Annotated in this window: 53 protein-coding genes and 1 tRNA gene; 29 read left to right on the top strand and 25 right to left on the bottom strand. The window is 67.6% G+C overall.

Annotated elements, in window-relative coordinates:
* Positions 1-1,092 (top strand): DUF7373 family lipoprotein (locus FFS72_RS22105; RefSeq protein ID WP_137875957.1); only part of this gene is annotated, 1,092 nt, incomplete at its 5' end.
* A 209-nt stretch (positions 1,093-1,301) separates the two neighbouring features.
* Positions 1,302-1,616 (top strand): CD225/dispanin family protein, encoded by a 315-nt coding sequence (locus tag FFS72_RS22110; protein WP_249353460.1) that lies wholly within the window; start codon positions 1,302-1,304, stop codon positions 1,614-1,616.
* A gap of 14 nt (positions 1,617-1,630) precedes the next feature.
* On the opposite strand, the gene FFS72_RS22115 is transcribed toward FFS72_RS22110, so the two are convergent.
* On the bottom strand, positions 1,631-1,852 hold the full coding sequence (locus FFS72_RS22115) for an RsmA family anti-sigma factor (protein ID WP_137876002.1): 222 nt from the start codon (positions 1,850-1,852) through the stop codon (positions 1,631-1,633).
* 264 nt (positions 1,853-2,116) lie between these two features.
* Here FFS72_RS22115 and FFS72_RS22120 point away from each other — a divergent pair, with 264 nt between their 5' ends.
* From FFS72_RS22120 to FFS72_RS22140, 5 genes are all read left to right on the top strand, one after another.
* On the top strand, positions 2,117-3,409 hold the full coding sequence (locus FFS72_RS22120; protein ID WP_137875959.1) for a hypothetical protein: 1,293 nt from the start codon (positions 2,117-2,119) through the stop codon (positions 3,407-3,409).
* A 740-nt stretch (positions 3,410-4,149) separates the two neighbouring features.
* The gene (locus FFS72_RS22125; protein ID WP_137875960.1) at positions 4,150-4,638 is read left to right on the top strand and encodes a GNAT family N-acetyltransferase; all 489 of its coding nucleotides are present in this window, start codon (positions 4,150-4,152) and stop codon (positions 4,636-4,638) included.
* A 175-nt stretch (positions 4,639-4,813) separates the two neighbouring features.
* Complete coding sequence (locus FFS72_RS22130; RefSeq protein WP_137875961.1) at positions 4,814-5,311, top strand: DUF2510 domain-containing protein; 498 nt, start codon at positions 4,814-4,816, stop codon at positions 5,309-5,311.
* Positions 5,312-5,842: 531 nt separating this feature from the next.
* Entirely contained in the window at positions 5,843-6,598 is a 756-nt protein-coding gene (locus tag FFS72_RS22135) for an 8-oxoguanine DNA glycosylase OGG fold protein (protein ID WP_137875962.1), read from the top strand.
* Between the two features lie 370 nt (positions 6,599-6,968).
* The gene (locus FFS72_RS22140; RefSeq protein WP_137875963.1) at positions 6,969-7,325 is read left to right on the top strand and encodes a hypothetical protein; all 357 of its coding nucleotides are present in this window, start codon (positions 6,969-6,971) and stop codon (positions 7,323-7,325) included.
* A 248-nt stretch (positions 7,326-7,573) separates the two neighbouring features.
* On the opposite strand, the gene FFS72_RS26570 is transcribed toward FFS72_RS22140, so the two are convergent.
* The 5 genes from FFS72_RS26570 to FFS72_RS22160 all read right to left on the bottom strand — a co-directional run bounded on the left by FFS72_RS26570 (position 7,574) and on the right by FFS72_RS22160 (position 10,160).
* Positions 7,574-7,729, bottom strand: coding sequence for a hypothetical protein (locus tag FFS72_RS26570; RefSeq protein WP_171018785.1), 156 nt, complete (start codon positions 7,727-7,729; stop codon positions 7,574-7,576).
* Positions 7,710-8,042, bottom strand: coding sequence for a hypothetical protein (locus FFS72_RS22145; RefSeq protein WP_137875964.1), 333 nt, complete (start codon positions 8,040-8,042; stop codon positions 7,710-7,712). The genes FFS72_RS26570 and FFS72_RS22145 overlap by 20 nt, the downstream gene beginning before the upstream one ends.
* A 128-nt stretch (positions 8,043-8,170) precedes the next feature.
* On the bottom strand, positions 8,171-8,728 hold the full coding sequence (locus FFS72_RS22150; protein ID WP_137875965.1) for a DUF5067 domain-containing protein: 558 nt from the start codon (positions 8,726-8,728) through the stop codon (positions 8,171-8,173).
* A 102-nt stretch (positions 8,729-8,830) separates the two neighbouring features.
* Positions 8,831-9,049: a hypothetical protein gene (locus tag FFS72_RS22155; protein WP_137875966.1), complete on the bottom strand. Its 219-nt coding sequence runs from the start codon at positions 9,047-9,049 to the stop codon at positions 8,831-8,833.
* A gap of 67 nt (positions 9,050-9,116) precedes the next feature.
* A complete protein-coding gene (locus FFS72_RS22160; RefSeq protein ID WP_137875967.1) occupies positions 9,117-10,160 on the bottom strand; it encodes a GmrSD restriction endonuclease domain-containing protein in 1,044 nt (347 codons plus the stop codon).
* Positions 10,161-10,556: 396 nt separating this feature from the next.
* Between FFS72_RS22160 and FFS72_RS26850 the strand changes: the two genes are divergently transcribed.
* Together FFS72_RS26850 and FFS72_RS22170 are read left to right on the top strand one after the other, a co-directional pair.
* A complete protein-coding gene (locus FFS72_RS26850; RefSeq protein WP_249353163.1) occupies positions 10,557-10,982 on the top strand; it encodes a PASTA domain-containing protein in 426 nt (141 codons plus the stop codon).
* Between the two features lie 76 nt (positions 10,983-11,058).
* A complete protein-coding gene (locus FFS72_RS22170; protein ID WP_137875968.1) occupies positions 11,059-11,667 on the top strand; it encodes a DUF2510 domain-containing protein in 609 nt (202 codons plus the stop codon).
* 817 nt (positions 11,668-12,484) lie between these two features.
* Here the strand turns inward: FFS72_RS22170 and FFS72_RS22180 are convergent.
* The 6 genes from FFS72_RS22180 to FFS72_RS22205 form a co-directional block, all read right to left on the bottom strand.
* Positions 12,485-14,362, bottom strand: a complete 1,878-nt coding sequence (locus tag FFS72_RS22180) for a hypothetical protein (protein WP_137875969.1) — start codon at positions 14,360-14,362, stop codon at positions 12,485-12,487.
* 305 nt (positions 14,363-14,667) lie between these two features.
* Positions 14,668-14,880, bottom strand: a complete 213-nt coding sequence (locus FFS72_RS22185) for a toxin-antitoxin system (protein WP_137875970.1) — start codon at positions 14,878-14,880, stop codon at positions 14,668-14,670.
* A gap of 307 nt (positions 14,881-15,187) precedes the next feature.
* Positions 15,188-16,408: a tyrosine-type recombinase/integrase gene (locus FFS72_RS22190; RefSeq protein ID WP_137875971.1), complete on the bottom strand. Its 1,221-nt coding sequence runs from the start codon at positions 16,406-16,408 to the stop codon at positions 15,188-15,190.
* A 99-nt stretch (positions 16,409-16,507) separates the two neighbouring features.
* A tRNA-Ser gene (locus FFS72_RS22195) sits at positions 16,508-16,597 on the bottom strand.
* Between the two features lie 49 nt (positions 16,598-16,646).
* On the bottom strand, positions 16,647-17,081 hold the full coding sequence (locus FFS72_RS22200) for a MarR family winged helix-turn-helix transcriptional regulator (RefSeq protein WP_137876003.1): 435 nt from the start codon (positions 17,079-17,081) through the stop codon (positions 16,647-16,649).
* Positions 17,082-17,147: 66 nt separating this feature from the next.
* Entirely contained in the window at positions 17,148-18,323 is a 1,176-nt protein-coding gene (locus tag FFS72_RS22205; protein WP_171018786.1) for an alpha-hydroxy-acid oxidizing protein, read from the bottom strand.
* A 93-nt stretch (positions 18,324-18,416) separates the two neighbouring features.
* Between FFS72_RS22205 and FFS72_RS22210 the strand changes: the two genes are divergently transcribed.
* A complete protein-coding gene (locus tag FFS72_RS22210; protein WP_050067334.1) occupies positions 18,417-19,397 on the top strand; it encodes an NAD(P)H-quinone oxidoreductase in 981 nt (326 codons plus the stop codon).
* A gap of 80 nt (positions 19,398-19,477) precedes the next feature.
* Here the strand turns inward: FFS72_RS22210 and FFS72_RS22215 are convergent, their stop codons facing one another.
* A complete protein-coding gene (locus FFS72_RS22215; RefSeq protein ID WP_137875973.1) occupies positions 19,478-20,677 on the bottom strand; it encodes a cysteine desulfurase-like protein in 1,200 nt (399 codons plus the stop codon).
* A 143-nt stretch (positions 20,678-20,820) separates the two neighbouring features.
* Between FFS72_RS22215 and FFS72_RS22220 the strand changes: the two genes are divergently transcribed.
* The 4 genes from FFS72_RS22220 to glfT1 are packed head-to-tail and all read left to right on the top strand — an operon-like array spanning position 20,821 to position 24,054.
* On the top strand, positions 20,821-21,414 hold the full coding sequence (locus FFS72_RS22220) for a bacterial proteasome activator family protein (RefSeq protein ID WP_137875974.1): 594 nt from the start codon (positions 20,821-20,823) through the stop codon (positions 21,412-21,414).
* 59 nt (positions 21,415-21,473) lie between these two features.
* Entirely contained in the window at positions 21,474-22,349 is an 876-nt protein-coding gene (wzm, locus tag FFS72_RS22225) for a galactan export ABC transporter permease subunit Wzm/RfbD (RefSeq protein WP_137875975.1), read from the top strand.
* A gap of 8 nt (positions 22,350-22,357) precedes the next feature.
* Entirely contained in the window at positions 22,358-23,170 is an 813-nt protein-coding gene (gene wzt, locus FFS72_RS22230) for a galactan export ABC transporter ATP-binding subunit Wzt/RfbE (RefSeq protein WP_137875976.1), read from the top strand.
* A complete protein-coding gene (glfT1, locus tag FFS72_RS22235; RefSeq protein WP_137875977.1) occupies positions 23,167-24,054 on the top strand; it encodes a galactofuranosyltransferase GlfT1 in 888 nt (295 codons plus the stop codon). Before wzt ends, glfT1 begins: the two co-directional genes overlap by 4 nt.
* 48 nt (positions 24,055-24,102) lie before the next feature.
* Here the strand turns inward: glfT1 and FFS72_RS22240 are convergent, their stop codons facing one another.
* Entirely contained in the window at positions 24,103-25,953 is a 1,851-nt protein-coding gene (locus FFS72_RS22240) for a glycosyltransferase (protein WP_137875978.1), read from the bottom strand.
* Between the two features lie 190 nt (positions 25,954-26,143).
* On the opposite strand from FFS72_RS22240, the gene FFS72_RS22245 reads away from it, so the two are divergent.
* A complete protein-coding gene (locus tag FFS72_RS22245; protein ID WP_249353462.1) occupies positions 26,144-28,315 on the top strand; it encodes a hypothetical protein in 2,172 nt (723 codons plus the stop codon).
* Here the strand turns inward: FFS72_RS22245 and FFS72_RS22250 are convergent.
* Positions 28,270-29,502 carry a hypothetical protein gene (locus FFS72_RS22250; protein ID WP_137875980.1) on the bottom strand — a complete coding sequence of 411 codons (1,233 nt, stop codon included), beginning with the start codon at positions 29,500-29,502 and terminating at the stop codon, positions 28,270-28,272. The two genes, FFS72_RS22245 and FFS72_RS22250, sit on opposite strands and share 46 nt — an antisense overlap.
* A 115-nt stretch (positions 29,503-29,617) precedes the next feature.
* On the opposite strand from FFS72_RS22250, the gene FFS72_RS22255 reads away from it, so the two are divergent.
* Both FFS72_RS22255 and FFS72_RS22260 read left to right on the top strand, forming a co-directional pair.
* Complete coding sequence (locus tag FFS72_RS22255; RefSeq protein WP_137876004.1) at positions 29,618-30,625, top strand: glycosyltransferase; 1,008 nt, start codon at positions 29,618-29,620, stop codon at positions 30,623-30,625.
* 1 nt (position 30,626) lies between these two features.
* Positions 30,627-31,559, top strand: coding sequence for an NAD-dependent epimerase/dehydratase family protein (locus FFS72_RS22260; RefSeq protein ID WP_137875981.1), 933 nt, complete (start codon positions 30,627-30,629; stop codon positions 31,557-31,559).
* Positions 31,560-31,563: 4 nt separating this feature from the next.
* On the opposite strand, the gene rfbB (FFS72_RS22265) is transcribed toward FFS72_RS22260, so the two are convergent.
* Positions 31,564-32,589, bottom strand: coding sequence for a dTDP-glucose 4,6-dehydratase (gene rfbB, locus FFS72_RS22265; RefSeq protein WP_137875982.1), 1,026 nt, complete (start codon positions 32,587-32,589; stop codon positions 31,564-31,566).
* A 62-nt stretch (positions 32,590-32,651) separates the two neighbouring features.
* On the opposite strand from rfbB (FFS72_RS22265), the gene rfbA (FFS72_RS22270) reads away from it, so the two are divergent.
* From rfbA (FFS72_RS22270) to FFS72_RS22285, 4 genes are read left to right on the top strand one after another with little or no spacing between them, the layout of a single operon-like run.
* Positions 32,652-33,524 carry a glucose-1-phosphate thymidylyltransferase RfbA gene (rfbA, locus tag FFS72_RS22270; RefSeq protein WP_137875983.1) on the top strand — a complete coding sequence of 291 codons (873 nt, stop codon included), beginning with the start codon at positions 32,652-32,654 and terminating at the stop codon, positions 33,522-33,524.
* Positions 33,525-33,528: 4 nt separating this feature from the next.
* Positions 33,529-34,134, top strand: a complete 606-nt coding sequence (locus FFS72_RS22275; RefSeq protein ID WP_137875984.1) for a dTDP-4-dehydrorhamnose 3,5-epimerase family protein — start codon at positions 33,529-33,531, stop codon at positions 34,132-34,134.
* Between the two features lie 48 nt (positions 34,135-34,182).
* Positions 34,183-34,677, top strand: coding sequence for a GtrA family protein (locus tag FFS72_RS22280; protein ID WP_249353463.1), 495 nt, complete (start codon positions 34,183-34,185; stop codon positions 34,675-34,677).
* Complete coding sequence (locus FFS72_RS22285) at positions 34,674-35,504, top strand: glycosyltransferase family 2 protein (protein WP_137875986.1); 831 nt, start codon at positions 34,674-34,676, stop codon at positions 35,502-35,504. Before FFS72_RS22280 ends, FFS72_RS22285 begins: the two co-directional genes overlap by 4 nt.
* A 12-nt stretch (positions 35,505-35,516) precedes the next feature.
* Here FFS72_RS22285 and FFS72_RS22290 read toward each other — a convergent pair whose 3' ends face one another.
* The 4 genes from FFS72_RS22290 to FFS72_RS22305 all read right to left on the bottom strand — a co-directional run bounded on the left by FFS72_RS22290 (position 35,517) and on the right by FFS72_RS22305 (position 39,029).
* The gene (locus FFS72_RS22290) at positions 35,517-36,161 is read right to left on the bottom strand and encodes a pentapeptide repeat-containing protein (protein ID WP_137875987.1); all 645 of its coding nucleotides are present in this window, start codon (positions 36,159-36,161) and stop codon (positions 35,517-35,519) included.
* Between the two features lie 109 nt (positions 36,162-36,270).
* Positions 36,271-37,188: a hypothetical protein gene (locus FFS72_RS22295; RefSeq protein WP_137875988.1), complete on the bottom strand. Its 918-nt coding sequence runs from the start codon at positions 37,186-37,188 to the stop codon at positions 36,271-36,273.
* Between the two features lie 162 nt (positions 37,189-37,350).
* Entirely contained in the window at positions 37,351-38,352 is a 1,002-nt protein-coding gene (gene rfbB / locus FFS72_RS22300; RefSeq protein ID WP_137875989.1) for a dTDP-glucose 4,6-dehydratase, read from the bottom strand.
* A gap of 29 nt (positions 38,353-38,381) precedes the next feature.
* A complete protein-coding gene (locus FFS72_RS22305; RefSeq protein ID WP_137875990.1) occupies positions 38,382-39,029 on the bottom strand; it encodes a TetR/AcrR family transcriptional regulator C-terminal domain-containing protein in 648 nt (215 codons plus the stop codon).
* A gap of 84 nt (positions 39,030-39,113) precedes the next feature.
* Here FFS72_RS22305 and FFS72_RS22310 point away from each other — a divergent pair, with 84 nt between their 5' ends.
* Positions 39,114-40,067, top strand: a complete 954-nt coding sequence (locus FFS72_RS22310; RefSeq protein ID WP_137875991.1) for an NAD(P)-dependent alcohol dehydrogenase — start codon at positions 39,114-39,116, stop codon at positions 40,065-40,067.
* On the opposite strand, the gene FFS72_RS22315 is transcribed toward FFS72_RS22310, so the two are convergent.
* The gene (locus tag FFS72_RS22315; RefSeq protein ID WP_502704146.1) at positions 40,048-40,728 is read right to left on the bottom strand and encodes a DedA family protein; all 681 of its coding nucleotides are present in this window, start codon (positions 40,726-40,728) and stop codon (positions 40,048-40,050) included. The two genes, FFS72_RS22310 and FFS72_RS22315, sit on opposite strands and share 20 nt — an antisense overlap.
* A gap of 103 nt (positions 40,729-40,831) precedes the next feature.
* On the opposite strand from FFS72_RS22315, the gene rfbA (FFS72_RS22320) reads away from it, so the two are divergent.
* The 7 genes from rfbA (FFS72_RS22320) to FFS72_RS22350 all read left to right on the top strand — a co-directional run bounded on the left by rfbA (FFS72_RS22320) (position 40,832) and on the right by FFS72_RS22350 (position 47,059).
* Positions 40,832-41,707 carry a glucose-1-phosphate thymidylyltransferase RfbA gene (gene rfbA / locus FFS72_RS22320; RefSeq protein WP_137875992.1) on the top strand — a complete coding sequence of 292 codons (876 nt, stop codon included), beginning with the start codon at positions 40,832-40,834 and terminating at the stop codon, positions 41,705-41,707.
* A 1-nt stretch (position 41,708) separates the two neighbouring features.
* Positions 41,709-42,290 (top strand): dTDP-4-dehydrorhamnose 3,5-epimerase family protein, encoded by a 582-nt coding sequence (locus FFS72_RS22325; protein WP_137875993.1) that lies wholly within the window; start codon positions 41,709-41,711, stop codon positions 42,288-42,290.
* A gap of 130 nt (positions 42,291-42,420) precedes the next feature.
* Entirely contained in the window at positions 42,421-42,819 is a 399-nt protein-coding gene (locus tag FFS72_RS22330; protein ID WP_137875994.1) for a DUF7144 family membrane protein, read from the top strand.
* Positions 42,820-43,152: 333 nt separating this feature from the next.
* The gene (locus FFS72_RS22335) at positions 43,153-44,514 is read left to right on the top strand and encodes an MFS transporter (RefSeq protein ID WP_137875995.1); all 1,362 of its coding nucleotides are present in this window, start codon (positions 43,153-43,155) and stop codon (positions 44,512-44,514) included.
* Between the two features lie 105 nt (positions 44,515-44,619).
* On the top strand, positions 44,620-45,309 hold the full coding sequence (locus tag FFS72_RS22340) for an IclR family transcriptional regulator (RefSeq protein ID WP_137875996.1): 690 nt from the start codon (positions 44,620-44,622) through the stop codon (positions 45,307-45,309).
* 119 nt (positions 45,310-45,428) lie between these two features.
* On the top strand, positions 45,429-45,944 hold the full coding sequence (locus tag FFS72_RS22345; protein WP_137875997.1) for a nuclear transport factor 2 family protein: 516 nt from the start codon (positions 45,429-45,431) through the stop codon (positions 45,942-45,944).
* Positions 45,941-47,059, top strand: a complete 1,119-nt coding sequence (locus FFS72_RS22350) for an oxidoreductase (RefSeq protein WP_137875998.1) — start codon at positions 45,941-45,943, stop codon at positions 47,057-47,059. Before FFS72_RS22345 ends, FFS72_RS22350 begins: the two co-directional genes overlap by 4 nt.
* Positions 47,060-47,075: 16 nt before the next feature.
* Here the strand turns inward: FFS72_RS22350 and FFS72_RS22355 are convergent, their stop codons facing one another.
* From FFS72_RS22355 to FFS72_RS22370, 4 genes are all read right to left on the bottom strand, one after another.
* A complete protein-coding gene (locus FFS72_RS22355; RefSeq protein ID WP_137875999.1) occupies positions 47,076-47,993 on the bottom strand; it encodes a hydroxymethylglutaryl-CoA lyase in 918 nt (305 codons plus the stop codon).
* On the bottom strand, positions 47,990-49,240 hold the full coding sequence (locus FFS72_RS22360; RefSeq protein ID WP_137876000.1) for a CaiB/BaiF CoA transferase family protein: 1,251 nt from the start codon (positions 49,238-49,240) through the stop codon (positions 47,990-47,992). The genes FFS72_RS22355 and FFS72_RS22360 overlap by 4 nt, the downstream gene beginning before the upstream one ends.
* Before the next feature lie 307 nt (positions 49,241-49,547).
* Positions 49,548-50,984 carry a hypothetical protein gene (locus tag FFS72_RS22365; RefSeq protein ID WP_137876001.1) on the bottom strand — a complete coding sequence of 479 codons (1,437 nt, stop codon included), beginning with the start codon at positions 50,982-50,984 and terminating at the stop codon, positions 49,548-49,550.
* Positions 50,985-51,100: 116 nt separating this feature from the next.
* A complete protein-coding gene (locus FFS72_RS22370) occupies positions 51,101-52,336 on the bottom strand; it encodes an MCE family protein (RefSeq protein ID WP_137876006.1) in 1,236 nt (411 codons plus the stop codon).
* Positions 52,337-52,707: the final 371 nt, after the last annotated feature.

The following is a 52,707-nucleotide window of genomic DNA, read 5'->3' on the forward strand; positions in this document are numbered from 1 at the left end:
CCCGAATACCCCCGCGCCACACCCGAGAACATCGTCGAGGTCGAAGGCCAGCGGCTCGCCGAATTCACCGTCGCCCCGTTCGAGATCGACCCCGTACTCGTGACGGGGAAGATGCCGACGATGGTGATGCGCAGCGGCAAGAACGTCGGTGTCGTCATCGGCAACGGAGCCGGCGACATCGTCTACAACAACAACATGCTCTACGGCTACGTCACCACCGCCGCCACCAACACCCCCAAGGCCACCGACCCCTCCCGGTCCGTGGTCAACGCGGTGATGCGGTTCCCCAACGCCGAGCTGGCCGCCAAGGCGGCCCGCGAGATCCACACACAGATCACCACCGTCGACGACGGCGCCGGGCTCGGGAACGCCGAGACGATCGACGTCCTCCCCAACACGCTCGTCTCCACCCGTGAGAACAGCTTCGACGCCGGACCCGAGGTGTCGGTCAACGCCTTCACCCCGCACGGCGACTACCTGCTCTACACGTGGGCGAAGGCACCCGCCGCGCAGAAGGACTGGACCGCGCAGGCCATCGCGAAGGCCGTGAGCCTGCAGTCACCGTTGATCGACAAGTTCCCCGCCCAGCCCACAAAGGAACAGAACGGCGGCACGTCCGCGGAGTTCCCGATGATCGATCAGAACAAGATCCTGATCTACGCGATCCCCGAGGCGGACGACCAGGCCAAGCTCGGTGACGACCAGGCCGTGTACGGGCCCCGCGGCATGTCGCACCGCTCGACGAACCCGCCGGTGACCCAGCGGGTGCTCACCGAAACCGGGTCCGAGCACAACGCTGTCGGCAAGACCATCGTGTACCGGGCAACCGACGAGGAGGGCGCCCAGCAGATCGTCGAGGAGTTCTCCAACGACCTCACTTCCCAGGGATACACCGTCGCTCCCACCCCGCCCGGACTGCCGACCGCCCGGTGCTTCACCAAGGACACCATCCACGGGACCGCGGACCTGTGCATGGTCGCCAACGGCCGCTACGTCGGCGAAGCATCCGGCCTCGACAACAAGACCGATGTCGACCAGCAGATCTCCGCGCAGTACCTGATCCTGACCAAGGCGGACCAGAACGCCGACTAGCCGACAACGGCACGTGCTGCTCGCTGCCTACCCTGTGGCCCCCGCGATTCGCGGGGGCCACAGGCCGTTTCACGGACGCGGTTCGTTCGCGGCCGCAGATCGTTCAACTCGTTCTCTTGAATCCGGGAACCTTTCCGCTGCCCGGCGCATCCAATATGTGACCGCACAACAAGGCGATACACACTCAGCCGCAGGGAGATTCGATACCCGTGCACCAGCCCACCAGCTACGCCTACGCATCCGCGCCCGCCGCCGTGGCCCCGCCGTTGCCTGCAACGCACGCCGGGTGGGCTGCCGCCGCACTGATCTTCTTCTGGCCGCTCGCGTTCGCAGCCTTCAACCACTCGTCCCGTGTCTACCCGTTGTGGGCCACCGGCGACTATGCCGGAGCGCAGTACGCCTCCGACCGTGCCAGGTCGCTCGGCAAGTGGTCACTGCTCCTCTGGGTCGTCGCCTTCATCCTGGTCGTCGTGTTCTACGGGGTGGTCATCGCGCTCGCAATTTCCTCGGCATCTCGCTACTGACCGATCGACTGCGATCAGTCTTCCCCACGCAGGGATCGCCCCAGCCGACGCAACTCGTCGGCGACCTGCTCCAACTTCTCCAAGTAGAGAACTGCGTCCGGGTCCGCGTAGACCCGTCCCAGCAGTTCGGGATCGTCCGGATACAGCCCCGCGTGCAGATCAGCCAGGAACTCTGGTGGCCAGGGTGGACCGTCTGGCGGCGTGCTCGTCGCGTGGCTCTCCGATTCCGATCCCATACCGACATCATCCCGGATCATCGGCGACTTCCCGGCCTCGGCGTTCGCCCACCTCGTCCCGGACGCACCGCGGTCCAGACCCACTGACCGCACCGCGGTGCACCCCGTGGTGGGGCCCCGCGTTACTGTCCTGGTTGCTTCGCAGCGGGCTCCGGTGCGACGCACCCGACTTGACGCAGGTCCCATGCGACCTGTGGAGGGTCGGGATCGGTTGTTCGGCCCGACTGCAGGGCCGTGGGGGATTCGCACAACGAGGGGGTACTCGTGAGTAGAGCTCTGCTTGCGCCAACACTGATCGCCGCACTGCTGCTGGCCGGCTGCGGGTCCGACACGGACACCAGCACCGCCGACGCGGCCGACCCGAGCGCCCATGTGGGCAGCGAGCCGTCGATCGCGGACGACCCGATGATGGCCTGCTACGGGCGCGTGGGGTTCAACGAACGCAAGGACTGCGTACCGGGTGTCGGGTCGATGTCGGCGCGCGACGTCAAGGGTGTCGCGTTGCCGGAACACGCCAAGGTGATTGCCCCACCCAATCCTGCGGACGTCGTATCCGCCACCCTCGAGGTCGACGGCACATGGCTGCGGGCATATCTGGTCCCCTACGAGGTTCCCAGCCGCGGCCTCACCGCCGAGTCGAGCGGCACGATCGTGGCGGTGTTCGATCTGGCTGCACGGAAACTGACCACCCAGATCGACCTCCCGAAAGCTCAGATGGACGCTGTCCTTCCCGACACGAAGAACGGGCTGTTCGTCGCGACGTTGACCGATGCCGAGCAGGTGCAGTACCGCCAGGACGAGGGCCTGACCACGATGGCGGCGATCGACCCGACCACCGGGAAGGCGTTGTGGCAGAAGACCAACATGCTCACCTCCAACCCGGTCGCCGTCATCGATCGGGGAATCCTGCCCGCCTACGGCATCACCACGGACTGCGGCAAGCCCGGCGACACCCTCGCGCGTAGCCTGCACGTACTGAACGTCAAGACCGGTGAGCCCACATGGTCGAAGAACGTCACCGAGGTACGCGGGCGCCCGGACGGCGAACAGTGCACCAAAGACGTGGTGTACGCAGATCCCGGTCTGCCGTTCATCCAGGTGATTCGGCGAGGTGATTACGTGGACATGGCGATGTCCCAGCCTGAACGGCTCTACAACATCACCACCAACCTCGACGTCAAGACCGGTGAGGTGTTCGCTCCCCTCCCGTCGGAGATGATCGACCGGTCGCGGAACTACTTTGTCGACCCCCGCAGTCCATTGACGATCATCTGGATCAAGGCCGACGGCAATGTGGAACGCACGGGCGGTGAGACCGGATGGCTGGTCCTCGACCGGGAGTCGGGCGCCATCGTCAACAGGATCTCGCAGGACACCCTGTCCGATGTCAATGCCTCCCTGGTCGGGATCTACGATTCGCAGACCTACGTGAAGAACTCGACGTTGTTCACTATCGACGCCCACACGAACGCCGAGGGTGGTCCCGTGAATGCCATGCCGGTCCGCGAGGTGAACGGCTGGATCCTGCACGACAACGGCAACTTCACGCAGAACTGAGCCACCGCCAGCTGTGGGAACCGGTGAACGTCACTCCAGCCTGTACCAAAAATGCTGTGCCGCTACGCTTGGCGTGCACGTGCGAACTCGCGTCGGGCCATCCCCCGGATCCCGGCGTGCGGCAGCTGGACTCCCCCGGACCGCCAGCGCCACAAGATGCCCCGACGCATCCCCGCGGACGCGCCGGGGCATCTTATATCCGCTCCTGCTGCGTACTCCCCGATCCGGATCTGAACCTCCCCCTCATAGGGAACCTTCTCACCCCATGGGTGCCCCAGACTTCCCGACGCCAGCCCTAGATATGAGACACCTCAGCTCGCGAACGAATCGTTGGCCTCTACCTACTGTCCGTACGAGGAAGCGGCAGCGGCGAAACCAGGATCCCCGCGGTGTCCGCGCCACGTCTCGGCGACGACCGAAGTTGCCAGCGAATCTCTCAAGAACTGGGACCGCCACTTGGCCAATCTGACATATTCCTGCAGCTCACGACTGGTTTCTGGCAGGTTTGCGTCTACTAATCAAGGTGGGCGATCCTGCTAATTCGCTCCGCATCTCGTCAGTGAATCGCGACGTGAACCCGCCCTCGCCACTCGACCCCCTTGTCACTCATGGTTTGTGCGCGATTGGCGACGAGAATTTCAGTTCCCGCAGCGTCTCCGGCAAAAGGCCACCTCAGCACTCTTTTTTCTTCTGCCTGACGATCCACAAGAGGGACGTTGTCGCTGTTAGCGTCGCCTGCCATGACGACATTGGTGGTCGAGCCGACGAGCGTTGACGTCCGCGGTGTTCTCGACCTTCTCGACCTCGCCGTGGGTGGATCAGATCCCGAGCGGCTTGACGGTGTCCGCAAGCGCTACCTCGTCGGCCCTGCCAAGCTGGCGGCAGCATTCATGGAAGGCGGACTTGTCGGTGTCATTGGCTACCAGCACACCGACTATCGGGACACCTACGGCAGAACCGAGCTTCTCCACATCGCCACCAATCGTCATTGGCGCCGGAACTGCGTGGGTGCCGAGATGATTCAGTGGGTTGAAGCCCAGTATCCCGGGGGTCCGATCGAAGCTCAGACAGATCGAGAAGCATTCGGGTTCTATCGGTCGATCGGATTCAGCATCAAATCGCTCGGTGAGCGGTATCCCGGGGTGGAGCGCTTTCAAGCCACCCTGCGCCCCGCGTTATTTGCCGACCCTCACTGGCCTGGCTGCGGTGACCTTTTTGACGACCGCTGAGGCGGACGATTCTCTGGTCAGCCCAGTGATTGCCAGCCTCCCCGTCTCGAGACGGTTCAATTGCCGGCGCGACGCCTGCCGGTATCCGTGCTCGCTGGTACCGCGCACCCTCCTTGGCGGACGCTCTTACTATGCTGCGCCTGTCGATAGTGAAGCTAAACAGAGGCAGGGTTCCATGGCGCAGCCACGTGAGGGTTGGTATCCAGATCCATCTGATCCGAGCCGGCAACGCTTTTTCGACGGCAATGCGTGGACCGAGAGGTATATCCCGGTAGGCGCATCCACATCAGGCGATGGACAACCGGCGACCGCAAAGAAGTCCGACACCATGGGGCGTGTCGGGTTTGCTTTGGCCGTGGTCGTCGCTCTCGGCATCACACTGGCCGGCGTGATCGGCGGCGAGGATGATCCGCCGCCCCCGCCCCCAGACGAGGACGCGTACGTCGCCGAGCTGTTCACGTCCAAGTGGGACGTGCTGCTCCCGAAAAGGCCGTTCATCGAGTTCGGGTACGAGTCCTGCGCGCTGATTCGAGCTGGGCACACGGACGAGACCGCGGCGCACACGATGTGGGTCCGAGATCCGAAGGACTACAAGATAAACCCGGTGAATGGGCAGGCCTGGTACCTGGAGCAGACCGTGGCCGCGCACAAGCACCTCTGTCCGGACGCTTGAGCATTGCTTCCACTGACCAGCTTCGGCTTCACTGTTCAAGAAGTGTCGAACTGAGACCCTCCTCGCCGAAGTGGTCCCCCTAATCTGCGCGGGCTCGTCCAGGTCGGGTGCACCCTAGCGGCCAGTCAGGACGGAAATGGGCGCGGCGGTCGGCCCTGCCGATCGGGCGGGAATGGCGTCCACGCGCAGACGCAGCCTCCCCGGCCAGGGGCCGTCTGGTGTTGGGACCTGCCTGCGCCGCTTCGGGCACGGGGCATTTTGGCGCCTTGACCAGGTAAGATGACACGTCCCACCGAAACCAGTCCGTAGGGGGCTGTAGTGATTGGACTACTACCGGACTTGTTCTATGCGAACCCGCTGGAGCAGGGCGTGTGGCCAGGGATTCTTGAGTGGAACATCTTCGTCGACTGGTGGAATCGGCTCTGATCACGATCAACTCCAGTCGGTCCAGGTACTGCTGCCGAGTCGGTCACAGGCTCTGCCGGTCGTCGCCGTCCGTACCGTGTCGGCGCATGCCGTCAAGATGCCCGCATGGATCCCCGTGACGCGTCGTTGACCGTCCCCGGCGACTGCGTCCGCTGGTGCGCCTCGCAGCCACCGGAACTCGCGGTTCTCGACGACATGGTCGCGATCGACCTCGACTGGTGGAACACCCGCCTGGACTGCCACAAGATCCCCGTCCGGCTCGCCGGCCGCGGCCCCGACGGCCAGCAGGTCGACACCGGTATCGCCTTCCTGCGGCGCGGCGACCTCCAACGCTCCACCTGCACGCTCGAATTCGGCGACAGCTGGTGGGACCTGACCGCGCTCTACCTGTGCGCGGCCTGGCTCTACGCCCACCCGCACCGTGGCCGGGTCCGCCGTTTCGTCGACGTCCGCAACTGGACCACTCCGCAGCAGCCGTTCTCGGTGATCTCCGCGGCGTTCGCCGCGTGCGAGCGATCCCCCGCACTGATCGACGCCGGCCCGTTCCGGGAATGGTCCGGGTGGCCGAAAGCGCCCGGTGTGGGGCCGACGCTGCTGTCGCTGTACTGCTGGGCCGTCCACACCGACGACGCCGACCGGCCACAGCTCCTCGACCAGCAGGCCGTGTCGAGCCTGATCCGTCACGGCTGGCTCGAGAACCCCTCAGTGCCCGGGTTCTCCGTCGCCCGCTACACCCACCTGCTCCACCACTGGGCGCGGCAGGCGGGCACCACCGCCGAACTCGTCGAAATGTGGCTCACCCACACCTGGCGCGAGCGGGTCGCGGCCGCCGACAAGCTCCGCGACAACCACACCGCCTGACCAGCGAGAAGCCCGCAGAGAGGGGGCCAGTCTGCGACCCATCGATGTAACGACAGACCGCAGGGCACGCGACACACCTCATACGCATGACACTCCAAGGTGCAGGAGCAACCAATGAAACTGGAATGGAACGACACCGTGTGGAGCAACCGACGCTCCGGCCGGATCGGACGAGTCCTGCTGAGTTGCCGGCCCTTGCTGGACACCCTGACCGACACCAGGCGCCTACAGCGGAGGCTCGGCGCCGTCGCCCCAACAAATCAGTGCTGATCACCGCGCGCCTACTCGCCTTCACGTCCCCCATCGCAACGCTCGCCGCCGACAGAGGGAGCATTGATTCGGCACGTGCCGGTTGGAAGGGGATAGCGACATGAAAGCTGTTGGGATTATAGCGATTACGGTTCTGGGGATCACGGGTTGCTCGTCCGACGACCCGACAGCGGAAGAAGCGTTCCTGTCGACAATTCCACCAGTCGAAGCCTGGACCGTCGCCGAACTGGGTTGGACCTCTACCAGCATGAACGACGACAACTGGCTCTATGTCGGATACAAAGCATGTGAATCGTCAGCCCTGTTCGGTGGGCAACCGGACGTCGCCCCGCGGTACGAGTCCAAGCAGTCGGAGTACCCGTCCCCGTCCGTCACGGATGAAGCGGCCGTATTGCTGTTACCGCGGGTGTTCGAAGCCGCGACCACCCATCTGTGTCCCGAACTGGACCCCAACTGACTCTGGAATCGACGACGATGAGGAAGGGTCGCGATCGATACAGAGCAAGTACACCACTGAGCGTTGTAAGCCTGTCGGCCTGAGGAACTGCCTACCCAGAGCTACTCAGGTGTGCCGGGTGGTAACGCCGGCGCCCGCAGTGTCGCCAGCTCGTCGCGCCACAGGTCCTGGGCGGCGACCAGTCCCCGACGGGCGGTGGCATCCGTACCGAGTGGGAGGCTGCGCCGTGCGGCGCGGACCTCGCGCCATCATCCCTCGTACAGTTCCCTGGCCACCGCGGTGTCCGCTGCATCCATCAGTTCTGCGAGCACGTACTCGAGGTCGACGGCGTACTCGCGTGTGATGTCGTACAGCGCCACCAGATCCATCGTCAGACGCCGGTCTTCAGATCCACCCTCGTCCATCGTTGGCCACCTCCTGCCTGTGTCGGAACTCTGCGCTCGTCACGACGGGGCCGGTCGTGCTGTCGGCTTCGGTGTACGGCGGCCGTGACATCCGTTCGGCTCTCAGCTGCTGTGCTCGCTTCACCTGCGCGAGCTGTTCTGCGGTCGTACCCCTGGCCGAGCCGGTGAAGGGCTCATCGGAGTCAAGCGCCTCCTTGATCCGACTGTTCATGGCCGCCAGCGCCCGCTGCCGATCAGCGTCGTTCAGAGCCCGGAGCTCCCTTCGGGTCATCCACAGCCACAGTTCGTCATCCCCGGTGTAGTTGTCGGTCACGGATCCAGCAGACCACGCACGCCCGACACGCCACTTAGACTCACGCATCGCCACCGGCGGTGACTGATGCTGGTGTCGCGGCGTCCGATGGATCGCTTGCACGAGAGCCGCCCGGCAATCAGTCCCGGCTACTTGAGCTCGAATGTCATCGAGCCGATCTCGTCCTGACCGAAGTTCGTGGAGGCGACCAGCGCCACGGGGGTTGTCGTGTCGGACAGCTCGTACGCGATCGCGTGAGGGACAGTGCCGCCCTTCTTGATGTTGTTCATCTGAGAGTCGAGGAACGCAGGGTCCGGCAGTGAGCCGACGCTGAGCTTGTTCTCGGCGTTGGGGTCGTTGTCTTGATACGCCTGGAAGAGGAAAATCCACGCCGTCCCCGGATTCGTCTCCTTGCCGGAGACGCTCGTCGTGTCGTACCAGAATGCGATGACGGGCTTCTTGCCGTACTCGTTGCCCTCCTCACCGACCTGGATCGTCTTCACGTCCGTGATCGTGATGCGGACATCCTTCGTCGTGAGGACGTTGTCCTCGAACGACGGCTCAGCAGGAGCAGCGGCCGGCGCGTCGACGGCGACCGGCGAGCCCGCCGCCGGTTCAGCCGATCCTGACGTGCTGCAGCCGACCAGAGCTGTGGCAGCGATACAGACGGTCGCAATGGTGAGAGAGAGCGTGCTGGTGCGGTGCATGTGGTGTCCCTTGGTGAATGTCGAGCAACGAGCAGAACCGTATCCAAAGGGGCGTGTAGAGGTTTGACGGGTACAGACTCGCGAAACCGCCGCCAACATGGCTCAGATGTCGGGCGGACCGTACTCCGCCGCGACCTCCGGGGCATCGATCTCGAGCAGTCCCCACGCGACGCGCACCATCGCGCGCACATTCGCCGAGTACGGCTTCCCCGCAGCTTCGCACTCCCTCGCTGCTGCCAGCGCGGACTCGAGGTCGGCGGCGTCGTCGTCGGACACGAAAGTCTGTGCCTGGAGCAGGTATCTCGATGCGCGGGTCGTCATGCCCACACGCTAAAGCCCGACAATACGGACCGCTGCCTGTCCGCCGCACGGGTGAGTGAGCACCGGGTCACTCGCAGGCCACACCGTCGCCGTCGCGATCGAGCTTCGAGCTGTATCCGGGTTGGCCAGCGTAGATCGGTGCCGCGCCGGCGGCCCGCACGGCTGAGCAGTTCGCATACGACACGCTCGCCGGTGCCGGTGCCGGTGCGGGTGCGGGTGCGGGTGCGGGTGCGGGTGCGGGAGTGTCAACGGGCGCCGGGGCAGGCGCCGGGGCCGCGGCGCAGTTCGCCAGAACACCTGCGATGGCGTCCTTCTCAGCCTGAGTCACCCACAGCCGGTACGCGGACTTCACCTCGACCTGTCGCGTGACGTAGGTACACCGGTACGCCTTGTTCGACGGAAGCCACGTCGCGGCGTCGCCGTCGCCCTTCTGCTGGTTGGCGGGACCGTCGACGGCCTGCAGGTTGCGGGGGTCGTTGGCGAAGTACTGTCGCTCACGGTCCGACAGCTGCTGAGCGCCCGTCTGCCAACTGTTCGACAGGGCGACCACGTGGTCGATCTGCACTGCGGACGAAGTCTCTTGTCCGCGAACGAAATTGATGGTGGTGGCAGTGTACTGGTCGGCCAGTGTGCCCGACTGCACCGTGCAGTTCTTCGAGTCCTTGAACACGACATCGGTCAGGTCGCGCTCGAGGATGTCGTCGCGGGTGGAGCAGGAGTTGCCGTCGAACTCGACGTCGACGTCGTCGGTCCATGCGGGGCCGAACGCGTCACGGGAGTAGCCGGCCTTCGGTGCGCGCCCCTTGACCGGCAGTGCGTCGAGGGCAGCGATGGCCGCGGCGGTGTCGCCAGCCGGAATGCTCGCCGCGGCCACCGTTGTCGGCGCCGGCGAAGCTGCGACGGTCGTCGACTGCGTCGTGATGGTGCTCGAGACTGTGCGGACTGCGCTCGTCGGCGACACCGCCGCAGCCTCGGAGGCGGGGCTGGCGTCTGCCCCACTGCAGCTGTGGGGATTGCAGGCCACCGGGAAACCTCTACGCGGCACTGTCACAGTGCACCCGTTCGACCGTATCCGCGCCGCCGGTGTCACTGTCGTTCGAACAACAGACATCGGCGCGCCTGTCATAGGCACCCTCTACAGTGCAGTCACCCAGTGCAGCGGGGTACAGAAAAGAGGATGTTGATGGCTGATTCGCCCCAGGCGAGCGGGACGGCTCGCACCGACTGGTGCAGGCGATAGACCCGCCGCGCCGGTGCCGCGACGGCCTTCCCACAGAACACGCTGAGTGGTGACGCCAGCCATCGCTACAGCTACTGCACGGACGGCGGAGCAGCTAAGGTCCGCGTCCCGCGTCTACCACGGCGCCGGGGACTCACGAGCTGCTCATGAGTCCGGCATCAAGCCAGGCACGCCGTACCGGTTCTTCGTGTCATCGCACCCGAAGGCCACGCCACCCTTCCCCCGAACCTATTCAGTGACATCACCATCGATCGAGGAGTCCGAAGCATGAAGAAGGTCATTGTCGCTGCCACTCTGGCATTGTCCGCCCTCGCATTGACTGCCTGCGGGGCCGACGAAAAGGCTGCAACGCCGCCGGAGACGGTCACAGTCGAGGTGCCGGCCCCGGCTCCCGAGACGAAGACCGAGACGGTCGCACAGCCCGCCCCCAGCGCACAGGCGGCCGAGGCGGCTCCGGTGATGGTGCCCATGCCCGACGTCACCTGCATGAACCTGCAGGCGGCGCAGGACCGCATCCAGGCGGCCGGTGTCTTCTTCTCGCAGAGCACCGACGCGACCGGCGCTGGCCGCGCGCAGGTCATGGACCGCAACTGGGTCGTGGTGTCGCAGTCCCCTGCCGCAGGGGTACCGGTCGGCGAGGGCGACGCCATGCTGTCCGTCGTCAAGATCGGTGAACCGGGCGACTGCTCCTGATCCGCATCGATCACCGGCACCAAGACCAGACCGTGCTCGTCGCGGTGCCCGTCACTATTCGAGGAGTCCGAACACCATGAGCGAGTACATCCCTCCCCCACCGCCGTCCGCAGGCTGGTACCCGGACCCGAGCGGGCAGCCCGGCCGGCGCTACCACGACGGCGCCACGTGGACCCATCACTTCACCCCGGATGCTCCGGCGCCGGCGACACCGACTGTGGTCGTCAACAACCACGTCAACGCGGCCCCTGCGTACCCCATGCCGGTGATCGTCACAGGCAAGCGCACCAATCATGTGCTGCATCTCGTGCTGACCTTCCTGACGGCGGGCCTGTGGCTGCCGGTCTGGGTGATCGTCGCGATTGCCAACAGTGGCAACTCGAACGTGGCCGTCGGTGGCGTGATGCAGACTGCCAAGGGTCTGAGCCCGAAGACCTGGAAGGTCATCGGCGGAGTCTTCGTTGCCCTCTTCATCATGGGCCTCATCTCGGAAACCCCTGCACTCCTTGGGCTCTTCATCCCGCTGGCCATCATCGGCGGAGGCTGCTACTTCTTCTTCCAGAAGAAGGCCGTCCGCGACGAAGAGGCTCAGAAGCTGGCGATGCGCGCCGAGTACGAGAACAGCCTCCAAACCCAGGGCGACCCCCGCGGCACACACGGTCGGTTCCCGCCCGCCGTCGGCTGATCACGGCACTTCCTGTGAACGACTGATCGGCCACCGGTCCTGGGTAGCCGCGCGTAATCCATCACGAAAGAGCCGCCAGGCAGCCATCCTGGCGGCTCTTTCGTGTCGGCCCGGGAGCCCGAACAGCCTGCGGCGGCAGCCGACTGGCCGGACACCCGATCGGCTCGCTCCCGCTTCCCACGCTCTCGGTCACGGTGAGTGGCAGGCATCGTCACTCGTGGCCCGGCGACTTGCCATCACGACGATGGCCGAGCTGAACTCTCGACGTTTCGGGCACCGTATCGCTCAATATGGATTTGATCCGATAGTTGGCCATACCTGGCTGATCGAACGTGCGCTGATTTGCTCGTGAAGCTGGAAGAGCCGTTTCGTGAGACCGATCGAGAGCTCAGATACGGCAGTACTCTCCTGCGCACGACAGACGGCGAATTGAAAATGGCCACAAGCTGGTCGGGCAACTTTGGACGTGACATCCGGAACGGACCAACACCGCGGTGCTGCTGGGCTGGTTCTGCGCTCTGGTCGGACTATCGACTCCGGCAATCGTGTTCGGGCTTCTCGGCTTGTACGAAAGCCGACAGCCGGCCACACGAGACGGGCAGTTGGACCGGCTGGGCCGCAACAATGCTGGGTGTGGTCGAGCTCGCAGTGGCCATCGCGATTGTGGTCAGGGTGTTGACCTGACTCGAAGTACCGGTTGTCACTAGATCACCGTGCGGGCTGGGTCTTGCACTCACAACCAGATGCACCGAAAACCACCTGACAGGGTTCCCTACCGGAGCAGGAGGTCCTGCGCGCACCCCGAAAGTAGTGGTGCTCAGATCGCCACTGCGATGATCACCGCACCCAACTGGTCGCTGAGCAGGTCGAGTGCCTCGAGGAGCGGGTCGGTCTCGGGTGGGCCTGCGGCCATGGTTGCAGCCCACATCTGCTCCGCCTCGTACGCATCGGGGACGTGGGCGGGCACAACCGCCGGCGCAGCGTCCCGCTGACCTGCGTATTCGTGATCGGTTGGCGGCGTGGCGAACCGGGCCTCGAGCCAGGCATGCCAGAGCAAACGCTCGGCCTTGTGCCGGGCCCGCCGCTCGGCCGCGACGACCTCGAGCCCCGCCGCCTCGGCGACATCGTCCAGCGTGCGCTCCCCAATGGCGATCTCGCCCCTGTGCACGGTGATCAACCGGGCGATACGCAGGTCCGCCAGCATCGCGTAGCCGGCAGACTGGCCCAACTTGGTTGCCGCGAAGGCAGATTCCACGGTGGTCACCTCGCCGCGGAGGATCAGGTCGTAGACGGTGCGGCCGCGCAGCCCCAGCACACTCCAGGCCTGGTGCACGGGTTCGACGCGGGCACGGTCGAGCGACACCTCGTCGGGTGCGGCGGCGGCCGCCGGGGTGGTCAGTGCGTACCGGTCGGGGAACTGCCCAACGCCGCGTGCGACCCGCAGCACCGGTGACCCGGGGGTGTCCCGCAGAACCTGCAGCGCACCCCACACGGTGGACTCGGACATCAGGCCCGCTGCGTGCGACAGGCTGCGGCCACCGATCGCCACCACAGGCACACCCTCGACAAGTTCCCCAGCGAGAGCGGAGGTATAGGCCAATGCCTGCACGACCGCGAGCAGAATCGGGCGCTTTCGAGAACCGAGGAATTCACGGTTGATCCAGGTTTCCGCGGTCGCGAGCCAGCGATGCCGGACTGAGTCCTGATGGAAAGTTCCGGGATCCCCCCCACCCCCTGTGTGCTTGTTCTTGTGCGTAAGTTCGCGGAATTGGGGTGCCACTCTCGCGGCCCAGGTCAATGCCTTGGCGACGTCTCGCCACAGGGATTCGACGATTCGATTCGGAACTCTGTACCGGGCGTACGCCTGCCGCAAGCCGGCGTAGTCGGGCGTCCCGAGTGCGGCCTCGATGTCGGCGGCGCTGGCGCCCCGAAGCACGGCATGGCAGATCACGGACTGCCGTGCCTCCGAGGGTGTTGGCCAGCGGGCGTAGTCGATGTCGCCGGTGCGCGCGAACGTGGCTACGGCGGCAGGAAGGGGTGAGCTCAGGCAGTAGTTCGGGTGCAAGCGGCGTGTGTCACCGATGCCGACGAGACGCTCTTCACAGGCCAATGAGGCCTCCACGACCCCGACCGCGGTGCGGCGACGAGACTGCAGCGCACCTGAGCCGCCGAGCAGCGCGACCATGCGGGCGACGGCGCCGCGCTCGGATCGCAGAGTGAACGCGTCGACGGCGGCGGCGAGAGTGCCGTCGAGCTGGCGGAATCCGCCACCGCGGCACTGCGATCCGGGGACGCTGATGCAGCCGTGCGAGGCGCCGAGCATCGGGTTCTTGTCGAACGTGGGTAGTCGCGCTTCGAGCAGCGTCAGCAGGACGCGGAGATCGTCGACGCGCAGCGGTGCGTCCGTGGCCAGCGGTACGAGGATGTGCCGGCCGCCGCTGGTCGACCGGTCGGTGACCGCGAGGCCGCCGCACTCGCGCAGCCAGCCCAGGGCGCGCTCGACGTCGGTGTCGACTTGAGCGGCGCCGTGATGTGTCGCGTCGAAATCCAACGCCAGCAACACCGTACGACCGTGCCGGTTGTAGAGGGGCACTGCGGCCGGCGCACCGGGCTGGCGCACCGTCAATGCCCGTGAGGTGGCGAATTTGCCGTCGTCACTGGGCGCGGCCAGGCGCATGGAGCGCCGGGCGGCCATCAAGGGGGCGAGGGTTCGCCATACGGCTTCCGGTGTCGACTCTCCGCCGTCCTCGTCAAATCTTGAAGAGTCGTGGGGGCACGATGTACCGTGAGACCTGTCGTCCACGACAGTCCCTTCGGGGAATAGCAACGCAGAGAATCAAGTTGACGCTTGGTTCTCATCCAGAATTCAGTCGATAGCCCTCGTTCCTGTTCTGATCAGGATCGGGGGTTTTCGCTTTGTCGAGGCGAGCCGGCGTTGCTGGATGTATGTGGTCGAGTCACCCGCGAGACGCGGAGCCCGGTTGGGAGGGGCCTGTTCCGTCAGGCCGCAGGCATTACCCCCTTCAACAGGGCCTCGTGGTCAAGTTCCCGCATCAGGTCGGTACGGCCGGCGTAGCCCGACAGCAGGTCCGCGACGAACTGGCTCACGGAACCGACTCCAGTGGCGATCCGCCGCTCCTCGAGGATTTCGTAGACGTCATTGGGGACGCGCGAGGCGACCAACGTGCGTTCGCCCTTGTATGCCATTCCCATAGCTGACTCCTTCCGCATCAACCTGTTCAGGATCAACCTGGCACACCTTGAATACGTTCGCCACCAGCATTTCTCGGCTCACAGGCCGCCGCCAAGCCGGAGAGATACACACGTGAGCAACAGCGAGAAAATCGCCTGAATATATCGAGTCGGCCCGTTGTCCCATGTCGGCCCCGCCGCCGAATAACTAGCGCAAGAAACCAAGAGAAGCTCTGATTCTTGCCTCGAAGGTGCAACCCAGGCCGGTATGTGATTTAGCTCACAGTTCGTTGTAGTACGGCGGATCCCGCCACCGAGCGATCCTCGATTACTCCAGCAGCTCTGCCAGCGCATCCACTTCCGACGGGTCGGCGTGGGCGTAGGTCCGCAGCACCAGAGTCCCGCCGTCGGCGTGACCAAGCCAGGCCGCGACCGCAGACGGGGTTGCCCCCGCGGCGATCAGCCGCGACGCTGCAGTGTGCCGAGCGGCGTGGAGCCTGCGGTGGGGCACCTGCGCATACCGCAGCGCCTCCTTCCACCAGTCGTCCAGAGTCCGCGGCGCCACTGCTCGGCCGTCCCAGTGCGTCAGCACGTGGAGATCTCGGGCCCCGACCCATGCATCACCGGCTCGTTTCCTGGCAATCTGCTGTCGTTCCTGCGTGCCCCGCAGAATGGTCAGCACCGATGCCGGCAGTTTCAGTGATCGCCGCGCGCGGGCGGTCTTGCCATTCCGTTGATCGATGGTCCGGCCTGTGACGCGAACCCTGGTCCGCACGGCCACCGTGATGCGTCCGGCGTCTAAATCAATTGCGCTCCAACGTAGCCCGGCCAGCTCACCGCGCCGCAGCCCGATCAGCGCTAGGTGCACCAACGGCGCGTGGACCACGGCCATGTACTGAGGTGACCGCGGCCCGCCGACCAGGGGCAAATCCACCGCGGAATGCGTTTTCACCAACCGCGTAACCTCGTCCTCACCGAGTCGGTCGGACAAGTCCAACGCGCCCTCGTGGGTGTCAGCATCGTCTTTTTTGCGTAGCGGCTTGATGTACTGGATTGGATTGTCGCTCAGCACCCGACGCCGCTCCAGGTCCTTCCAGACAGCTTTGGTGCGCGCGAGCATCGGGTTGATCGAGGTTCGTTTCCACTTCCGCCCGCCGGGCCCGGTACCAGCGGCCAGGTCCTGCACGAGCTGCTCCACCTCGCTGTCGCCGATCGTCCGCACATCGCGACCATCGAACCGGTCGACAAGTGGCGCCAGCGCCGCCGTGTAGGCCGCGAGCGTGGTCGGATTGATCCGCTGCGCCGCGAGCCAGCGCTCGACCGCCTGAGCCACCGTGACGACCCCGGCCTCATCGGCCGCGGCTTTAGCCGCCTCTTTCTTCATGTTGTCTTGCAGCTCGTCGAGGAACTCGCCCGCCGCTTTCGAGGTCTCGAACCGCCTGCGGAGCTGACGTCGCATGCCGTCCGGGTCGGCTACCCACACCCGGACCTGGTACCGGATGACCCCGCTCGGTAGCTCGACTTTCTCTATGCCATTTCGCAACGCCATGCGCGCGATACTAGCGATCACGTGTCATAGCTGTGTCACATCGGAACATTGACGGATCTTCCGACGCCAGGGGCGGTTTCTCAAAACCGCCCCTGACCTTGGCGGAAGCGGAGGGATTTGAACCCCCGGTGGGTTTTACGCCACGCTCGCTTTCAAGGCGAGTGCATTCGGCCGCTCTGCCACGCTTCCGTGGCGAATCCTAGCCGCCCGGGGCGAGGGGGGACCAATTCGGCGTGAGTCAGACGGGCGGGCGGGCGTCGAGTGCGGCGTCGACCTTGTCGAACACCGTCGCGACGGTGGCGAGTTCGGTGTCGTCGAGGAGGTCGATCAGGTAGCTCCGCACACCCCGGACATGGGTCGGTGCCGCCTCCGCGAGCTTCTCCCGACCGAGCGGCGTGATCAGCGCGAGGACACCGCGGCCATCCTCGACGCAGGTGCTGCGGGCGACGAGCCCGTCCGCCTCCATGCGCCGAACCTGATGGGTGAGGCGGCTGCGGGACGAGAGGATCCCGTCCGCGAGCTCACTCATCCGCACCGACCCGTCCGGCGACTCCGTCAGCATCACGAGGATGCGGTAGTCGGCGAGAGAGATGCCGTGCAGAGACTGCAGTTCCCGGTTGAGCACCTCCATCAGGCGCTGACTGCCCTCGATGAACCCGCGCCAGGCGCGCATCTCGGCGGTGCCGAGCCACCGCGGCGCGTCGGCGACGTGTGCGATCTCTGATTCCACTCCGCCAGTCTAGAGACCGCGACCTCCTCGAGCGCTCCGCAGAACGGTCGCGTCGAGTTCCGCGACGGAGGCGAAACCGGCGAGCCCGAGCGTCACGTCCAGGTCAGCGAGCAGCATTCGCAGCGCGTGCCGCACGCCATCGGCGCCCGCCAACCCCAGCCCGTACACCCACGGCCGTCCGTACAGCACCGCGTCGGCACCCAACGCGAGCGCCTTCACGACGTCGGCGCCGGTGCGGATCCCGGAGTCGAGCAGGACCGTTGCCCGCTCACCGATCGCCGCCGCGACGTCGGGCAACGCGTCCAGCGCGGCAATCGCGCCATCCACCTGCCTGCCGCCGTGGTTGCTGACCACGACCCCGGCCGCTCCCGCGTCGACGACGGCGCGAGCATCGTCCGGATGCACGATCCCCTTCACCACGATCGGCAGGTCCGTCCACTCGGTAAGGCGCGCAACGTCACCCGACCGGATCGCATGGTTGCCGAACATCGACACCCAGGTGAGCACCGCCATCTGCATGGCCTCGACGCTCTCCTCCGGCGGGGTCGTCAACCGGGACCGGAAGACCGGGTCGGACAGGTAGTTCGCGATGCCCTTCGCCTGTAGGAACGGCAGGTGACCGAGTTCGAGGTCGCGGGGCCGCCACCCCATCCCGGGAGTGTCGGCGGTGAGGACTATCGCCTTCGCGCCCGCGGCGGTCGCGCGGCGGACCAGCGACTCGGCGACCTCGTCGTCCGACGGCCAGTACAACTGGAACCACCAGTTCTCACCGGACACCTCCGCGACCGACTCGATCGACGTGGATGCCGCCGTCGACAACACCGATCCCACACCGAGTTCCGCCGCCGCGGCGCCGACGGCGCGCTCCGCATCCGGATGGACCAGTTCCAGCACGCCGATCGGCGCCGTCAGCACCGGCGCCGCGAGGCGCGTCCCCAGCACCTCGACGCTCAGGTCTCGGGCGTCGGCGGATGCGGTGCCCCGCAACATCCGCGGCACGATCGCATGCCGGTCGAACGCCGCCAGGTTCGCGTCCGCGGTCCGTTCCGACGACGCGCTGCCCGCGACATAGCCGAACGCGGCGGGCGACAACCGCTCCCGCGCCAACTCCTCCAGTCCCGCCGCCGTCATCGGCAGTTCCGGCACCGCGCCACCGAGGCCGGCGAAGTAGATCTCGTTCTGCATGTTGCCGAAATTGGTCACGCCGCGACCGTAGCCGCTTCGCGCGCCGTTCACGGGAAGATGCCCTGCCGCGCCGGAATTGGATAGCGTCGACCCATGCATGCGATCACCGTCACGTCACCGGGTGGACCCGAAGTCCTCACGTGGACCGAGGTTCCCGACCCGACACCCGGGCCCGGCCAGGTGCTGATCGACGTCGCCGCCACCGCCGTCAACCGCGCCGACGTCCTGCAACGCCGCGGCCTCTACCCGCCCCCGCCCGGAGCCAGCGACATCCTCGGACTCGAATGTTCCGGCACGATCGCCGCACTCGGCGACGGTGTGCGGGACTGGCAGGTCGGCGACCGCGTGTGCGCACTCCTCGCGGGCGGAGGCTACGCCGAGAAGGTCGTCGTCGCAGCAAGCCAGGTGCTGCCGATCCCCGACGGACTCGACGTGGTCGCCGCTGCCGCGCTCCCCGAGGTCGCGTGCACGGTGTGGTCGAACCTGGTGATGATCGGCGGAATGCGCAGCGGGCAACTCGTCCTCGTCCACGGCGGCGGCGGCGGGATCGGGACGCATGCCATCCAGGTCGCCGTCGCTCTCGGCGCCACCGTCGCCGTCACGGCGGGTTCCGAACACAAGCTCGGCGCGTGCCGCGACCTCGGCGCCACGATCACCGTCAACTACCGCGACGAGGACTTCGTCAACGTGGTCCGCGAGGCGGGCGGCGCCGACCTGATCCTCGACAACATGGGCGCCAAGTACCTGGGACGGAACATCGACGCCCTCGCCCCCGACGGTCAGCTGTGCGTCATCGGCATGCAGGGCGGCGCGGTCGGCGAGCTCAACCTCGGCAAGCTCATCGCCAAGCGGGCCCGCGTGTTCGCCACCGGACTGCGCGGACGCCCCGAGGCCGGGCGATCCAGCAAGGCAGAGATCGTGTCCGAGGTGAAGCGGCGACTGTGGCCGCTGGTCGCGGACGGCACCGTCCGGCCTGTCGTGCACACGGAACTCCCGATCACCGAGGCGGCGCGCGGGCACGAGCTGCTCGACTCGGCGGACACCGTCGGCAAAGTGGTCCTCACCGTCGGGTGACCGCTCCCCTGTTGGTTCCCTGATGTCACATCGAGGGTCACCAAGTGACCCGATGTGACATCAGGGAACAAGCGGGGAGGTCAGCCCAGCGCGGCGACGGCCCGCACGAGCTGGTCGATCTCGTAGCGGGTGGTGTACGGCGCGAGGCCGATGGTGACCGCGCCGCCCTCCTCGTTGACGCCGAGCGAGTCGAGCAGCCTGCTGCCCCTGCCTCCGACGACGGTGCCGATGCGGCGTTCCGCGAAGTGTTCGGCGGCCTTCTCCGCGCTGACGCCCGAGACCGTGAAGCTGATCGCAGGGACGCGGCTGTGCGAGGTACCGATCAGCGTCACCTGTGGGAGGCGGCGCAGTGAGGCGAGGAGCCGTTCGAAGAGCCGGTCGTGGTAGTCCTGCAGCGAGCTGATCGACGTCTCGAGGCGTTCGCGCCGGGAGCCGGTGGCGGACTCGTCGAGGTTCGCGAGGTAGTCGATGGACGCGGTCAGTCCCGCGAGGAGGGCGTACTGGTGGCCGCCGATCTCGAGGCGTTCCGGTCCGAGCGCGTGCGGGTTCAGCGAGATCGACGGGATCCGGTCGATGAGCCCGGGGTCGCGGAACACCAGCGCCCCGATCTGCGGGCCTCCCCAGCTGGGGCCGCTGACGGCGAGGACGTCGGCGCCGAGTTCGTGGATGTCGACGTGCGCGTAGGGGGCGGCCGCGATGGCGTCGCACACCATCAGCCCGCCCATCTCGTGGATGCGGTCCGAGGCGACGCGGACATCGGGCGCGGACCCGACGATCGGCGACGCCGCCGTCAGCGCGACCAGCCGGGTCGTGGGCCCGATGAGTTCGGCGAACTGCCAGCTGGGCAGGTCGCAGGTGTCGATCTCGACCTCGGCCCAGCGCACCTGGGCGCCGTAGCGGTTGGCGACACGCAGCCAGGGTGCGACGTTCGCTTCCTCGTCGAGCCGTGACAGGACGACCCCGGTGCCGAGCCCGAGCCTGGAGCTGAGCGCCTCGGCCAGCCATGCGAGCAGTGTCGCCCGGTCCGGTCCGAGCACGACTCCGGCGGGGTCACCGCCGACGAGGTCGGCGATCGCTTCACGCGCGGCGTCGAGCGTCGCGGCGGCGCGGCGCGCACTGACATGCGGGCCGACGTGCGAGGAACCGGAGCCGCGGAAGCCCTTCGACACCGCGGTCGACACGGAATCCGGGTGCAGCATTCCGGACTGGGGATCGAGATGGATCCATCCGTCTCCCAGGGTCGGGATCAGTCCCCGTACCCGGGCGACGTCGTAAGCCATGACCGACAGCCTAAGACCTGATTTCGTAGCGATGCGATCGGGTTGGCGGATTGCACACCACGACAGCCGATCTGATCAGCGCAGACACCGAAATCCGATCCGGTGCTTTAGCGCTTCGCCGCCGAAACGGACAAGATGGAGTCATGACGCATCCGGAGAGTGAACACGTCGTCGTGATCGGACCCGACGGTCGGCCTGTGACGTCGGAGTCGCCGGATTCCCCGCAGGGCGCGACCGAGCAACCGTCGGGCAACGGCACCGCTGCCCCCGACGAGGCAGGTGACGCCGCCGAGGAGCGCGAGGAAACCCTGGCGGACATGGTCGAGCAACCCGCGAAGGTCATGCGGATCGGCACCATGATCAAGCAGCTCCTCGAGGAGGTGCGGGCGGCTCCGCTCGACGACGCCAGCCGCAACCGGCTCAAGGAGATCCACAAGTCGTCGATCAAGGAACTCGAACAGGGCCTCGCGCCCGAGCTGCGCGAGGAGCTCGAACGTCTCGCATTGCCGTTCACCGATGACAGCGTGCCGTCGGACGCGGAGCTGCGGATCGCGCAGGCGCAGCTGGTCGGCTGGCTCGAGGGACTCTTCCACGGCATCCAGACGGCACTGTTCGCACAGCAGATGGCGGCACGAGCACAGCTCGAGCAGATGCGGCAGGGCGCGTTGCCGCCCGGACTCGGGGCGGCAATCCACCAGCAGGGCCAGCAGCCGCCGGGGACCGGTCAGTACCTGTAGGCGCGGTCGGTGCACGAGCGGCGTAGCCGCCTTCGACCGGCCGGGTAGGCTCGGTCCTCGTGTCAACATCCGCCGTCGAATCCGAGGCCATCGTGACCCCCACGCCGCCGGTCTCCGACTCACAGACCTTCCGACGCGCGTTCCGGGACATGCGCCACGGATTCGCGCAGCGCGAGCTGTGGCTGAATCTGGGCTGGCAGGACATCAAGCAGCGGTACCGCCGGTCGGTGATCGGTCCGTTCTGGATCACCATCGCCACCGGTGTGCAGGCCACGGCGATCGGCATCCTGTACGCGGCACTGCTCGACATGCCGCTGAATGAGTTCCTGCCGTACGTGACGGTCGGGCTGATCGTGTGGAACCTCATCAACGCCTCGATCATCGAGGGGTCGGAGGTGTTCATCGCGAACGAGGGCCTGATCAAGCAGCTGCCGTCGGCGCTGAGTGTGCACATCTATCGCCTCGTGTGGCGGCAACTGCTGTTCTTCGCGCACAACCTGGTGATCTACATGATCATGGTCGTCGCGTTCGGGGTGTGGCGGGACCTGAGCTGGGCGTCGCTAGCCGCGATCCCCGCGATCGCACTGCTGGTCCTCAACGCGCTGTGGGTGTCGATCGTGTTCGGCATCTTCGCCACCCGCTACCGGGACATCGCCCCCATCCTGTCGTCGCTGACGCTGCTGCTGTTCGTGCTCACACCGATCATGTGGACGACGCAGAGCCTCGTGGCGCAGGGCGGGGCGGTCGCCGACCGAGCGAGGATCGCGGAACTGAACCCCCTGTTCCACTACCTCGAGATCGTCCGGGCACCGATGATCGGCCAGCCCCAGGAGCTGTACCACTGGTACATCGTGCTGGGGATCACCGTCGTGGGCTGGGCACTCGCCATCCTCGCGCTGCGCAAGTACCGGGCCCGCGTGCCCTACTGGGTCTAGGAGACACCGTGAGCAAGGTCAGCATCGACACCCACGACGCCTGCGTGGACTTCCCGATCTTCGACGCGAAGTCACGCTCGCTGAAGAAGGCATTCCTCGGGAAGGCGGGCGGCGCGATCGGCCGCACCGATTCCGACGTGGTGGTCGTCGAGGCGCTCCGCGACATCACGATGTCGTTGAAGGAGGGCGACCGGGTCGGCCTCGTCGGGCACAACGGTGCGGGCAAGTCGACCCTGCTTCGCCTGCTGTCCGGCATCTACGAGCCGACCCGCGGCAGTGCGCGCATCCGCGGCCGCGTCGCGCCCGTCTTCGATCTCGGCGTCGGCATGGACCCCGAGATCTCCGGCTACGAGAACATCATCATCCGGGGACTCTTCCTCGGTCAGACCCGCAAGCAGATGCTGGCGAAGATGGACGAGATCGCCGAGTTCACCGAGCTCGGCGAGTACCTGGGCATGCCGCTGCGCACGTACTCGACCGGCATGCGGGTCCGGGTGGCGATGGGCGTCGTGACCTCCATCGACCCCGAGATCCTCCTGCTGGACGAGGGCATCGGCGCGGTCGACGCCGAGTTCATGAAGAAGGCCCGGATCCGGCTCCAGGCCCTCGTCGAACGCTCCGGCATCCTCGTCTTCGCGAGCCACTCGAACGAGTTCCTCGCACAGCTGTGCACCAGTGCGATGTGGATCGACCATGGGCACATCCGGATGCAGGGCGGCATCGAGGACGTCGTGCGCGCCTACGAGGGCGACGACGCCGCCGACCACGTCCGGCACGTCATCCACGAGATGGAACGCGAGCAGGCCGGGCACCCGCAGTGACCGAACTGATCGTCGGCGTCGTCGTCACCCACCGGCGCCGCGAACTTCTCGCACAGTCCCTGAAGGTGCTCGCGGACCAGTCCCGCCCCCTCGACCACCTGGTCGTCGTCGACAACGCCGACGAGACGGAGGTCCGCGACCTCGTCGAGTCGGCGCCGATCCCCACGACCTATCTCGGGTCGAAGCACAACCTCGGCGGCGCGGGCGGGTTCGCCCTCGGCATGCTGTACGCCCTCTCACTGGGCGCCGACTGGGTGTGGCTCGCCGACGACGACGGCCGCCCCGACGGACCCGAGGTGCTCGCCACCCTGCGTGACTGCGCCGCCCGGCACGGACTGGCGGAGGTGTCGCCGGTGGTCTGCGACATAGACGACCCCGACCGGTTGGCGTTCCCGCTGCGCCGCGGAGTCGAGTGGCGACGCCGCCGCAGCGAGCTCGGTGACGAGGAGTTTCTGCCCGGTATCGCGTCCCTGTTCAACGGCGCGCTGTTCTCCGCAGCCGCGATCGACGCCGTCGGCGTGCCGGATCTGCGGTTGTTCGTCCGCGGCGACGAGGTCGAGGTGCACCGCCGGCTGGTCCGGTCGGGGCTGGCCTTCGGCACCTGCCTGACGACCGCATACGTGCACCCGAACGGTGCCGACGAGTTCAAGCCGATCCTGGGCGGTCGGATGCACACCCAGTACCCGGACAACGAGACGAAACGCTTCTTCACCTACCGCAACCGCGGCTACCTGATGGCACAGCCGGGGATGCGGAAGCTGCTGCCTCAGGAGTACGCCCGATTCGGCTGGTTCTTCCTCGTCCAGCGCCGCGACGTGCGGGGGTTCCGGGAGTGGATGCGGCTGCGCGGGCTCGGTCGGCGGGAACAGTTCGAACGACCCTGATCCGTGAGGTCGTTCTCGTGCGCCCGACCGCACGAGAACGACATCCGGCTACTGCTCGTACAGGCGCGCCCAGTTCTCGCGGCTGGTCAGCTGCGGCGCGGCGTCACGGTACTGACGGGAGACGGCCGCACCGTCCTCACGAAGCCGACGCAGCACCCTGACGGTCCGGCGCAGCAACTGGAGCGCCTTCCCCTTGTCCCGCTGACGGATTCGCACCCCGGACTGCGAGGCGTCGGTGACAACCACGTGGTCGAACAGCGAAATGTGCCACCAGTGGGCGTCCTCGCGCGGAACGCTGACCAGACCGTGCTGGGTCCGGCCGAACCACTGGTCGACGGCCCGCTTGACCAGAATCAGTCGCATCGCGCTCGGCTCGCCGCCCGAGCGCCGGGTGGTGAGGTCCGCGGACCGCACCGGCGCTGTCGCTGCGTCGTGCTTGACCGTCTCCGGGTACGCGGCGCGCTCCTTGCGGATCGCCGCCATCGCCGCGATGCCGCCGTCCTGCAGCACCTTCGGGCCCTCGAGGAAGTCCTCGATACCGCGCAAGGTGGTCGCGGCGAGGCCGTACTGCATACCGACGAGGTACTCGCTGATCTGCCGGAAGAACTGCCGCCCCAGCGCCTTGGTGTCCAGGTCGCTGTGCAGCGCCCCGACGATCAGCGAGTTGCGGGTGCTGAAGTACCGCGCCCAGTCGTCGAAGTCCTTCCAGTAGAAGTCGGCGTGCCAGACCGCCGCGTTCGGCAGGGTGACCGTGACGAATCCCGCCTCACGGGCGCGGACTCCGTATTCGACGTCGTCCCACTGGAAGAAGATCGGGACGGGCAGGCCGACCTTCGCGACCACCTCGGCGGGGATCAGACAGGTCCACCAGGCGTTGTAGCCCGCATCGACCCGGCGCTCCTGGTTCTTCTTCAGCATGCTCGTGTTACGCAGCGCCTTCGGCACTCGCTGGCCGTGCTGCAGAGTGGCCAGATCGACGTCCTCGGCGCCCACGTTGAGGTAGTCCGGGTTGAGCAGGAACAGCATCTGCGCGCCGACCAGCGTTGGCTCGACGGTGAGGTTCGCGAAGGCGTTGAGCCGCAGGACCGTCTCCGGCTCGCACAGGATATCGTCGTCCATCAGGATCACGTCGGCGTGCCCGTCGGTCGCGGAGACCTCGTAGAGTCCGCGGGTGAAGCCGCCTGCTCCACCGAGATTGGGCTGCTGCAGGTAATGCAGCTTGTCGCCGAACCTGGGCGCGACCTCGCCGTACAGCTCACGGTCCCGGACCAGGTCGGTGCCCTGGTCGACGACGTAGACGGCGTCGATGACATCGAGCACGCGGTCGTCGGAGGCCAGTGCCGCCACCGTCTTCGCGCAGTCGTCGGCACGATTGAACGTGCAGATCGCGATCGCGACCGGGCGAACCGTTTCGGGAGCGGCCGCGGTCCACTCGAGCCGATCCACCGTCAGCGGGGCGTCCAGCGCGTCGATCTCCACCCACAGCGCGCCGCCGTCGACGAACTTGTCCAACGGCGAGGAGAGTTCGACAGTCTCGTCGCCCGATCCGGCGACGGCACCGACGATCCGGCGGTGACCGGCGATGTCGGAGGCGACCAGGCGGACCCGGAACCGGCCGGAACCGGAGGTCCGCAGGCTGACCTGCACCTCCGTGACCGTTGTCCAGCGCTGCCAGTAGCTGGCCGCGAACCGCCCGAAGTAGGTGTTGGTGTGAGCGCGCGCACCGGGATCCAGGCGCAACGAGTGACGTTCCCGGTCGCCGGATCCCTTGCGGAACGCGACATAGAGGTCGTCGTTGACGATCGACGACATCCCGACAAAGACCCCACGCTGCACGATCATCCGGGTCGCGACCTCGTCCGCCGCCGCTCCGGACTCAAGGAATTCGGGCTTGTTCATCCAACCGCCAACTCTCGATCATGCCGCCAATGTCCACCCGCAGGGTATCCCGACGTGCGGTTGACCCACGAAATCACCGAGGCCGACCTCGGTTAGTGTCACGGGGCACCCGACCGCGCTATCTGGAGTTCTCGTGACACACGAACCACCCACATCCACCCGGAGCACCCGATGGGCATGGGGGGCTGGGGTGGCGGGCGTGGTATTCCTGGGATTCGTTCTGATCCTGACCATCGACCCCCGGTACTTCTACGTCGACGACACCGAGTCGGGCGCGGTAGGCAACTGGATCCAGCTCGGACATCTGATGCGGGAGGGCCAGTGGTTCCCGACACTGGTGCTCGACCAGTGGATGGCAGGCAACTATCCCGTCGAAGGCCAGGGCGGATTGTGGAATCCCGTCCAGATGGCGATCAACTATGCGGCCCCGTCGGTGGACAACCTGGCCTTGCTCGCGACGGCGGTCAAGCTCGGGTTCTCGATCGTCCTCGGGTGGGGTGTCTACCGGGTGGCGATGGAGTACGGCGCCAGCCCGGCCTGGGCCGCGGTCGCGGGCGCAGCAGCACCGTTCGGGGGTTTCACCCTGTACTTCGAGGACCCGTCCTGGGTCACCTCGCTGATCGGCATGGCGTGGGTGGTCCAGGCCTGGGCCAGTGGGGTCCGGTACGCGCGCGGCCGGTCAGGACCACTGCCTCTGTTCGCATTCCTCTACCTCGCAATCAGCGTCGGCTACGCGCATTCCGCATTGATGGCGGGGGTGCTGATCGGTTGCCTGATGATCGGCGAGTACCTGTACCAGCGACGACTGCGACCGTCCCTGCTCCTCGGTGGCGTCGGCGTCGCCGCCGCAGCGTGCGGCGCCGTCACGTTTCTGCCAGGGATGCTGTCCTCGTCGGTGACCTGGCGTACCGGTGAAGAGGGCGCCCTCAACGACAACTTCCTCACCGCGCCCTGGTCGGAGACGTTCACCGCGAGCATTCCGTCGTCCGTGTCGAGCATCGAGTCGTGGACCGGGGAGACGACCACCGCCCCGATCACCTACATCGCCTGGTTCGCGATCCCGGCGCTTGCGTTCATCGCGTGGCGCAAGGCCCAGCCCGCGATGCGGGAGTTCTCCGGAGCGATCCTGCTGCTCGCCTTCATCCTGCTGTTCACCGCGGGACCGAGTGACATCGGACAGATCCGCTGGCCTGCGCGGCTGCTGCCGTTCGTCGCCGTGATCTCGTTGGTGCTTCTGGCGGCGCTGCTCAGCCGATACGGCACGACACGCCCGCTACGGCCCCGGCTGGTCGCGGCCGGGCTGATCATCCTGGTGCTGGTGCTGCGTGCCAGCTCGTCGGGTCCCCAGTACTTCGGACGCCACGTCATGTGGGGCGTGCTGATCGCCGTTTTCGGTGCCCTGGCCCTGTACCTGGCCCGACGATTCGGCGACCGCGCGGTCGCGGCACTTCTGATCGCGACGATCCTGCCGGTCCTCCTCTACCAGGTGTCCACGTATCCGCAGGCCCTGAACAAGTGGTACCTACCGACCTCGCAGTCCGAGGCCAAGGAGGGCTTTCCCGACTTCGAGGGCACCACCCTTCAGCTCGGCAGCCGCAGCCTGATCCGGATCGACGCGGAATCCACGGAACTGCCCTGGCAGTCGCAGGTGTACGGCAACTACGCCAAGGACCTGGACCTGACCTATGTCAACGCGTACACGCCGGTTGGGCATCGATGGTTCTCCGCGATGCTGTGCATGGAGTTCGACGGGTCGACCTGCCCCAACGCGCTCGAGAACGTGCTCACCGTCGATCCCTACACCGGCCGGAGTTTCGCCGACCTGATGCTCGTCGATCGGATCGTGCTGCAGGACAAGCAGTACCCCGACGCCGCAGACAACCCACCGCCCGCCGGCTGGACGTGGGTGAGCGTGCCCGCGCCGGCCGCGAGCCAGGTACACGTGCTGGAGCGCATCGCCGGTCCGGTGTCCACACAAGCCGGACGGGTGAGCGCGACGGTCGGGACCGAGGTCGTCCCCGAATCGGCAGAGGTCGACTCCGAGCGGCTCCGGGTCACCGCTCCCGACGGCGGCAGCGTGGTCTTCGCCCGCCTGGCCTGGCCGGGGTACACGGCCACCCTGAACGGTGCCCCGCTGCAGACCAAGGGGCTGGGCGACATGTTCCTCATGGTCGACCTGCCACCTGGCACCACGGACGCGGAACTGGTGATCGACTTCCGGCCTCCGGGCCAGCGCCTGGGCTTCGCGGCCGCTGGGTTCGGGCTCGTGCTGATCGTCGCGCTGTCCGGGCTGTACTACTTCCGCGACCGCCCGCGCTACCGCGTCAGGACCACGGACCAGGTGCCGTCGAAGACCGCCTGACTGCACTTGGATGCCTCGCTGTCGACGCATTCCTGCAACCCGGACAGGTCGGGGCGACAGGGGTACGCGGGAGGGATCAGATCATGGACGATCCCACCGATGCCGGCGACGAGGCACACGGCGGCCACCGCCTTGACCCAGAGGCGGACCGAGCTGCCGAGCACCGCGAACAGCTGAACGGCAACGATCGCGGATGGGACCACGATGTGCCGCTGGAAGTGCAGCGGCGACGCGACCATCGCCGAGCCGTACGCCGTGACCGCGGCCCCGAGCAACACCGCGAACAGCAACCAGAGGACAGGCGACGTCCGCGGCAGGGCATACACCGAGACCCCGACTGCCGACACCAGCCAGGCAGCGGCCGCGACGGAGAGGAACGTCGTGCCGCCGATCAGGTCGGCGTCGCCTACGAGCCAGCCTCCGCCGACTCGCTCGTAGGCCGCTCTGGCCAGTAACGCCGGCGTCCCACCGCCCGGTGTCGAACGCTGCGAGGTGAGATACACCGACAACTGGATGACCGCGGACACGGCCGCCGCCGCGAGAACCCTCAGCGAATGCGAGGTCCGGCCGTTCCGCCACCACCGCCACACGACGAACGGAACGAGGAACACACTGAGCGGGCCGCTCAGGCCGAGCGCACCGACGACGAGAAGTTCGGCGATGCGCCCGGCTCGGGTCCGCGGATCCCCGCTCAGCACGAGCAGAAGCAGGCAGATGCCGCCGACGAAGATCAGGTTGGCGATGTTCCCGTACGCCTCCCACATCGGCGGCAACACGCACAGGACCGCGAACAGGGCGGCGCGCAGCATCGGGGTGGGTATCAGCCACCCGATGCGTGGCGACAGCGCAGGGGTGAGCATCGCGAGATGAACGGCCATGGCCGCTGCCACATACAGGATCGGTGTCGCGGTCACGGTGGCTGGGGAAAGGAAGGCGGACAACGCTCGCGGGATGAGATGGAGATAGCCCGCGTACGGTTCGACGATCGCCCGGAACCCGTCGCTGTAGGCGTCGGAGAGGAAGACCTGGCCGTCCTCCGCGAACAGCGACGCCATCCGAAGCCGATCGATACCCCGGGCGCTGAACACCACGACCGCCGCGACGACGATCACGGACGGCCCGAACGGGATTCGACCGGCTGACGTATTCGACTGCCCCCCGGGTGGCACCTGTGTGTGCGAGGTCACGACTGGACGGTACTTCCACCCCGCCCGGCGGTGTCAGCGGCGCACGCCGGCGCCCCGAGTAAACTCCCAGCCCGTGACCTCCGACGATGCCCGACCCTCGGCGGCGCCGCATCGGATCTCCGTCGTGGTGCCGGTGTACCAGGGCGCCCAGACGCTGCGCGCGCTGATCGACGAGATCCTGCCGTGGACGACTGCCCGCTTCACCCCGAAGGGCCGTCCCATGGTCGTCGAGGAGATCCTGCTCGTCTTCGACCACGGCCCCGACGACTCCGCCGGGGTCATCCGGCGGCTGGCGGCCGAGCACGACTTCGTGCGGCCGATCTGGCTGAGCCGCAACTTCGGTCAGCATCCCGCGACCCTGGCGGGCATGGCATCCAGCGGGGGCGAGTGGATCGTCACCATGGACGAAGACGGCCAACACGATCCCGCTGCGATCGGTGGCCTGCTCGACACCGCTCTCGACGAGCAGGCCACCGTCGTCTACGCGAATCCGACGAACCCCGCACCGCACGGGATGCTGCGCAACGCAGCCTCCCGCGGCTCGAAGTGGCTGATCGCACGAGCACTCTCCGGCGACAACACCCGCAGCTATCAGAGCTTCCGCCTGGTCCTCGGCGAGGTCGGTCGCTCGGTGGCCGCGTACGCCGGATCGGAGGCCTACCTCGATGTCGCGCTCGGCTGGATCGCAGGCGATGTGACGACCAGCCCGGTGGTCCTGCGCGAGGAGCACGGCCGCCGCTCGGGCTACCACCTGCGCAGCCTGCTCTCCCACTTCTGGCGCATGGTGCTCTCCAGCGGCACCAAGGGCCTGCGTATGGTCAGCTTCATCGGCGTGCTGTTCGCCGTGCTCGGCCTCGCACTGGTGCTGTACGTGCTGGTGTCCTACCTGTTCTTCGACGTCCACAGCGAGGTTCGGGGCTGGGCGTCGACGATGGTGATCCTGCTGTTCGGTATGGGTGCGATCCTGTTCTCCCTCGGAGTGATCGCCGAGTACATCGGGGTTAACGTGAAGACCGCGATGGGCAAGCCGCCCTACCTGATCGTCGGGGACCCGGCAGCGGGTCCGCTCGGACGTGTCGAGCCTGTCCCGCACGAACATCGCACCGACCCAGCGGACTCCTGACGTGGACACCCCGACCTGGATCGTGGGCGGCGGCGGACTGCTCGGCAGCGCCGTCAACCGCGAACTCCGGCGACGGGGCCTGCGGGTCGAGACCAGCCGGGTCCCCTGGCACGACGGCGCCCTCGCCAGGCAGGTCCTCTTCGCGGACGCGCGCCGGGTGATCGACTCGGCCGAGGGCGGACCCTGGCGGCTCGTCTGGTGCGCCGGGATCGGGGTGAACGGCACGACCTCCGAAGAGTTCGCCGCGGAGAACGCCGTCGTGTCCGACGTGCTGGACGAGATCGCGCGGATCACGCGCGGCTCCGCCGGACCGGGTGTGGTCCTACACGCCTCCTCGGCGGGCGGGGTGTACGCCGCCTCGTCCGGTGCGCCCTACACGGAGGACACCGACCCGGCCCCGCTCGGCGACTACGGCCGCGCGAAGCTGGTGGCGGAGCAACTGATGCACCGCTTCGGCGCCGACACGGGATCGTCTGTCGTCGTCGGACGGTTCGCCAACCTGTACGGACCCGGACAGAACCTGACCAAGCCGCAGGGACTGATCTCGCACCTGTGCCGCGGTTACCTGATGTCGGCACCGATCTCGATCTACGTCCCGATGGACACGATGCGCGACTACCTGTTCGTGACCGACGCGGCCGCGATGGTCGCCGATGCCCTCGACCGCGCGGAGGACCGACCCGGCGAGCAGGTCACCAAGATCTTCGCCTCGGGCCAGAGCACCACCATCGGCGCGCTGCTCGGCGCCTGCCGGACCGTCTTCCGCCGCAAGCCCACCGTCGTCCTCGCGTCGTCGCCGCTCGCGAACGTCCAGTCCGGGGACCTCCGATTGCGCTCGACGGTCTGGCCGGAACTCGATCGCCGGTCCTACCGGACCCTGCCCGCGGGAATCGCCGCCACCCTGGAGGCGACGCGGCGTTCGCTCGGTCGGTAACCGATCAGCTCGCCGGGCCGGACGAGTCCAGCACAGCCTCGCCCGCCTCGGCGTACGCCCGTTCCGTCGCGTCCTTCTGCGGACGCCACCACTGCTCGTTGTCGCGGTACCAGTCGATGGTCGCGGCAAGCCCGGAGCGGAAGTCCCGGTACCGCGGCTGCCAGCCGAGCTCGGTTCGCAGTCGGGCGGCGTCGATGGCATAGCGCATGTCGTGACCCGGCCGGTCGGTGACCGCGTCGAAATCGTCCGGATCCTTGCCGAGCAGCTCCAGGATGGTCCGCACGACGGTACGGTTGTCGACCTCGCCGTCCGCGCCGATCAGGTACGTCTCCCCCGGCGTGCCGCGCTCGATGATCGTCCACACTGCGCGGTTGTGGTCGTCGACATGGATCCAGTCCCGGACGTTGAGGCCATGCCCGTAGAGCTTCGGCCGTACGCCGTCGAGGACGTTGGTGATCTGCCGCGGGATGAACTTCTCCACGTGCTGGTACGGCCCGTAGTTGTTCGAGCAGTTCGAAATGGTCGCGGGGATGCCGAAGGAACGAGCCCAGGCACGGACCAGCAGGTCGCTCGACGCCTTCGTCGAGGAGTACGGGCTCGACGGGTTGTACGGGGTGGACTCGGTGAATCGGGCCGGGTCGTCGAGCTCCAGATCGCCGTACACCTCGTCGGTCGAGATGTGGTGATAGCGGATCCCGTGCTTGCGAATGGCCTCCAGCAGCGTGAAGGTGCCGATCACGTTGGTCCGCACGAACGGGGACGGATCGTTCAGTGAGTTGTCGTTGTGCGACTCCGCCGCGAAGTGGACGACGAGATCCGTCTCGGCGACCAGCCGGTCGACCAGGTCGGCGTCTGCGATGTCGCCGTGCACGAAGTCGATCCGGTCCCGGACCCGCGCCAGCGACTCGACATTGCCCGCGTAGGTCAGCGCGTCGAGGACGGTCACCTTCACGTCGGGCCGCTCGTCGACGGTCTGCTGGACGAAATTGGCACCGATGAAGCCGGCGCCACCGGTCACGAGAAGCTTCACAGTCCGCACGATACCGGTGGCCGGAGTTTGCCGGAGAATCGAACACTGGAACACTTCCCGCTATGCGCGGAATCATTCTGGCCGGTGGAACCGGGTCCCGGCTGCATCCGATCACGCTCGGGGTCAGCAAGCAGTTGGTGCCCGTGTTCGACAAGCCGATGATCTACTACCCGCTGTCGACCCTGATGCTGGCCGGTATCCGCGACATCCTGGTGATCACCACACCAGCGGACTCCGACCAGTTCCGTCGGCTCCTCGGTGACGGCTCCCGCTTCGGCGTCTCCCTGACCTACCTGGTGCAGCCCGAGCCGAACGGGCTCGCGCAGGCGTTCGTGCTCGGCGCCGAACACATCGGTTCGGACTCCGCTGCGCTCGTGCTCGGCGACAACATCTTCTACGGGCCCGGGCTGGGTACCAGGCTGACCCGGTTCGAGCAGATCGACGGCGGCGCCGTGTTCGCGTACTGGGTCGCCGACCCGACCGCGTACGGCGTGATCGAGTTCGACGACGGCGGTCGTGCGATCTCGCTGGAGGAGAAGCCCTCGCAGCCACGGTCCAACTACGCGGTGCCGGGCCTGTACTTCTACGACAACGACGTGGTGTCCATCGCCCGCGATCTGAAGCCGTCGGCGCGCGGCGAGTACGAGATCACCGACGTCAACCGCGCCTACCTCGAGGCAGGCCGACTGCAGGTCGAGGTGTTGCCGCGTGGCACCGCCTGGCTGGACACCGGAACCTTCGATTCGCTGCTCGACGCCTCGAACTACGTGCGCACCATCGAGGAACGGCAGGGTCTGAAGATCGGCGCCCCGGAAGAGGTGGCCTGGCGTCGGGGCTTCATCACCGACGACGAGCTTCGGGTGCGGGCCGAGGCTCTCGTCAAATCTGGTTACGGCAACTATCTGCTCGGTCTGCTCGACCGTGGCAAGGAGTGATGAGATGCGGTTTCGCGAACTGAAGATGTCCGGCGCGTGGGAGTTCACGCCGCAGCAGTTCGGTGACGATCGCGGCGTGTTCTTGGAGTGGTTCCGGGACCCCACCTTCACTGAGGCCACCGGTCGCACCCTCGATCTGGCTCAGGCCAACTGCTCGGTCTCCGCTGCCGGGGTGCTGCGCGGAATCCATTTCGCGGACGTGCCGCCCGGTCAGGCGAAGTATGTGACGTGCGTCCGGGGCGCGGTCCTCGACGTGGCGGTGGACCTGCGGGTCGGGTCCCCGACGTTCGGGGTGTGGGACGCGGTCCTGCTCGACGACGTCGACCGCCGTGCGGTGTTCCTCAGCGAGGGTCTCGGCCACGCGTTCCTCTCGCTCGAGGACGAGTCCACCGTCGCCTACCTGTGCTCGACCGGGTATGCACCGGGACGCGAGCACGGCGTCGATCCACTCGATCCCGAGATCGGCATCGACTGGCCCACCGTGGGCCGCGACGGTACCCCGTTCGAGTTCCGACTGTCGGACAAGGACGCGGCGGCTCCGTCACTCGGCGCCGCGGTGGAGTCCGGGTTGCTGCCGCGGTTCGACGCCGGTACCGACCCCCTCGGGTAGGGTGCACCGGGCAAGCGGGCAGCACCACCACCGATGAAGGACCACCAGTTGACCGACCGAGGTCCCCACGACCCGAGTTCGGGCACCACCGTGCCGACCCCGCCCGCGGGCATGTCGGGTGGCGCCGGACCACTGATGCGGCTGGTGAAGAACCAGGGGCTTGCGTTCCTGCTCGTCGGTGGGTTCAACACGGCACTCGGAACGGCCTGGTTCATCGCCTGGCAGCTCGCCGTCGGCGACCGATTCGGCTATCACTTCGCGATCGTCGCCGGCTACGTGTGCAATGTGCTGTGCGCGTTCGCGATGTACCGCTACCTGGTGTTCCGCGTCCGCGGGCACCTACTGCGGGACCTGTGGCGGTTCGTCGTGGTCAACTTCGGCGCCTTCGCGATCAACATGGCCCTGATGACGTTGGCGGTGTCCGTGTTCGGTTTCCCGCCGATTCCGGCGCAGATCGCGATCACCGCGGTGACCGCGACCGCCAGCTTCTTCGGGTATCGAGATTTCTCGTTCAGTAGAAAGAAAAGGTCTGATTCCGCATGACGCCTCGGGTCTCCGTCGTCGTTCCGGCGTACAACAACGCCGACTACATCGCCGAAACCATCGACTCGATCCTTGGGCAGACGTTCGAGGACTTCGAGTTGATCATCGCCGACCACGCGTCGAGCGACGGCACCCTTGCGGCGCTCGCCCCCTACGCCGACGATCCCCGCGTCACCATCCTGCACACCCCTGCCGGTGGTGGCGCCAAGGCCAACTGGGATCGCGTCAGCCAGGCCGCGACCGGCAACCTGATCAAGCTGGTGTGCGGCGACGACACTATCTTCCCGACCTGCCTCGCCGAGCAGGTCGCCGCATTCGACGAGTACCCGGAGACCGTACTCGTCGCCTCGCAGCGCACCCTGGTCGACGCGGCCGGCAAGACCGTGCTTGCGGCACGAGGACTGGCGGGCCTGTCCGGGCCGGTCAGCGGGCGGGTCGCCGCACGACGGGCCGTGACCGCGGGCGCGAACATCTTCGGAGAGCCGGGCTGCGTGCTCATGCGCCGGGCAGTGCTCGAGAAGATCGGCTGGTGGGACGACGCCAACCCCTATCTGATCGACGAGGCCACGTACGTCGGCGTCGCACTGCACGGTGACGTCGTGGCGATCCCCCGTCCACTGGCGTCCTTCCGCATCAACGCAGGCCAGTGGAGCGTTCGTCTGGCCCGCCAGCAGGCATCCCAGGCGGCAGCGTTCCACGAGGCGCTGCGGGACGCAGAGCCGGGACTGCTGTCCGCGATGGACGTGCGGATCGGCAACGCCAAGGCACTGGGCACCTCGTTCATGCGCCGCGCCGTCTACATGGTCCTGAAGCGCCGGATGGGCTGACCGGGCGGTCGCTCAGTTCCAGCCGATGCCGAGGGACCCGATGGCCACGGACCCGAGACCGGTGAGGCCGAAACCCTCGACGAGGGAGCCGGTGTTGGCGGAACCGGTGTTGGACGAGCCCGTGTTGACGGAGCCGAGGTTGGTGGATCCGGTGTTCGCGGAGCCCACGTTCCCGGACCCGGTGTTGGCGGATCCGACGTTGCCGGATCCGGTGTTCGCGGAGCCCACGTTCCCGGACCCGGTGTTCGAGGAACCGATGTTGTGGGAGCCGGTGTTGTCGGGTCCGACGTTGTAGGAGCCGGTGTTGTTCTCGCCGACGTTGTTGGATCCGACGGCGCTGGCGGTGGTGGACGAGCCGCCCGGACCCGAACCGCCCGACGATCCCGTCGCGGTGAGATCGGACGATCCGATGCCGAGTGCCGACGCGATTTCGCGGCACGGCAGCACCGTCCCCGGAGCGGCGACCTGCGTGAGGACCGCGATGTCGGCGAGCCCGACGGGCTGGCAGGCGTGGACGGCGGCGGCGGGTCTCAGTGACCCGGTGTCGCCGGAACCGGTGTCCGCCTGCGCTGCTCCGGCGCCCGCGACGGCGAGCGCTGCGAGCGCCGCCCCGACGGCGGCCGCCCGGCCGGTGGTGGTCCGCGTGAACGTCTTCATGGAGTGCTCCCTCTCGAGCGAACTCTCAGTGAATTCCGGTTCCCTGCGGTCGTGACGGTACCGCCACGTGTGCTGGTGTGCGCGGCGAACCGCCGTCGTACGGAGCGGTTTACTCCGCCAACTGCTGCTTGGCGATCTCGGGGAGGTCCTCGGACGTCCCGCCGTCGTTCGATCCGTACCCGAGTTCGACGGAACCGACGTTCCCGACACCGGTTTCGGACGAGCCGACGTTGAACCAGCCGGTGTTCCCGTAGCCGATGTTGAACCAGCCGCTGTTCGACGAACCGAGGTTCAGGCCGCCCGTGTTCTCGAACCCGCCGTTCGCGGAGCCGGTGTTGGCCCACCCGAGGTTGTTGTCACCACTGTTGGCGAATCCGCCGTTCGCGGAACCCGTGTTGGCCCAGCCGACATTGCCGGTTCCGGTGTTGAGCGAACCCGAGTTCGCCGAGCCGGTGTTGGCCCAGCCGTCGTTGAACCAGCCGGTGTTCCCGACGCCCGTGTTGGACGAACCGGTGTTGCCGAAGCCCTCGTTGCCGAAGCCCGCATTGGCGGAACCGGAGTTGTCGGAGCCGGTGTTGCCGAAGCCCTCGTTGCCGAAGCCCGCATTGCCGGACCCGGAGTTGTCGGAACCCGTGTTGCCCCAACCGTCGTTGTCGAACCCGGTGTTGTACGACCCGGTGTTGGAGGAGCCGATGTTGGAGGAGCCGACGTTCGTCGAGCCGAGTGCGCCGTCGTTCAGTGCGTCGCCGGCGCTGCCGATGCCGACGAAACCGCGATACGGATCGGAGGCCGCCGCCGAGGCGGTGGCGGCGCCGGACGCGGACGAGGTGCCGTCGTCGCTGATGTCGCACGGGGCGAGGAGGGTGTCCCCGTCGAATTCCGAGCAGACGGTATCGACCGGCGGTGCGGCGTGGGAGACCCCGGCGGAGCCGACGGTGCCGAGCGTCGCCGCAACGGCGACGGTGTGGAGTGCGGCACCACGACGGGCGGTGGTCCAGCGGGTGGGCGCGCGATGAGAGCCGGCCATGGTGACATCCTTCCCAGGGCCCAGCGGCCGCCGGTCGATACGGTCAACAGAACACCGTGTCGACGTTGAACACCGTGCCGCAGGGACGATCAGGTCACCCGCGGGTGCAGCGTAACCGAGGGGGTCGCACCCCGCACTGCCTGGGATTGAGGCGATCCGGGGCTAGCCGGACCGTTCGACGCGGGCGTAGGCCGCCTCGGTTTCCGCCTTCCGTGGGCGCCACCACGCCTCGTTGTCGCGGTACCACTCGACGGTCGCCTCCAGTCCGGCGCGGAAGTCGCGGTAGCGCGGTTGCCAGCCGAGTTCGGTGCGCAGCAGCGTGGAGTCGATGGCGTATCGCAGGTCGTGTCCGGGCCGGTCGGGGACGTGGTCGAAATCGCCTGCGTCACGTCCGAATATCTCGAGCAGGGTGGCGACGACGGTCCGGTTGTCGACTTCTCCGTCGGCACCGATCAGGTACGTCTGGCCGATCCTCCCGCGGTCGAGGACGTCCCACACGGCGCGATTGTGGTCGTCGACGTGAATCCAGTCGCGCACGTGGCGTCCCGCCCCGTACAGCTTGGGTCGCTCACCGTCGAGGAGGTTGGTGATCTGACGCGGGATGAACTTCTCCACGTGCTGGTAGGGGCCGTAGTTGTTGGAGCAGTTGGAGATGGTGGCGCGGACACCGAACGAGCGCACCCATGCCCGCACCAGCAGGTCGCTGGATGCCTTCGTCGACGAGTACGGGCTCGACGGGTTGTAGGCGGTGTCCTCGGTGAAGCGCGCGGGGTCGTCGAGTTCGAGGTCGCCGTACACCTCGTCGGTGGAGATGTGGTGGTACCGGACGTCGTGCCTGCGAACCGCGTCGAGCAGCGTGTAGGTACCGACGACGTTGGTCTGCACGAACGGCCACGGATCGCCGAGCGAGTTGTCGTTGTGCGATTCGGCGGCGAAGTGCACGACGGCGTCCGCGTCTGCCACGAGCCGGTCGACGAGGTCCGGATCGGTGATGTTGCCGTGGACGAAGGTGATTCGGTCCGCGACGGCGTCGAGGGAGCTGCGGTTGCCGGCGTAGGTGAGGGCGTCGAGGACGGTGACGTCGACGTCGGGCCGTTCGGTGACGGTCTGGTGGACGAAGTTGGCACCGATGAACCCGGCACCGCCGGTGACGAGCAGCCTCATGTGCAGGAACAGTACCGGCCCGCGCCCGGTCACCGGCGCCCGTGAATGCGGTCGGCCAGCTGGTCGAGGATCAGGTCGAGTCCACGATCGAACTCGTTTCCGTAGGCGTAGTCGGCACCGATCACCATCTCGCGCATCATCTCGGTGAGGTACGGATAGGTGTCGGCGGGCAGGTCGATGTCGCCGACGAATTCCTCGGCGGTTTCGCCCGCGTCGAACGGGAGCGTGACCTCGGTCAGCACGAACCCGTACACGTAGGCGTCGATGACGGAGAACGCCTGCGCGGCGAGGTCAACGGAGAACCCACCTCGGCGGAGGAAGCCGAGGACGGCGTCGTGGTGTCGCAGCAGCGCCGGACCGGGACGTCGTCGTGACTCGATCAGCGGCAGCGCCCAGGGGTGGGCGGCGAGCACGGACCGCGCGGACGCCGCGCGCTGCGTCATCGCGGGGCGCCACCGCTCGGCGGGATCCGGCAACCGGATCTGGGCGAACACCCAGTCCGCGAGGCCGTCCAGCAGTTCGGCCTTGCCCGCGACGTGGTGGTAGAGCGACATCGCCTCGACGCCGAGTTCCTTGCCGACTCCGCGCATGCTGACGGCGGTCAGCCCTCCTCGATCCGCGACGCGAGCGGCGGCGGCGACGATTGCGTCCCGGCTGAGTCCTGGCCGTTGCGTCATGTCGTCCTTCCACACCCCTTGCGAGACTTACACCTGTAAGCCTAGTCTTCACACCAAGACTTACAGGCGTAAGGGAGAAACCCGATGAAGGCCGCGGTAGTCGATCGATACGGTCCACCCGACGTAGTGCGGGTGGCCGACGTACCCACCCCCGAACCCGGCGCGGGCGAGGTGCGCGTCCGCGTCGACACAGCGGCGGTCACCGTCGCCGACGCGAGAATCCGGGGTGCGCGCTTCCCCCACGGCTTCGCCCCGTTCGCGCGTCTGGCGTTCGGTGTCACCCGACCACGCCGCACGATCCTGGGCAACACCTTCTCCGGTGTCGTCGAGCAGATCGGCCCGAAGGTCGACACATTCGACGTCGGCGATCCGGTGTGCGGGATGACCGGCATGCGGATGGGCGCGCACGCCGAGCACGTCGTCGTTGCCGCCCGACGCATCGTCCACACACCCTCGGAGGTGAGCCACACGGACGCCGCCGCGGTCCTGTTCGGCGGCACCACCGCACTGCACTTCCTCAGGGACCGGGCCCGGTTGCGTCCCGGCGAGTCCGTTCTCGTCAACGGCGCATCGGGAGCCGTCGGAACGTGCGCCGTCCAACTCGCGACGCTCCTCGGCGGCCGCGTCACCGCCGTCACGAGCACCCCCAACGTCGCGCTGGCGACCCGGCTCGGCGCCGACCGCGTCGTGGACTACACGACGACCGATCCGTTCGACACCACCGACCGCTACGACGTGGTGCTCGACACCGTCGGCACCGTCTCCCCCGCCCGCGGCAGACGGGTCCTCACCGCCGACGGTCGACTCCTGCTCGTCGCGGCCGACCTGTGGACCACGGCGACGCCGCGGCGCGGCGTCCACACCGGCACCTCCGGTGAGGTGCCCGACGACTTCCGGTATCTGCTCGACCTGGTTGCGGCCGGGAAGCTGACCCCGGTCGTCGACGACCTCGGCGGCCTGGGCGACATCGCCGACGCTTACGCCCGGATAGATTCCGGGCACAAGGTGGGGAACCTCGTCATCGCTCCCGGGTCGTGAGCGTGGACGTGGCGGCCGCACGCCGGGCCGCCAGTGTGCGCCGGACGTACAGACCGACGAGGACGACGGCGACGACGATCACGACGTACTGCAGAACCGAGGAGTACCGCTCGACCTGCGACCAGTTCTCCCCGAGGAAGTACCCGGCGAGGATGAAGATCGAGTTCCAGATCCCGCTGCCGAGCACGGTGTACAGCACGAACGTGCCGAGCGGCATCCGCGAGACCCCCGCGGGGACGGAGATCGCGCTACGCACCAGCGGCACCATCCGGCCGAAGAACACGGCCTTGGTTCCGTGCCGGGTGAACCACTCCTCCCCCTTCCGCAGGTCGTCGACGGAGATCAGCGGCAGCCGGTCGACGATGCGGGTGAGGCGGTCCATTCCCACGGCGAGGCTGATCCAGTAGAGGACGAGCGCCCCCACCACCGAGCCGGCCGTCGTCCACGCGATCGCCTCGACCAGGGTCATCGAGCCGCGGGCGGCGGCGAACCCCGCGAGCGGCAGGATCACCTCGCTGGGGATGGGCGGGAAGAGGTTCTCGATGCCGATGGCGATGCCGGCGCCCGGTCCCCCGATGGCATCCATCAGGTCCACTGCCCAGTCGGCGACAGCACCGAAGAGTCCATCGGAGGTCGTGTCGGCGGCGAGTGCAGAAGTCACCGCATCGATCGTACCGACCCTTCCCGGCCAAACGGACAATCAGGACAGTCCACACGTCGCGACGACACCGAGTCGGCGGCCACACCGTGGAACACTGCTCCCCATGCGCGGAATCATTCTGGCCGGCGGCACGGGGTCACGGCTGCACCCGATCACGATCGGAGTGAGCAAGCAACTGGTCCCCGTCTACGACAAACCGATGATCTACTACCCGCTGTCCACCCTGATCCTCGCCGGAATCCGCGACATCCTCGTCGTCACCACCCCCGAGGACGCCGGACAGTTCACCCGCCTGCTCGGCGACGGCTCCCAGTTCGGCGTCTCCATCACCTACGCGACACAGGACAGGCCCGACGGCCTGGCCCAGGCGTTCGTCATCGGCGCCGACCACATCGGCAACGACACCGTCGCGCTCGTGTTGGGCGACAACATCTTCTACGGCCCCGGGATCGGCAGCAAACTCAGCCGCTTCGAATCCATCGACGGCGGAGCGGTGTTCGCGTACCAGGTGTCCGACCCGTCCGCGTACGGCGTCATCGAGTTCGATCACAACGGTCGCGCGGTCTCGCTGGAGGAGAAGCCGGCGACACCGAAGTCGCAGTTCGCCGTGCCGGGCCTGTACTTCTACGACAACGACGTCGTCGGCATCGCCCGCGACCTGCGGCCGTCCGCGCGCGGCGAATACGAGATCACCGACGTCAACCTCGCCTACCTGGACGCCGGACGCCTGCAGGTCGAGGTTCTCCCCCGCGGCACTGCGTGGCTCGACACCGGCACCTTCGACTCCCTGCTCGACGCGTCCAACTACGTGCGCACCATCGAGCAGCGACAGGGCCTCAAGATCGGTGTACCCGAGGAGGTGGCGTGGCGACGCGGCTTCATCGACGACGACGCGCTGCGCATGCGCGCCGAGAGCCTGGTGAAGTCCGGCTACGGCGACTACCTGCTCGGACTGCTCGAACGTGGAAAGGACTGGTGACGTGGAGTTCCGCGAACTGAGGATCGCAGGGGCCTGGGAGATCACCCCCCGCCGGTTCGGCGACGACCGCGGCGTGTTCCTCGAGTGGTTCAAGGACTCCGCCTTCCAGGCTGCGGTGGGCACACCACTGGACCTGAAGCAGGCGAACTGTTCGGTGTCCGCCGCGGGTGTGCTGCGCGGCGTCCACTTCACCGACAATCCACCCGGGCAGGCCAAGTATGTCACCTGCGTGCGCGGCGCGTTCCTCGACGTGATCGTCGACCTGCGGTTGGGCTCAACTACTTTCGGGCAATGGGACTCGGTGCTCATCGACGACGTCGACCGCCGCGCCGTCTACCTGTCCGAGGGCCTCGGACACGCGATCCTCTCCCTCGAGGACAACTCGACGGTCATGTACCTGTGCTCCATCGAGTACACGCCGAGCCTGGACCGGGACCTGCACCCCCTCGACCCCGACGTCGCGATCGACTGGCCCACCGTCGGCCGTGACGGGGCGCCACTCGAGTTCCAGCTGTCCCCGAAGGACACGGCGGCACCGTCCCTGGCAGAGCTGATCCGGGCGGGAGTGCTGCCGCGGTTCTGACGGCACCGACGACGCGACACGGACACCAAACAACGCCGACAACAGGCGGTTTGGTTCGCCGTGTCCGACAATGGTCGGGTCGGGCGACCGCCCGCGTACAGGATCGATCACCTTTATGGGAGGGACGGTCATGTCCGAACCAACATCGACAAAGCAAGGCTGGGCACAAGGAACATCGATAGGCGCCGCAATCATCATGGTGACCGTCGGCATCCTGCAGTTCCTCCAGGGAATCGCCGCCGTCGCCGAAGACCAGGTCTTCGTGGTGGGCATCGAGTACGTCTACCAATTCGACCTGACCAGCTGGGGTTGGATTCACATCGTCATCGGCGCAATCGTCGCGGCGGTCGGTTTCGCCCTGTTCACGGGCGCGTCCTGGGCGAGGCTGTCGGCCATCGTCGTCGCCTCGATCTCGATGATCGCGAACTTCCTCTGGATTCCGTACTACCCGTGGTGGTCGCTCCTGATCATCGCTCTCGACGTCGTGGTGATCTGGGCCGTGTCGACCTGGAAGCCTGCCAACGACTGACGCAGTGCTCGTTGCGGCCCACCCGGATTCGTCGGGCGGGCCGTGACGTCGCGTCGGCAGGGTGGTTCCCCAGCTCCCGGTCAGTGGGACTCGGCCGGGCCGGGTTCCGCTCGACGGCGGCCGGGCCGAGAACGACTCCGCCACACAGCCGTTGGGTTATTCCTGGACGGCGCAGCCCTCCCTCCTGCCGGCGAAACGAGCGGGCGCCGAGCACCTCGGACGTCGCGTTCTTCCGCTCAGCGGGCGCACGAATTGCTCCCGGATACGCGTGTTGGAAATCTCAACCTGTGACGAGCGTCACGACCATTCCCACGCGCATTCCAGGAGTGCTCCATGAGTTCACACGGTCCAGGGACTGTCGACCGAGACCTTCGCACCTCCCCCACGGGCAGCCCCGCGGAACCTCCGTCGCAGTTGCGCAAGGTCGCGCTGTCGAGCCTTCTGGGCACGACGATCGAGTACTACGACTTCCTGCTGTACTCGACGATGGCAGCACTCGTGTTCGGGGACCTGTTCTTCCCGACCTCGAACGCCGCGGTGTCCACCATCGCCGCGTTCGGCACACTGGCCGCCGGATATCTGGCACGCCCGATCGGCGGCGTCGTCTTCGGGCATTTCGGTGACACGCTGGGTCGCAAGTCGATGCTCGTGATCACCATGGGGATGATGGGTGTGGCGAGCCTCGCGATCGGCCTGCTGCCGACGTACGAGCAGATCGGCGTCCTCGCTCCCGTACTGCTGGTCACCCTGCGGGTCGTGCAAGGCATCGCGGTCGGCGGCGAATGGGGCGGTGCGGCCCTGATGGTGGCCGAGCACTCCGATGCCCGCCGGCGCGGGGCCTGGACCGGAATCATGCAGCTCGGATCGCCGATCGGCTTCCTGACGTCGACGCTGGCAGTGATGCTCGTCAGCCTCCTGCCGAGTGAGGCCTTCGATTCCTGGGGCTGGCGTCTACCGTTCCTCGCGAGCGCCCTGCTGCTGGTGATCGGCCTGTACGTCCGTCTCAGCGTGGTCGAGAGCCCGGTGTTCCAGCAGGCCGCCGACGCCGCGAACGACGAGAGCCGCGCGAAACTGCCGGTGCTCGAGGTGCTCCGCCGTCCCCGCCCGCTCGTCCTCGCCTGCGCCGCGGGAATCGGGCCGTTCGCACTCACCGCCCTGACGACCGCGCAGATCATCGCCTACGCCAAGTCCATCGGCTACGAGGTGCCGACGGTCATGCGCGCCCTGGTCATGATGTCGATCGTCTCCCTCGTCTGCATCCCCGGCTTCGCAGCACTGTCCGACCGGATCGGCCGCCGAACCGTGAGTCTCACCGGTGCCGTTCTCGCACTGCTGTACGCCTTCCCGCTGTACATGCTGATCAACTCGAAGTCCGCCCTGCTGCTGACCGCCGGTCTCGTCGTCGCCCAGGTGATCCAGAACCTGATGTACGCGCCGCTCGCACCGATGTTGTCGGAGATGTTCGGGACGACCGTGCGCTACTCCGGCGTGTCACTCGGGTATCAATCGGCCAGTCTCATCGGTGCCGGTTTCACTCCGCTGATCGCGAGTGCTCTCGTGGCGGCGGCAGACGGTTCGAGTGTGCCGCTCAGCCTGGTCATCGTCGTCACCTCGGGAATCACGATCCTCGCGGTGTGGGCGGCATCCGAGACCCGCGGCAAGGATCTGCACGAGAGCCCGAACGAGTCACGATGAGCAGGTAATTCGCGCTCGAGCTCGAGAACAACGGGGGTTGCGGTGTGCCCGTCGGTGGACGGGCACACCGCAATCCCGCTCAGTACTCACACCTGGAGAGTCACGATGTCCATTGCGCACGGATCGGACGAGTCGGTTCCCTCGGCGGGTGTCGACCGGGTGGCCCTTGTCGTGGGTGTGTTCCGGGACCACACCCGGTTGACCCTCACCGAAGTGTCGCGCCTTACAGGTATTCCGCGCACGAGTACGTTGAGGATGCTCGAACGCCTGGTGAGGCTGGGATGGCTTCGTCGCGTGGACGGCGGATACGAATTGGGGCCGTCCCTTGCCGAGATCGGCGCCCTCGCCCTCTACCGCGCCAGCCTCGACGCCTCCGTGACCTCGCTTCTCGGCGAGCTGCACCATTCCACCGGTCACATCGTCCACATGGGCGTCCTCGACGGACGAGACGTCCTCTATCTGCACAAGGTGGGCGGGACGAGCGAACACGGGATCATGACCCGGGTCGGGTCACGAGTTCCTGCTCGATCGTCGACCATCGGAAAAGCCATCCTGTCGGCAGCAGGCGTCGCCCATCCGATTGGTGACCGCGGCGTCGCGTTCGGTTCGTGCCCGACGGGCTTCTCCTGCATCGGTGCGCGGGTCGGCCTCCTCGCGGGCGCCGAGGTGGGGATCTCGGTGACCGCGCCGTCCGGCGACATCCGGTTCGATCGACGCGACGCCGCGCCGGTCCGAATGGCTGCGGCCGCACTGGGCCAGTACTTCTCGGCGGTCGCACCGCCCGGCCCTCGCTGACCTGGGACACCGCTCGCCTCGCGGATCGCGTCGCCCCGGCGGTGGCCCGAGCTGCGATTCTTCCGTTCCCCGGAAGCACGAGTTGTCCGGGAAACTCCGACACTGCCACTGTCCGCACCATGACCTCGACTCTCACATCGACTGTCGCCGAACAACTCATGGCGATCGAGCAGATCAAACGCACGTTCGCGGCCCGCCTCCGCTGCATGGACGAGAAGCAGTGGGAGGTCTACCCGACCCTGCACACCGAGGACGTGGTGTCCGAGACGTGGGGCGGGTTGCCGAGTGACAAGCAGCCGCAGTCGGGCGGCACCTCGAATCGTGTTGTCGGGAGGGAGAACCTGACGCGGGCCATCAGCACCATGCTGGGCGGACCGACGACGGTGACCACCGTCCACCACGGACACACACCCGAGATCGAGCTGACCTCCGACACGACGGCCAGCGGAATCTGGGCGATGGAGGACAAGCTGTGGTGGACCAACGGCGACACGGAGGAACACCTCCACGGTTACGGGCACTACCACGAGGAATACCGGCTGGAGGACGGCCGGTGGCTCATCTCCTACCGACGGTTGTCGCGGCTGCGCGAGGACGCCACCCCGGGCTTCTTCGACTTTCTCGAGCCGCTGTGAATCCGCTCTTCGCCCCGCTGTCGATCGGTTCGCTCGATCTCCCCAACCGGCTGGTCATGTCCCCCATGACACGTGAGCACTCGCCCGGCGGCGTCCCCGGCGACGACGTCGCCGCGTACTACCGCAGGCGCGCCGAGGGTGGCACCGGCCTGCTGATCACGGAGGGTGTCGCGATCGATCACCCGACGGCGGTCGACAGCCCCGCCGTTCCGCGGATGTCCGGCGACGCCGCCCTCGCAGGCTGGCGCCGCGTCGTCACGGGGGTGCATGCCGCGGGCGGACGAATCATCCCGCAGTTGTGGCATGTCGGCCCACTCTGGGGCGCCATGGGTGATGTCGATCCGAACCTGAAACCCATGCGCCCGTCGGGAGTGTGGGGACGCGTCGGACGGACCGTGTATCCGACCGACTACATCGAACGGGCCGCGGCGCCCACCGCCCCGATGACCGAACGCGACATCGCCGACGTGATCGAGGCCTACGTGCGATCCGCGCGCAATGCGGTCGACGTCGGATTCGACGGTATCGCCATCCACGCCGGACACGGTTACCTGCTGGACTCGTTCCTGTGGGAACCGACGAACCACCGCACCGACGGCTGGGGCGGCGACCCGACGCGCCGGCTCGCCTTCCCGGTCGAGGTGGTCCGCGCGATTCGGCGCGAGATCGGGCCTCGGCTGCCGATCTTCTACCGTTTCTCGCAGCACAAGCAGCAGGACTACGGTGCCCGGATCGCGGAGAGCCCCCTGGAGCTGGAGCGAATCCTGGTCCCACTCCGCGACGCCGGGGTGGACGTGTTCGACGCGAGTGCTCGCCGGTTCGATCAGCCCGCCTTCGACGGCAGCGCTCTCACGCTGGCGGGGTGGGCGAAGAAGGTCACCGGCGTCGTGAGCATGGCCGTGGGCAGCGTCGGCCTGAGCACCTCCCTGCGTGAGGCCGGGACACCCGAGCCCGTGAGTCTCGACGGGCTCTTCCGAAGACTGGACACGGAGGAGTTCGACCTAGTCGCCGTTGGTCGCCTCCACATGGCCGACCCGTCGCTCGCGCAGTGCATTCGATCCGGAGGTCCACTTCCCGCTTTTCGGCGCGACGTCCACGAGACCCGACTGCACTGACCCCGTCGTGTCGGGGTCAGGAGGGGCGCGGAACGGGGACCGGGGGTCCGCCTGCCGCGAGCAGCCCACTGGGCAGCGTCTTGCCGAGGTGCCCGGAGACCAGGCGTGCGGCGTCGAGGACCCTGGCGACGTCGATGCCGGTGGGGATGCCGCCGTCCTCGAACATGTAGACCAGCTCCTCGGTGGCGATGTTGCCGCTGGCACCGGGCGCGAAGGGGCAACCGCCGAGTCCCCCGACGGACGAATCGAACTGGCGGACACCGAGCATGTAGGCGGCCCACGCGTTCGCGAGACCCTGCCCGCGGGTGTCGTGCAGGTGCAGGCCCACGTCGACGCCGGGTGCCGCCGCCATCACGCGACCGAGCACGTCGGTGACGCGGACCGGGGTCGCGGTGCCGATGGTGTCGGCGACCGCGAGCGCGTCGGCGCCGGATTCGAGTGCGCGCCGGGTGATCTCGGCGACCCTCTCGGGCGGCGTCGGCCCGTCGAACGGGCAGTCGAAAGCGATCGCGACGATGACCTCGAGGTGCCCGCCCGCCTCGTGGACGAGGTCGGCGATCGGGGCGATCAGCGCGAGGGAATCCTCGCTGCTGCGACCGACGTTGGCCTGGGAGTGCCCCTCGGACGCCGACACCACGTATTCGAGGCGCGTGACGCCGGAGGCGAGCGCCCGGCGCACCCCGCCCATCCCGGCGACCAGCGCGGAGAACTCCACGCCCGGCCAGCGTTTCAGTTCGGCTGCAACGGCTTCCGCATCGGCGAGGGCGGGCACGGCACGCGGTGAGACGAACGACGTCACCTCGATGCGGCGCACACCGGTGGCGACGAGGGCGTCGACGAACTCGAGTTTCGCTTCGGTGCTCAGCGGCTCCTCGATCTGCAGGCCGTCGCGCGGGCCGACCTCGCGGATGTCCACTCCAGGGACGGCGCTCATGCGATGGTCCCGGCGTCACGCAGGCGCGCGAGGGCGGCCGTGTCGTAGCCGAGGAGTTCGGTGAGCACCTCGTCGGTGTGGGTGCCCGGTTCGCTCGCGCCGCCGAAGCGGACGCCGCCCGCGGTGTCGCTGAGCTTCGGGATCACACCGACGCCCTTGACGGGTTCGGGGTCGTAGCCCTCGTCGCCGGGCGCCTTGGAGGGGTCCACGTGGTCGACGAACATGTCGCGGGCGGTGAATTGCGGGTCGACCATCACCTCGGCGACCGTGTTCACCGGACCGGTCACCACCTCGAATTTCGTGAGGATCGCGACCAGGTCCTCCGCGGTGTACTGCGCGGCCCACTGCCCGATCATCTCGTCGAGTTCGTCCTGACGCTCCCCGCGCGCGGTGTGGTTGGCGTAGCGCGGATCGGTGCCGAGTTCGGGGCGTCCCATCGCGGCGGCCAGGCGCATCCACAGGGTGTCCTGGTTGGCGGCGATGATCACCCACAGTCCGTCCCTGGACTTGTAGATGTTCGACGGCGCGATCCGATCGAGGCGGGTGCCCGACGGCTGCCGCACGTGCCCGGTCTTGTGGTAGTCCGGGACCGTCGACTCCTGGATCGCGAGCGAGGCCTCACTCAGCGCGGCGTCGACGACCTGACCACGACCGGTGCGCTCGCGGGCGTACAGCGCGGCGAGGACACCCTGGAACGCGAACATGCCGCCGAGGCTGTCTCCCAGCGAGAGGGCGATGCGCGGCGGCGCCTGGCCGGGGAAACCGTTGAGGTGACGCAGTCCGCTGATGCCCTCGGCGACGGACGCGTAGCCCGGCCGCTCGGAATACGGCCCGGTCTGGCCGTAGCCGGAGACGCGGGCCAGGATCACGCGCGGGTTCAGCTCGCACAGGACGTCGTACCCGATGCCCCACCGTTCCAGGGTGCCGGGGCGGAAGCTCTCGACGACGACGTCGGCGGTGCGGGCCAGTTCGAGGAAGATCTCCTTGCCCGCATCGGTGCGCAGGTCGAGGCTGACGCAGCGCTTGTTGCGCGCGTGCACGCGCCAGAAGAGCTTCTGCCCGCCCTGACCCCAGTCCCGCAGCGGGTCGGGGCGGTCCGGCGCCTCGATCTTGACGACGTCCGCTCCCATGTCGCCGAGCAGGCGGCCGCAGTACGGTCCGGCGATCAGGGTGCCGAGTTCGAGTACGCGGATGCCGTCGAGAGCGCCGCGGGAGGCCGCCTCGGTGGGCGTGGGGGCGTTCGTCATGTGGTGAGCCTTCGGGTCGGTGGCGTGACGCTCTGGCGGGATCCGTCCGGTCACCATACCCAACCGTATGGTGGCCGGTCGGCCCGTCGCGGCGGCCTGACGTGACATACACAACGACAGCCGCGCGACCCCGGGGGAACAACGCGGACGGGAGTACCGTTGTAGAGGCTGACGGCGTCCGGTTCATACCCCGGGTACCACATTAAAATCGTCGCTGAGAGCGACCACTTGCCGAGAGGCGATATGGCGGGCGTCGTCACCCGAAGCCGCCGGTGCTTGCACCGGCGGCTTCACCTTTGTCTGCGGTTCAGCGGCCGATCTTCAGCATGCGGCCGAACGTGGCCTGCCACAGCGAGCCGTCGGGCCCGATCGTTCCGGTGAGCTGCAGTGGCTCGTCGACCGGGGCGTCCCCGACCTGCTGGTACGCGCGGCGTTCCCCGGTGGTGAAGTCGACGGCCGTGTAGTAGACCGGGCCGATCTGCTGGATCGGGGCCGCCGAGCCCACACCGTCCGCGACGGGACCGTAGGTGAGCGCGTGGATCAACCCGTCGCCCCGGGACAGGCGCGGCAGGCTCGCCATGCGGTCGGCGCTCTCCCACACTCGCCTGCACCCGTCGTCACCGACGTCGATCCTGGTCATGCCGCCCACGAACGTGGCCTGCGGCGGGTCGCTCGGACCCGGCACCGCCTGCGGCGGATAGACGAACCCGTAGGTGCTCGGGATGACCAGCGAGTTCCCCCATGCCATCGGCGAATTCTCCGTCCCCTGCCCCGAGTTCTCGAAGGCAGGCATCCGGCACACCTCCGATCCGTCGTCCGATCGGTACACGATCAGCTCGGGGCGGACGGCGTCGTCGACGATCGCCACCCAGCCGTCCCCACCCGGCCCGAAGTACGTGGGAGTGGTTCCCGAGCCCGGACCGAGCTGCCCCGGCTTACGCACCTCCCCTGCCGTGTAGGGCGCCCGCCAGACCACGCTCGGCGTGCCGCCGTCGCCCACCCGCATCTCGTACAGGGCCCTGCTGGTCAGCACCGACACACCGCCGGGTCGCACCGAGAGTCCGTTGGTGAGCGTTTCGCCCTCCGGCAGGTGGCTGGACGCGACCCGGCCGTCGGCGCCGACGACTCCGACCAGGCCGTGGGTGGTGACGAACCAGATTCCGCCGTCGTAGTCCGGTGCCACGCTGGTGACCGCATCCCCTGCGGGGAGGTGCGCGGCCAGGTCGATCCTCTCGTCGACGAACAGCTCCCACCGACCGTCGGCGGTGCGCCGATGCGCGACCTTGTCGATCGTTCCGCGCCCGTCTGCCACGACCACCCGGTCGCGCGAGTCGAGGTAGCCGTAGACACCACCGAGCAGCCCGCCCTTGGGCAACTCGATGGACGCGATCGGCGCCGCCGTGGCCGGATCGAAGAGCTTCACCGTCGGCACCATCACCGCGGGCGGATTCACGCCGACGTATGCGGTGCACAACGACACCGGCATCCCGTCCGAGCCGATGAACGTGGCAGCGCACACCCCGCCGGGTACAGACGACCCCAGCAACCGCGCGCCCGGTCCCGGGCCTGCGTGGGGCGTGGAGTCGGTCGACGCCAGATCGCCGTGCATCAGCGAGGTTCCCGCGGGACCGACGTCGGGCACGACGTCGGCTGCCACCGCGGGCCCGGCTCCCATCGACACCATGAGGGCGGCACCGAGGACCGTGCCCACCCGAGCGACTGCACTCCGCGACGATGCGCGCATCCGAAATTCTCCCGTTCTCCGATGGTCGAGGTGACCAGTCGTCCGGAGGACCGTAGCGGACGCCGGCCCCTCGGCGGAACACTGTGTCGCGCAGGGATTCGCGGGACTGCCACCCGCTACCTCGGAGTGACGCCCAGCAGCAGTGCCGTCTGCGTCGCGATCGGGTTCAGGTTCAACGCCTCCGGCGCCTGCTTCGCCTTGTCGTCCCAGGGCTGCGTGATGCTCGGATCGGCGTAGGCGATCCGGTTCGCGGATCGGACACCCGTGACACTGCCGAGCGGGGTCGTGCAGTTGGCGGCGGTGTTGAGCGGGGTGTCGTCGGTCATCGGGTCGAAGTCGGGGTTCTCCCGCTTCATCCGGTCCACCATCGCCTGCGAACCCTCGTAGCCCTGTGTGCACGGCGGCGGATCGTTGGTTTCGAGCAGCAGGCCCAGGTGCAGTGTGCCGTCGCCCGGCGCTGCCGTTCCCGCGCCCGCAGCGAGCGCAGGCAGGAAGGTCAGCAGGTAGTTCAGAGCCTGCGCCCGCGGTCCGAGCGCGGACACGACCTGCGACACGCTGTCGAGGTTGGCGCTCAGGTTCGGGCCGGCGGCGGCGAGCAACGATCCAGCAGCCTCACTGGCCCGCGTTCCGGTGTCGATCAGGTGTCGCAGGTCGGCGTCGCTGCCCTTCAGCTGCGCACTGATCCGGTTCACGTCGGCGCTGAACTGCCGGATCGCCGATGACTGGTCGGCCTGCGTCTCGACGACCGCCCGACCGTCACGGATCAGGGCCGTCGCCTGCGGCAGTGCCTCGATGCCTGCCTTCGACAGGTCGATCGTGGCGTCCACCAGCGTCTGCAGGTCGTCGCCGCGGCCGTCGAATGCGCGGCCCAGTTCGCGAACCGTGGTGGTGAGGGAGTCGACGGGGACGGTCCGCACCAGCGCGTTCGTGGACGCCAGCACCTGTTCGACGGGCACCGGGATCGCGGTGCGCTCGCGCGCGATGACGTCGCCGTCGGCCAGGTGCGGGCCGGTGTCGCTGTCGGGTTGCAGGTCGAGGTACTGCTCACCGATCGCGGACCGGTTCGCGACCACGGCGCGGGCGGACGCCGGAATGTCGGGGCCGCCGGTGTCGAGCATGAGGTCGACGCGGACGCCGTCCGACGTCAGGTGCAGGTCACCGACGGTGCCGACGGGAACGCCACGGTAGGTGACCTCGGCGTTGGTGAAGATGCCGCCGGAGTCGGCGAGGTCGGCGACGACGCGGTACTGGCCGAACCCGAGAAGATTGTCGATCCGGACGTAGCGGCCGCCGACGAAGAGCAGGCCGAGCAACCCCACGAGCACGAGCGCGCCCAACTGCAGCCGTGCCATGCGTGCGAGCGAGGGCACGTCCACCTCCGTCGATCGTCCGGTCACCACGGTCGACGTCCTGCCACCGCATTCTTCGCAGCGGAAACTACCCATTACGACGAGTTACATGCAACACAGAGTTACGTGCATCTCATTTGTCCTGCTGACCATCCGACGGCGGCGGCCGCCACGCGATACGGTCGATGCACACGACTGCGCAACAAGCGGGATGCGGGGCATGAACAGCGGCACACCGGTGCAGACCAGGCCGAACGGCCAGGGGGTGCTGCACGCGCTGCTCGTCCTCGTCACCCTCGCCGCCCTCCTCCTCGTCGGACACGAGCTACCACCCCAGCCCGCGCCCTCGGACGTTCCCGCGACCGTCGCGACCC

It is taken from the genome of Rhodococcus sp. Q (assembly GCF_005503035.1).
Lineage (GTDB): Bacteria > Actinomycetota > Actinomycetes > Mycobacteriales > Mycobacteriaceae > Rhodococcus_G.

What these genes read in the sequence shown, in the direction of transcription:
- FFS72_RS22115 (WP_137876002.1), bottom strand. Translation starts at nt 1,852, where the DNA reads ATGGGATCGGAATCGGAGAGCCACGCGACGAGCACGCCGCCAGACGGT.
- FFS72_RS22125 (WP_137875960.1), top strand. Translation starts at nt 4,150, where the DNA reads ATGACGACATTGGTGGTCGAGCCGACGAGCGTTGACGTCCGCGGTGTT.
- FFS72_RS22130 (WP_137875961.1), top strand. Translation starts at nt 4,814, where the DNA reads ATGGCGCAGCCACGTGAGGGTTGGTATCCAGATCCATCTGATCCGAGC.
- FFS72_RS22135 (WP_137875962.1), top strand. Translation starts at nt 5,843, where the DNA reads ATGGATCCCCGTGACGCGTCGTTGACCGTCCCCGGCGACTGCGTCCGC.
- FFS72_RS22140 (WP_137875963.1), top strand. Translation starts at nt 6,969, where the DNA reads ATGAAAGCTGTTGGGATTATAGCGATTACGGTTCTGGGGATCACGGGT.
- FFS72_RS26570 (WP_171018785.1), bottom strand. Translation starts at nt 7,729, where the DNA reads ATGGACGAGGGTGGATCTGAAGACCGGCGTCTGACGATGGATCTGGTG.
- FFS72_RS22150 (WP_137875965.1), bottom strand. Translation starts at nt 8,728, where the DNA reads ATGCACCGCACCAGCACGCTCTCTCTCACCATTGCGACCGTCTGTATC.
- FFS72_RS22155 (WP_137875966.1), bottom strand. Translation starts at nt 9,049, where the DNA reads ATGACGACCCGCGCATCGAGATACCTGCTCCAGGCACAGACTTTCGTG.
- FFS72_RS22160 (WP_137875967.1), bottom strand. Translation starts at nt 10,160, where the DNA reads ATGTCTGTTGTTCGAACGACAGTGACACCGGCGGCGCGGATACGGTCG.
- FFS72_RS26850 (WP_249353163.1), top strand. Translation starts at nt 10,557, where the DNA reads ATGAAGAAGGTCATTGTCGCTGCCACTCTGGCATTGTCCGCCCTCGCA.
- FFS72_RS22170 (WP_137875968.1), top strand. Translation starts at nt 11,059, where the DNA reads ATGAGCGAGTACATCCCTCCCCCACCGCCGTCCGCAGGCTGGTACCCG.
- FFS72_RS22180 (WP_137875969.1), bottom strand. Translation starts at nt 14,362, where the DNA reads ATGGCCGCCCGGCGCTCCATGCGCCTGGCCGCGCCCAGTGACGACGGC.
- FFS72_RS22185 (WP_137875970.1), bottom strand. Translation starts at nt 14,880, where the DNA reads ATGGGAATGGCATACAAGGGCGAACGCACGTTGGTCGCCTCGCGCGTC.
- FFS72_RS22190 (WP_137875971.1), bottom strand. Translation starts at nt 16,408, where the DNA reads ATGGCGTTGCGAAATGGCATAGAGAAAGTCGAGCTACCGAGCGGGGTC.
- FFS72_RS22200 (WP_137876003.1), bottom strand. Translation starts at nt 17,081, where the DNA reads ATGCGCGCCTGGCGCGGGTTCATCGAGGGCAGTCAGCGCCTGATGGAG.
- FFS72_RS22205 (WP_171018786.1), bottom strand. Translation starts at nt 18,323, where the DNA reads ATGCAGAACGAGATCTACTTCGCCGGCCTCGGTGGCGCGGTGCCGGAA.
- FFS72_RS22210 (WP_050067334.1), top strand. Translation starts at nt 18,417, where the DNA reads ATGCATGCGATCACCGTCACGTCACCGGGTGGACCCGAAGTCCTCACG.
- FFS72_RS22215 (WP_137875973.1), bottom strand. Translation starts at nt 20,677, where the DNA reads ATGGCTTACGACGTCGCCCGGGTACGGGGACTGATCCCGACCCTGGGA.
- FFS72_RS22220 (WP_137875974.1), top strand. Translation starts at nt 20,821, where the DNA reads ATGACGCATCCGGAGAGTGAACACGTCGTCGTGATCGGACCCGACGGT.
- FFS72_RS22240 (WP_137875978.1), bottom strand. Translation starts at nt 25,953, where the DNA reads ATGAACAAGCCCGAATTCCTTGAGTCCGGAGCGGCGGCGGACGAGGTC.
- rfbA (WP_137875983.1), top strand. Translation starts at nt 32,652, where the DNA reads ATGCGCGGAATCATTCTGGCCGGTGGAACCGGGTCCCGGCTGCATCCG.
- FFS72_RS22275 (WP_137875984.1), top strand. Translation starts at nt 33,529, where the DNA reads ATGCGGTTTCGCGAACTGAAGATGTCCGGCGCGTGGGAGTTCACGCCG.
- FFS72_RS22285 (WP_137875986.1), top strand. Translation starts at nt 34,674, where the DNA reads ATGACGCCTCGGGTCTCCGTCGTCGTTCCGGCGTACAACAACGCCGAC.
- FFS72_RS22290 (WP_137875987.1), bottom strand. Translation starts at nt 36,161, where the DNA reads ATGAAGACGTTCACGCGGACCACCACCGGCCGGGCGGCCGCCGTCGGG.
- FFS72_RS22295 (WP_137875988.1), bottom strand. Translation starts at nt 37,188, where the DNA reads ATGGCCGGCTCTCATCGCGCGCCCACCCGCTGGACCACCGCCCGTCGT.
- rfbB (WP_137875989.1), bottom strand. Translation starts at nt 38,352, where the DNA reads ATGAGGCTGCTCGTCACCGGCGGTGCCGGGTTCATCGGTGCCAACTTC.
- FFS72_RS22305 (WP_137875990.1), bottom strand. Translation starts at nt 39,029, where the DNA reads ATGACGCAACGGCCAGGACTCAGCCGGGACGCAATCGTCGCCGCCGCC.
- FFS72_RS22310 (WP_137875991.1), top strand. Translation starts at nt 39,114, where the DNA reads ATGAAGGCCGCGGTAGTCGATCGATACGGTCCACCCGACGTAGTGCGG.
- rfbA (WP_137875992.1), top strand. Translation starts at nt 40,832, where the DNA reads ATGCGCGGAATCATTCTGGCCGGCGGCACGGGGTCACGGCTGCACCCG.
- FFS72_RS22330 (WP_137875994.1), top strand. Translation starts at nt 42,421, where the DNA reads ATGTCCGAACCAACATCGACAAAGCAAGGCTGGGCACAAGGAACATCG.
- FFS72_RS22335 (WP_137875995.1), top strand. Translation starts at nt 43,153, where the DNA reads ATGAGTTCACACGGTCCAGGGACTGTCGACCGAGACCTTCGCACCTCC.
- FFS72_RS22340 (WP_137875996.1), top strand. Translation starts at nt 44,620, where the DNA reads ATGTCCATTGCGCACGGATCGGACGAGTCGGTTCCCTCGGCGGGTGTC.
- FFS72_RS22345 (WP_137875997.1), top strand. Translation starts at nt 45,429, where the DNA reads ATGACCTCGACTCTCACATCGACTGTCGCCGAACAACTCATGGCGATC.
- FFS72_RS22355 (WP_137875999.1), bottom strand. Translation starts at nt 47,993, where the DNA reads ATGAGCGCCGTCCCTGGAGTGGACATCCGCGAGGTCGGCCCGCGCGAC.
- FFS72_RS22360 (WP_137876000.1), bottom strand. Translation starts at nt 49,240, where the DNA reads ATGACGAACGCCCCCACGCCCACCGAGGCGGCCTCCCGCGGCGCTCTC.
- FFS72_RS22365 (WP_137876001.1), bottom strand. Translation starts at nt 50,984, where the DNA reads ATGCGCGCATCGTCGCGGAGTGCAGTCGCTCGGGTGGGCACGGTCCTC.
- FFS72_RS22370 (WP_137876006.1), bottom strand. Translation starts at nt 52,336, where the DNA reads ATGGCACGGCTGCAGTTGGGCGCGCTCGTGCTCGTGGGGTTGCTCGGC.